At 35.9% G+C, this 57,671-nt stretch carries 42 protein-coding genes and 1 rRNA gene (1 of these 43 running past the window's edge); 11 read left to right on the forward strand and 32 right to left on the reverse strand.

Annotated features, from left to right (window positions below):
• Window positions 1-73 (forward strand): 5S ribosomal RNA (rrf, locus tag RNZ47_RS16270); the annotation flags it as partial.
• A gap of 134 nt (window positions 74-207) precedes the next feature.
• Here rrf and RNZ47_RS05345 read toward each other — a convergent pair.
• From RNZ47_RS05345 to RNZ47_RS05385, 9 genes are all read right to left on the reverse strand, one after another.
• A complete protein-coding gene (locus RNZ47_RS05345; protein WP_311937531.1) occupies window positions 208-1,155 on the reverse strand; it encodes a hypothetical protein in 948 nt (315 codons plus the stop codon).
• Window positions 1,156-1,170: 15 nt separating this feature from the next.
• Window positions 1,171-2,220, reverse strand: a complete 1,050-nt coding sequence (locus RNZ47_RS05350) for a hypothetical protein (protein WP_311937532.1) — start codon at window positions 2,218-2,220, stop codon at window positions 1,171-1,173.
• 7 nt (window positions 2,221-2,227) lie between these two features.
• Entirely contained in the window at window positions 2,228-2,686 is a 459-nt protein-coding gene (locus RNZ47_RS05355; protein WP_311937535.1) for a T9SS type A sorting domain-containing protein, read from the reverse strand.
• A complete protein-coding gene (locus RNZ47_RS05360) occupies window positions 2,683-5,937 on the reverse strand; it encodes a tail fiber domain-containing protein (protein ID WP_311937536.1) in 3,255 nt (1,084 codons plus the stop codon). The genes RNZ47_RS05355 and RNZ47_RS05360 overlap by 4 nt, the downstream gene beginning before the upstream one ends.
• A 48-nt stretch (window positions 5,938-5,985) precedes the next feature.
• On the reverse strand, window positions 5,986-6,726 hold the full coding sequence (locus RNZ47_RS05365) for a DUF4412 domain-containing protein (RefSeq protein WP_311937539.1): 741 nt from the start codon (window positions 6,724-6,726) through the stop codon (window positions 5,986-5,988).
• A gap of 6 nt (window positions 6,727-6,732) precedes the next feature.
• Window positions 6,733-7,638 carry a hypothetical protein gene (locus RNZ47_RS05370; RefSeq protein WP_311937541.1) on the reverse strand — a complete coding sequence of 302 codons (906 nt, stop codon included), beginning with the start codon at window positions 7,636-7,638 and terminating at the stop codon, window positions 6,733-6,735.
• Window positions 7,639-7,640: 2 nt separating this feature from the next.
• Window positions 7,641-8,807, reverse strand: coding sequence for a hypothetical protein (locus RNZ47_RS05375; RefSeq protein ID WP_311937544.1), 1,167 nt, complete (start codon window positions 8,805-8,807; stop codon window positions 7,641-7,643).
• Window positions 8,808-8,907: 100 nt separating this feature from the next.
• Window positions 8,908-9,057, reverse strand: coding sequence for a hypothetical protein (locus tag RNZ47_RS05380; RefSeq protein WP_311937547.1), 150 nt, complete (start codon window positions 9,055-9,057; stop codon window positions 8,908-8,910).
• 146 nt (window positions 9,058-9,203) lie between these two features.
• Window positions 9,204-13,115 (reverse strand): hybrid sensor histidine kinase/response regulator transcription factor, encoded by a 3,912-nt coding sequence (locus RNZ47_RS05385; protein WP_311937550.1) that lies wholly within the window; start codon window positions 13,113-13,115, stop codon window positions 9,204-9,206.
• Window positions 13,116-13,599: 484 nt separating this feature from the next.
• Between RNZ47_RS05385 and RNZ47_RS16295 the strand changes: the two genes are divergently transcribed.
• A complete protein-coding gene (locus RNZ47_RS16295; protein WP_311937553.1) occupies window positions 13,600-13,830 on the forward strand; it encodes a hypothetical protein in 231 nt (76 codons plus the stop codon).
• Here RNZ47_RS16295 and RNZ47_RS05395 read toward each other — a convergent pair.
• The 11 genes from RNZ47_RS05395 to RNZ47_RS05445 form a co-directional block, all read right to left on the reverse strand.
• Window positions 13,827-14,066: a DUF6095 family protein gene (locus RNZ47_RS05395; protein ID WP_311937556.1), complete on the reverse strand. Its 240-nt coding sequence runs from the start codon at window positions 14,064-14,066 to the stop codon at window positions 13,827-13,829. The genes RNZ47_RS16295 and RNZ47_RS05395 overlap by 4 nt on opposite strands.
• Window positions 14,053-14,874 carry an N-acetylmuramic acid 6-phosphate etherase gene (gene murQ / locus RNZ47_RS05400; protein ID WP_311937559.1) on the reverse strand — a complete coding sequence of 274 codons (822 nt, stop codon included), beginning with the start codon at window positions 14,872-14,874 and terminating at the stop codon, window positions 14,053-14,055. Before murQ ends, RNZ47_RS05395 begins: the two co-directional genes overlap by 14 nt.
• A gap of 29 nt (window positions 14,875-14,903) precedes the next feature.
• The gene (locus RNZ47_RS05405; RefSeq protein WP_311937562.1) at window positions 14,904-16,364 is read right to left on the reverse strand and encodes a TolC family protein; all 1,461 of its coding nucleotides are present in this window, start codon (window positions 16,362-16,364) and stop codon (window positions 14,904-14,906) included.
• A 6-nt stretch (window positions 16,365-16,370) separates the two neighbouring features.
• Complete coding sequence (locus RNZ47_RS05410; protein WP_311937565.1) at window positions 16,371-17,723, reverse strand: ABC transporter permease; 1,353 nt, start codon at window positions 17,721-17,723, stop codon at window positions 16,371-16,373.
• A gap of 1 nt (window position 17,724) precedes the next feature.
• Window positions 17,725-18,969 (reverse strand): efflux RND transporter periplasmic adaptor subunit, encoded by a 1,245-nt coding sequence (locus tag RNZ47_RS05415; protein ID WP_311937566.1) that lies wholly within the window; start codon window positions 18,967-18,969, stop codon window positions 17,725-17,727.
• 150 nt (window positions 18,970-19,119) lie between these two features.
• Window positions 19,120-19,935 (reverse strand): DUF4249 domain-containing protein, encoded by an 816-nt coding sequence (locus tag RNZ47_RS05420; protein WP_311937568.1) that lies wholly within the window; start codon window positions 19,933-19,935, stop codon window positions 19,120-19,122.
• A 4-nt stretch (window positions 19,936-19,939) separates the two neighbouring features.
• Complete coding sequence (locus tag RNZ47_RS05425) at window positions 19,940-22,315, reverse strand: TonB-dependent receptor (RefSeq protein ID WP_311937570.1); 2,376 nt, start codon at window positions 22,313-22,315, stop codon at window positions 19,940-19,942.
• Between the two features lie 72 nt (window positions 22,316-22,387).
• Window positions 22,388-24,595 carry an NADP-dependent isocitrate dehydrogenase gene (locus RNZ47_RS05430; protein ID WP_311937572.1) on the reverse strand — a complete coding sequence of 736 codons (2,208 nt, stop codon included), beginning with the start codon at window positions 24,593-24,595 and terminating at the stop codon, window positions 22,388-22,390.
• Window positions 24,596-25,443: 848 nt separating this feature from the next.
• A complete protein-coding gene (rplS, locus tag RNZ47_RS05435) occupies window positions 25,444-25,794 on the reverse strand; it encodes a 50S ribosomal protein L19 (RefSeq protein WP_311937574.1) in 351 nt (116 codons plus the stop codon).
• 200 nt (window positions 25,795-25,994) lie between these two features.
• Complete coding sequence (locus tag RNZ47_RS05440) at window positions 25,995-26,414, reverse strand: thiol-disulfide oxidoreductase DCC family protein (protein WP_311937577.1); 420 nt, start codon at window positions 26,412-26,414, stop codon at window positions 25,995-25,997.
• Window positions 26,415-26,431: 17 nt separating this feature from the next.
• Window positions 26,432-28,327, reverse strand: a complete 1,896-nt coding sequence (locus tag RNZ47_RS05445) for a tetratricopeptide repeat protein (protein ID WP_311937580.1) — start codon at window positions 28,325-28,327, stop codon at window positions 26,432-26,434.
• Between the two features lie 296 nt (window positions 28,328-28,623).
• Between RNZ47_RS05445 and RNZ47_RS05450 the strand changes: the two genes are divergently transcribed.
• On the forward strand, window positions 28,624-30,219 hold the full coding sequence (locus RNZ47_RS05450) for a thiol-activated cytolysin family protein (protein ID WP_311937582.1): 1,596 nt from the start codon (window positions 28,624-28,626) through the stop codon (window positions 30,217-30,219).
• Window positions 30,220-30,288: 69 nt separating this feature from the next.
• Here RNZ47_RS05450 and RNZ47_RS05455 read toward each other — a convergent pair whose 3' ends face one another.
• Window positions 30,289-32,454 carry an endonuclease MutS2 gene (locus RNZ47_RS05455; protein ID WP_311937585.1) on the reverse strand — a complete coding sequence of 722 codons (2,166 nt, stop codon included), beginning with the start codon at window positions 32,452-32,454 and terminating at the stop codon, window positions 30,289-30,291.
• A gap of 174 nt (window positions 32,455-32,628) precedes the next feature.
• Here RNZ47_RS05455 and RNZ47_RS05460 point away from each other — a divergent pair, with 174 nt between their 5' ends.
• Complete coding sequence (locus RNZ47_RS05460) at window positions 32,629-33,720, forward strand: DUF2911 domain-containing protein (protein ID WP_311937588.1); 1,092 nt, start codon at window positions 32,629-32,631, stop codon at window positions 33,718-33,720.
• A 74-nt stretch (window positions 33,721-33,794) separates the two neighbouring features.
• On the opposite strand, the gene recG is transcribed toward RNZ47_RS05460, so the two are convergent.
• Window positions 33,795-35,897 carry an ATP-dependent DNA helicase RecG gene (gene recG / locus RNZ47_RS05465; RefSeq protein WP_311937591.1) on the reverse strand — a complete coding sequence of 701 codons (2,103 nt, stop codon included), beginning with the start codon at window positions 35,895-35,897 and terminating at the stop codon, window positions 33,795-33,797.
• Between the two features lie 72 nt (window positions 35,898-35,969).
• On the opposite strand from recG, the gene RNZ47_RS05470 reads away from it, so the two are divergent.
• The 3 genes from RNZ47_RS05470 (at window position 35,970) to RNZ47_RS05480 (ending at window position 40,051) form a co-directional block, all read left to right on the forward strand.
• Window positions 35,970-38,000 (forward strand): M1 family metallopeptidase, encoded by a 2,031-nt coding sequence (locus RNZ47_RS05470; RefSeq protein WP_311937594.1) that lies wholly within the window; start codon window positions 35,970-35,972, stop codon window positions 37,998-38,000.
• 222 nt (window positions 38,001-38,222) lie between these two features.
• Window positions 38,223-39,125, forward strand: a complete 903-nt coding sequence (locus RNZ47_RS05475; RefSeq protein ID WP_311937597.1) for a patatin-like phospholipase family protein — start codon at window positions 38,223-38,225, stop codon at window positions 39,123-39,125.
• A 2-nt stretch (window positions 39,126-39,127) separates the two neighbouring features.
• Window positions 39,128-40,051 carry a patatin-like phospholipase family protein gene (locus RNZ47_RS05480; RefSeq protein WP_311937601.1) on the forward strand — a complete coding sequence of 308 codons (924 nt, stop codon included), beginning with the start codon at window positions 39,128-39,130 and terminating at the stop codon, window positions 40,049-40,051.
• Here RNZ47_RS05480 and RNZ47_RS05485 read toward each other — a convergent pair.
• Both RNZ47_RS05485 and RNZ47_RS05490 read right to left on the reverse strand, forming a co-directional pair.
• The gene (locus RNZ47_RS05485; protein ID WP_311937604.1) at window positions 40,043-40,564 is read right to left on the reverse strand and encodes a DUF7935 family protein; all 522 of its coding nucleotides are present in this window, start codon (window positions 40,562-40,564) and stop codon (window positions 40,043-40,045) included. The two genes, RNZ47_RS05480 and RNZ47_RS05485, sit on opposite strands and share 9 nt — an antisense overlap.
• A 26-nt stretch (window positions 40,565-40,590) precedes the next feature.
• Entirely contained in the window at window positions 40,591-41,862 is a 1,272-nt protein-coding gene (locus RNZ47_RS05490; RefSeq protein ID WP_311937606.1) for an amidohydrolase, read from the reverse strand.
• Between the two features lie 153 nt (window positions 41,863-42,015).
• Here RNZ47_RS05490 and RNZ47_RS05495 point away from each other — a divergent pair, with 153 nt between their 5' ends.
• On the forward strand, window positions 42,016-44,361 hold the full coding sequence (locus tag RNZ47_RS05495) for an ATP-dependent helicase (RefSeq protein WP_311937608.1): 2,346 nt from the start codon (window positions 42,016-42,018) through the stop codon (window positions 44,359-44,361).
• 115 nt (window positions 44,362-44,476) lie between these two features.
• Here the strand turns inward: RNZ47_RS05495 and RNZ47_RS05500 are convergent, their stop codons facing one another.
• The 6 genes from RNZ47_RS05500 to RNZ47_RS05525 form a co-directional block, all read right to left on the reverse strand.
• Window positions 44,477-46,576, reverse strand: coding sequence for an amino acid permease (locus RNZ47_RS05500; protein ID WP_311937610.1), 2,100 nt, complete (start codon window positions 46,574-46,576; stop codon window positions 44,477-44,479).
• A gap of 311 nt (window positions 46,577-46,887) precedes the next feature.
• Complete coding sequence (locus RNZ47_RS05505; RefSeq protein WP_311937612.1) at window positions 46,888-47,130, reverse strand: hypothetical protein; 243 nt, start codon at window positions 47,128-47,130, stop codon at window positions 46,888-46,890.
• Between the two features lie 2 nt (window positions 47,131-47,132).
• Window positions 47,133-47,921 (reverse strand): hypothetical protein, encoded by a 789-nt coding sequence (locus RNZ47_RS05510; RefSeq protein WP_311937614.1) that lies wholly within the window; start codon window positions 47,919-47,921, stop codon window positions 47,133-47,135.
• A 138-nt stretch (window positions 47,922-48,059) separates the two neighbouring features.
• The gene (locus tag RNZ47_RS05515; RefSeq protein ID WP_311937616.1) at window positions 48,060-49,028 is read right to left on the reverse strand and encodes an early set domain-containing protein; all 969 of its coding nucleotides are present in this window, start codon (window positions 49,026-49,028) and stop codon (window positions 48,060-48,062) included.
• Window positions 49,025-49,990: a hypothetical protein gene (locus RNZ47_RS05520; protein WP_311937618.1), complete on the reverse strand. Its 966-nt coding sequence runs from the start codon at window positions 49,988-49,990 to the stop codon at window positions 49,025-49,027. Before RNZ47_RS05520 ends, RNZ47_RS05515 begins: the two co-directional genes overlap by 4 nt.
• Before the next feature lie 133 nt (window positions 49,991-50,123).
• Window positions 50,124-50,987 (reverse strand): alpha/beta hydrolase fold domain-containing protein, encoded by an 864-nt coding sequence (locus RNZ47_RS05525; protein WP_311937620.1) that lies wholly within the window; start codon window positions 50,985-50,987, stop codon window positions 50,124-50,126.
• 142 nt (window positions 50,988-51,129) lie between these two features.
• Between RNZ47_RS05525 and RNZ47_RS05530 the strand changes: the two genes are divergently transcribed.
• The 3 genes from RNZ47_RS05530 to RNZ47_RS05540 all read left to right on the forward strand — a co-directional run bounded on the left by RNZ47_RS05530 (window position 51,130) and on the right by RNZ47_RS05540 (window position 54,552).
• A complete protein-coding gene (locus RNZ47_RS05530; RefSeq protein ID WP_311937622.1) occupies window positions 51,130-51,750 on the forward strand; it encodes an L-threonylcarbamoyladenylate synthase in 621 nt (206 codons plus the stop codon).
• 67 nt (window positions 51,751-51,817) lie between these two features.
• Window positions 51,818-53,212: a DUF819 family protein gene (locus tag RNZ47_RS05535; protein ID WP_311937624.1), complete on the forward strand. Its 1,395-nt coding sequence runs from the start codon at window positions 51,818-51,820 to the stop codon at window positions 53,210-53,212.
• Between the two features lie 224 nt (window positions 53,213-53,436).
• Entirely contained in the window at window positions 53,437-54,552 is a 1,116-nt protein-coding gene (locus RNZ47_RS05540) for a T9SS type A sorting domain-containing protein (RefSeq protein WP_311937626.1), read from the forward strand.
• A 63-nt stretch (window positions 54,553-54,615) separates the two neighbouring features.
• On the opposite strand, the gene ribB is transcribed toward RNZ47_RS05540, so the two are convergent.
• Window positions 54,616-55,761, reverse strand: coding sequence for a 3,4-dihydroxy-2-butanone-4-phosphate synthase (gene ribB, locus RNZ47_RS05545; RefSeq protein ID WP_311939040.1), 1,146 nt, complete (start codon window positions 55,759-55,761; stop codon window positions 54,616-54,618).
• Window positions 55,762-55,792: 31 nt separating this feature from the next.
• Window positions 55,793-57,671, reverse strand: the 3' portion of a protein-coding gene (locus RNZ47_RS05550) for an LptF/LptG family permease (RefSeq protein WP_311937628.1). Its footprint extends 110 nt past the window's final position; the window shows 1,879 of its 1,989 coding nt (coding positions 111-1,989); its start codon lies beyond the right edge, outside the window; it ends in the stop codon at window positions 55,793-55,795.

Here is a 57,671-nt window from a genome sequence, read left to right on the forward strand (position 1 = left end):
ATTCCGAACAGAGAAGTTAAGCCCGTTAGCGCCGATGGTACTGCATTTGTGGGAGAGTAGGTCGTTGCCTTTTTTGAAGAGTCTGATTACAATACGTAGTCAGACTCTTTTTTTTTTTGGCATAAACTTTGGCATGTGAGATAATCTATAGAAAGTAAAAGGTATATAAGAAATACATTGAATAGATTTTTAGTACCATATTGTTGATTAATCTTTAACTTCAAAGGTTTTAAATAAACCTTTGCCCTTGGTATTGGGCACTTCAGAAATAAATGCATATTTACCAGGTTTTAAATCGGTATAGAAATAACCTGTACTTCCAGCTGGCATATCATTAACTCCACCTAAAAAAGTAACGCCTTTTGGAACTGGGGTAATGAGTCCTTTTGGGTTTGACCAGTCCATCCATGCTTCTAGAGCATCTTCACTAACACCATTTTCTAACTTTACTAAATTTACATCGTGCTGCATAAAATTTTCGTGCTGTTTTTGGTCTTTATAAAAGACTGAAAATATTTGTTTACCCTTAGTAATGTTTTTATCATAAGTTATCCCTTCGGTATTAGATACCTCAATATTTACAGTAGGTTCTGGAGGTGTATTACCGCTATCTTCTTCAAGCACAATGACAGGCTTAGCCATTCCCATAGAAGTATGAAATTTACCATTTGGCATTTTTACATAGCATTCCATGATGTAATAACCAGGATCCAACTTTACCGATGTAATTGCAGTGTGCTTTGGTGCAATCAATCCAGAACCACCCGAAAATACTATGTCTCCAAACCATGCTGGCAATTTACCAAAGACAGCGAAACCTTCTTCAGCTTTACCTTTATTGATTAAATCCATACCTTCTTCAAAAACAGGTGCTACATCGGTTAATGTGTTGTCAACAGTCTTGCCCTCTGGATATTTATCCATTAAGAAGAAATGAGTTTCGTTAGAAAGGTTTTGATACTTAAAGGTGTTCCATCCTGAAGGAATGGTATCTGCACTTTGAAACTCCATGCTTCGTGTTACAATATCAATCACATTTGAAGGTTCATCAGCTGTAGATTCAGTGATTGGTTTTGTGTTTTTTTCGTTTTTACAATTGAAGCACACACAAAACAAAAGAAGTAATAGAAAAACAGGTTGTTTAAATGTTTTCATTATAAAATTTTAGTTTTAATTGTGATTAATTTTTAATATTAACTTATCGTTTTCATTAGTAATTATTTTGGCTTTTGTATTGGTTAAGTTAAAAGTGTCGCCTGGTATAAAAGTATCTCCAGGTATAAAAGTATCTCCTGGAATATAAGCATCACCTGGTATAAATTGATCACCTGGTATAAATTGATCTCCGGGTATAAATTGGTCACCTGGTATAAATTTCTCATTTGTATCAATAGCTAAAACGGCTTTATTGGCAGGAAGTACTGAGTAGTTTCCGTATAATATTCCTTTATAAAAATTACTGTTAGGATACTTTTTTGCTACTATTTCCGGATCGTTCATAGTTTCTAAAAGCTCTATGTTTTTAACTCTGTTAGTTGTATTATCTACTATCATTATAATTTTTGTACCTTCATTGGGTTTTTGGATATTACTAATAATTTTAACATGGTTTATACCCACCTTTGCTTCAAAATGAGAATCATTAATACCTCCTCCAAATGAAATCATAGTGGGTTGCATTTTAAACTTCAAAAAGTTTAGTACCAAATTACCATCAAGAAAAACTTTGAGTTTGCCTGTTTTGCATTCTATTTTTACATGGCGCCAAACGGGCTCTAAAGTATATAAACCTTTCAAGAAGTTTTTAGCAGTACCTGGTTGCGGATGAGCCCAACTGGTTTCCAATCCATCACGTTTTAAAGTTATTGGCTTATAAGAAATGTCACCTTTTCCATAACCATATTGACCTTCCCACAATCTAATTTCAATACGTTGTCCGTAAATGGATGAAGTTTTTCCAAAAAACATATCAAATTCTACAGTAAAATCATCGCCTAGATAGTTGTTGGTTTGCCCATTAACTATTGGTTTTATAATACCACCATGCATAATGCTGATCATTTTATTACCATCTGCTTGATCTATTGATGCCATACCATTAATAACATCCCATCGGTTAGGAAATTCACCTAAAGGCTCTTTAGCCACATTGTCTTGGAATATTTGACCAAACGTTATCGAACAAAATAAGATTGTAAAAATTGAAGTTAGTGTTTTCATGGTTTTATTATTTAATTATTATTTTTTTTGTGACCTGCTTGTTTTCTGAAAATATTTTTAGAAGATATAGTCCGGATTGGAGATGATTCACATTGATTTTTATTTTGGTTGTGGTTAAAATCTTGCTGCCCAAAACATCATATACTTCTGTATAATTTACTGGAATGGTTGATTTTATGTTTATAAACTGGCTTACGGGATTGGGGTAGATTTTAATTGAGTTTCTCGGTATGGTCTCATCAACCATCCCCAAACTTTTAAAAAGGGAGTTATCGATAAAACCTTCGGAGACATGATAATTGCTCACATTGTATTCTTGTAGGTTTACCTCTCCTATTGTATATATCATTTCCATATTACCGTTCATCGCACTGGCGCCACCACTATCGATACTAATTTTAACTATTGATTGTCCATAAAAATTCATGGCAGAACAAAGCAGTACACTTGTTATAAGTTTTTTCATTGTTGATTGTTATTTAGTGATTCGAGTTGAGCAATACGATAGCTTAAATCTTTAAATTGCTCTACTTGGGCGGATAAATTGTTAATCTTCTTATTTTGATTATCAATAATATTTTGCTGATCTTGTATGGCTTTGATAAGCACTGGGATTAACTCGGTATAGTTAATGCTCAAGGTTTTGTTTTTATCTTCACCAACATCTACTATTTCATTTATAATGGGTTGAACATCTTGAGCTATCAACCCAAATGTTTTTGAGCTTTCTTCAGGTCTGTTTTTCCAATTGTAAGCTACAGGGCTTAGTTTTAAAATGGTTTGCAATCCATAATTTAAATCAATAATGTTTGATTTTAACCTTCTATCTGAAGGTAAATCATAACTAAAAGCCAATATGTGACCATTTGTAAAAACGGTCATGGCATTGGCTCTAAAGGTGCCTCCAGTACCATCACCAGTTCCGTTGCCAATTTGAAATAAAACGTCTGGACGAATATCATTATATTCACCAATAACCAAACTGCTTTGGCCATCGGCAATGGTACCCAGTCCCATGGCTACTGAATAATCGCCATAAGCATCCGTATTAGACCCAAATGCTGCCGAGTAACTGCCGTTTCCAATGGTTGAACTCCCAGATGCGAACGAGTAATCGCCGTGAGCCGTAGTGCCAACACCCATGGCTGTTGAAAAATCGCCAGTGGCATTGGTATTAGTGCCCATGGCTGTAGCGTAAAGGCCAGAAGCCGTGGTAAGGTTACCCAGGGCGGTGGAAACTATGCCCGATGCCATGGTATTTGCACCCAATGCTGTTGCAAAATTAGCACTGGCAGTGGTGTTTGTTCCAATTGAAACTGCCCCTTGCTTGGTTGCAGAATTGTCTTTTCCTAAAGCAAAAGCATAATCACCAGAAGCTTCAGAATTGTAGCCCATGGCCGTTGACCAATCGCCAGATGCTAAAGCGCTAAACCCAAAAGCGGTAGAACCGGCACCGTTTGCTTGTGATTGGCTGCCCAATGCGGTAGAATAAGCTCCTGTGGCTTGGGTAGAAAACCCCAGAGCTGTCGAGCTATTTCCAATGGCCTCTGTACCAGACCCCGCGGCAAAGGCTCTACTTCCTAAGGCCCCTGCACTAAAAGAGGCTGTAGTGCTTGTGCTTAAATCAACTGCATTTAAGCCAATTTGGCCATAATTATTAGGGTCGCGGCCACTAATTCGATACCCTATGCCATTTCCTTCGTCAAGCGCTGCTAAACCTCCGCTGTACGTAGCATCGGCATATTCTTTTGTGATGAGTGCTTTGGCATTTGTAATTTCGTTTATATCGAAACTTGGAGCAGTGATTACCCCATCAAAATTTACCGTAAACGCATTAGATCTTCCAGATGAATTGCCATTACCTACTTGAAACAGTATATTTGTAGCCGTTGTGTTATCGTTAAGTCTGCCCACGACAGTGCTAAATTGATCATCGGCTATGGTTTCAAAACCCATAGAAGTAGCACTAAATCCGGACGCAGTAGTAAAATTACCAAAGGCAGTTGCAGCAAAATTAGTGGCGTAGGTTTTATAACCTGCGGTAAAAGTAGAGCTACCACTGGCTCCAAGGTTTAAAGCAGCATCGGGGTTAGTGCTTAAATCTACTGCGTTTGCGCCAATATTGTCATAATAATTAGGGTCTTTATTAATTAATCGCCACCCTAATCCATTACCCTCATCAATAGCTTCAAGTCCCGTTGCCCCCCCTGTGCCACCCGAATAGTTGGCATCGGCATATTCTTTTGTAATTAGTGATTTGGCATCTGTAATTTCAGAGATATCGAAGGTTGGTGCCGTAATCGTGCCGTTTTTCAATATTGTTAAAGCATTAGACCTAAAGTTGTCGTTGCCGTTTCCTATTTCGAACAATGGATCTGTATCCACCCAAGCGTCTGGGTCGCCACCTCCTAAATTCCTGTTACCAAATGCTGTTGACTTATAGGCATCGGCCCAAGTGCCGTAGCCATAAGAAAAAGTAGTATAGCCAATGGCTCTACTGCTAAAACCACCGGCGAAGGAAAAAATGTTAGATGCTATATTTCTGTTGCCAAGAGCAAATGAATAGTTCCCTGTTGCTCCATATTCTGATGATGGAGCAAAACCATCACTTAAATCAATGGCACCTCTGCCTATGTTACCGTGGTTGGCAGGGTCTCTTCCTTTTAAACGCCAGCCACTGCCGTTGCCTTCATCAATAGCTTCAAGACCGGTGGAAGCACCGCCCGAACCACCAGAATAATTGGCATCGGCATATTCTTTTGTAATAAGCGCTTTGGCGTCGGTAATTTCATTGATATCGAAACTTGGTGCGGTAATGGTACCATTCCTTAATACCGTTAACGCGTTTCTTCGAATATCGTTGGTGCCATCAATATATTGTCCGTTCCCAATTTCGAACAGAGGATCGGTTGATGCGGCCAATAAGGGGTCACCGCCACCAACGTTGTATAACCCGATGGCTGTTGAATTGGGAGCTTCGGCTCGAGTGCCAATTCCCAAAGCGGTTGATGAATGACCAGAGGCCACTGTTCCAGCTCCCATAGCGGTTGCTTGAGCCTGTGATGCTATGGTACCTACACCCGATGCAAATGAGCTCTGACCTGACGCCGTTGTATTTAGTCCAACAGCAGTTGCATAATTTCCCGTAGCGCCTTTAGTGAGTGAAGGCGACCAGCTATAGCTTAAATCTACAGCGCCAATAGCGATTGGACCGTAGAAATCTTCAGGTCTGTCAATTAAGCGCCACCCAATACCTCCACCTTCATCAAGTTGTTCTAGCCCTGTATTGTTCGATTGTTCTGCATAAAGTGCATAGGGCACCATTTTAAATTCAGTCGTACCCATGTCTGTGAGTCCTGAGCCAGAATCTACTTGTACCTTTAAAAATCGTGAGCCCAAAACGCTCAATCTTCTCCAATCTAATTGATTATAAACATCTTCATATCCAGTTAAAGGAACACCTTCCCCGATGTTTACTATTACAATCCCGTTAGCATCTGTACTCGTAGTGTGGGTTTCAGCATAAACCACATCTAAAAACTGTATTTCCGGTCCTTCTAGAATTGAAAACTCAATGGTTATATTTTGATTTATTAATGCATTGTTATTATTATCTTTAATTAATGCTTTATAGTTAATTCCCTTACTTTGGGTAGGTTGAGAGAAACTTAAACCAGTAATAAAAAGTGCGAGTAAAATAGTTGGTATGTTTTTCATTGTGTTGGTTTTTATTGATTAATAGCATTTTATGTTTTCAGTCACGGACTAAAAGCCCATTCCAAAGCTCATAAATTGATAGTCTTCTTTTTTTATATCGGTCTTTTTTTCTTCAAGACTTATAGCTGTCATCGTGAAATTGTTTTTACTTTTCTTTTTGTGTACAGCTGTTATTTCCATTAGTAGCGCATCTTCTTCAAGTACTTTTAATAACGCAGGATCAAAGCCTTTTGGGCTATTTTTGTTATTGGCGAAAGCGAAAAAAGCACTAAAATTAACCGGTGCATCTAGGGTAAAATAGACATCTGAAATAAAATCTGCATTTTCTATTTGCATACCGTAACAGGTAAAGCCCAATATGGTTTTGGTGCCAATTTCCTTATAGCTGTATTTGGGTTCTTTTTTACTGGATTTTTGGTCTTTTATTTTTGTTATTTGAGCCATATTTTGGCCATTCATGTTCATAAACATGATTGTGATTTTCTCTTTGGAATCCATAACCATGCGCATCGTACCTTTTCCTTTTAATTCTTTTGAAGATATTTCCATTCCAAAATAGTCTTTGCTGTCTGAATTTATAAGATAAGCCATTGGCATACTTTCGTTTTTGGCCGTTTTAATTTCGGTTTTAAACTCCCAGTCAAACTTATAAGTATCCGGTAGTTTTGATTCATCCAATTTGTCTTTGCCCAATAAGCCTTGCATTATTTTTTTTGTTGGATCCTGTGCTTTAACCGGCATGCTAAAAAAGAAGCATAAGGTTAATAGTATTATAAATTTTGTTTTCATAATGAGTTAGTTTTTGTTTTTTTGTTTGTCTTTTTTATTGTGTTTCCAAGGCTCCAAACCTTTTTCTAGGGGGATTATTTTGCCCAAAGGTCCGGGCATTAAAGATTTTTCAATGGCTTCGGGAAGGGTTACTTTCACGTTTTCGTACGAGAAAACGAATTTTCCCGTGGGGTGATCGTCTTCCTTTACTTGCGGATTGATGGTGTTTATATACAATTCCATTAAGCGCTTTTTGTCGTCAAAAAGGATATAACTTCCAGGATATTCGGCGTCGTTATAGCTAAATTTTGTGCAATTATTAGAACCGTTGCAATTGGTTTTTGATGCGATATAATAATCATTGTCTATAAAATGCTGGGGTTTGTATATAAATGCCATCTCCAATACTAAAAAGCTGAGTGCCAAGTCTTTTTCTTCCAGAGCTTGAAATGCTTCGATGTAAGGTTCTGGGGGGAGTTTGTAGGCTTGCGGTATCATGCCCGCCATCATAAAGCCCATCATTCCGGAAGAGGCTAATGTTCTTTTTTCGTATTGTCCTGTCTCAGTATCGTATCCGTAAATAAAACCTTTGCGGTCTTGAAAAAGTGGTTTTTCTGAATTTCCGGGAACTTCGGTTCGCATCGCTATGGTTTCGGCATCAAAGTATTGGGTGTGCACCACGGCATCGCTATCGTGGTAGAGTTTCATAACAACATCGGTGGTAAAGTAATCTATTGCCGAATTGATGACAAGCTCCTCATCTTCGTAAGATGTGGTTCTATGTTTTGCATTATCTGAAGTGTCAAGCGAAACTTCTCTTGTTTCATATCCTTTTTTTTTGGCTCTTTTTTTTAGCTCATCTAGTAATTGCGCTTCAACACCAATACATGATAAAAGACATATTAGCGATAAGATAATTAGTTTTGGTTTCATTATTATTCTACTTTTAAGAGTAATTTGCCATTTTTAGAAGCTAATATTTTAGTATTTACAAGCCTTAAACTGAACTGGTCACCTGGTAAAAACTGGTCTCCCGGAAGAAATTGGTCTCCCGGAAGTAACAGATCTTTGGGTATAAAATTTTTCGCTCCTTTTAATGGAAGGAATTGATCTCCCGGAAGAAACTGATCACCGGGAAGGAATTGGTCTCCCGGAAGAAATTGATCCCCGGGAAGAAACTGATCGCCAGGGAGGAATTGGTCTCCAGGTAAATACGCTTTGGCCGTATTAAAAGAAATAGCCGAATTTTTTAAAGGTTGTACCACATAATCACCATATAATAAACCTAAATGAAGTGTGCTATTTGGGTATTTTGCGTTAACAAGTTCTGCATTTTGCATGTTTTCAAACAGTTCTATATTTTGTACTCGTTTGGTTTCCTTGTCAACTACAAGTACAATTTTTGTTCCTCCATTTGTGTTTGAATTTTGGTTCGTATTAACTCCAGAAATATTTACATTTTTAATGGCTCGAATAAAAGAAACACCAGACTCTGCGGCTTCACCTCCAATTGAAATAATGGCAGGCTTAAACTTATATTTTGGCATATTAATAATCTGTTCGCCATCAATATATACTTTTAGCGAACCTTTATTATAAAGTATAGCAATAAAGCGCCATGTGGCTTCTTTTTTTTGGGCGGGATCGTTATTAAAGACATTATGTGCTATATTTCTATTATTGATTTCATCATTACCATAAAGATAAGCACCGTGCCTAAAAATTTTTATCGCATCATACCATCCTTTTCCAATGTTGTTTTCGAAGGTAATTCGACCACTACCATCCCAAAAGCGAATGCTATAATGTTGTTCGGTTGGGCCATTTCGAACCACATCAAAATAAGCTTTAAATTCTAATGTAAATGAATCGGTTAAGTAGTTTTTACCGTTTAATAAAGGTGTAATTATCGCACCATTTGATAATGTTATCACTTTTTCGCCTTGAAATGTGTCAATTTGAGCAGAGCCTTTTATTAAATCCCATTTAGATGGGAATTCACCATCTGTTTCGTTATCTGGTTTGTCTTGAAATGATTGCGAATAACCAATTCCAGAAATTAGAAATAGTAAAATAACACCAAATATAGAAGTTGTTTTCATAACCATAGTTTTAAAGTGATTAGTTGATTTAAAATTGAAAAGGAAACAACGCCAACTGTTGTTTTTGTTATTTCCTTTTGCACACTGATTAATAGCGTCTTTATATGTTTTTATCTAACTTAATAGATTTTATCACCTTGTTTTTAAGCGTAATGTTTAGTTTGTAATGCCCATCTTTTAAATGGTCTATGCTTAAATAAATAGGCTGCTCTTTATTGTCGTTTTCGGTTATTTTAGTTTGCTTAGGCATTATTTAATAACTAAGGGGAAAAGTTAAACTATAACATAACACACTAATTGATGTTGTTTTGCGATGTAAAATTATAATGAAGCCACTTTATTGGATGCTAGATATGTAACAAAGTATGCAACATTTGTAACATTAACGATTGGGTTTTACGTTTTTTGCAAGTAATCGTTAGGTGTGCAGTGGTATGCTTTTTTAAAACACTTGATAAAGTAAGACGGCGTATTGAACCCCACCTGATAGGCAATTTCGGATATGGTGTAGTCCGATTTTTGTAAAAGTGATACGGCCATTTTTAAGCGTTGCGACCGTATAAAAGCCGTTGTGGTTAAACCTGTAAGGGCCACTAATTTTCTGTGCAATTGCATGCGGCTAACCAGCATTAATTTGCTAAACTTGACAGCATTAAATTCGGGGTTTGATAAATGTTCATTTAAAACGCTTTCAATTTTATTCAGGAAATCCTCGTCAAAAGTAGTGGTGGCTATGTCTTTGTTTTTTGAAATGTTATGTTGCGAATAACGTGATTGTAAAGACTTCCTTAATTCAATTAAATTTTCAATGCGCTTAATTAAAATTTTAGATTTAAAGGGTTTTGTAATAAAATCGTCGGCACCGGCTTCAAGCCCTTTAAGTTCATTTTCCTCACCAACTTTTGCAGTAAGTAATATTATGGGAATATGACTTGTAAGCATGTTGTTTTTTAATGTTTTACACAACTCGATGCCATTGGTAATGGGCATCATTATATCGCTAATAATAATATCTGGAATGGTTTCGAGTGCTTTTTTTATACCGATTTTTCCGTTTGCTGCTTTTAATATTTTATAATTGGACTTTAAAATGGACTCTATATATTGCCTTACGTGCTTATCGTCTTCAACAATTAACAAAACCGGTTTTTCGGAAGATTCGTTAAAGGTTTCAGAAAGTTCTTTTTTAATTTCAGAAGATTGCGAGTTTATAATTTTGTTGTTGTCGGGGCTAATATCTTCTATATCAAAAGCTTCTTTATTAATGGGAAGCGTTACGGTAAACTGAATTTCATCTTTATTTACCGTACTGGTTACCAGCGAACCATGGGTTAAAGCAACCAGTTCTTTAACTAAAGCCAACCCAATCCCAACGCCATCTGCATTTGCATTTACCTGATAAAAGCGGGTAAATAATTTACTTAAATCTTCCGGTTTAATCGTGCTTCCGCTATTTATAATGGTAAGTATGGCATAATTGTTTTGTTGCTCTGTATTGAAATAAATATGACCTTTTTTTGGGGTGTATTTTACGGCATTGGCCAGCAAATTAGTGACAATCTTTTCTACGATATCTTTATCAAACCAAGCCTTTGGGATATTTGAAATATCGGTTTTAAACTGCAAACCTTTTTTTTCGGCTCTGTATTGAAACGATGATGCTATCTGTTTTAAAAGAATACCTAAATTATCGTTTTCAATATTTAACTTTAAATGACCGGTTTCCAATTTTGCCAAATCCATCAGCTGATTCACCAAATTCAAAAGGCGTTTAGCGTTTCGATGGATAAGTGAAAGTTCTTTTTTATCGGTATTTGAAATCTTCTTTTTTGCCAGTTGATTTTCCGCTGGCCCTAAAATTAAGGTTAACGGTGTTCTAAACTCATGCGAAATATTGGTGTAGAGTTTGGTTTTAAATTCATCCAAATCCTTTAACCTATTGGTTTCGGCGTGTTCCAACTCCAATTGTAGCTTTAGCTGCCATCGCCATTTAAAGTATCTGTAGGCTAAAAATATCAACAACAATAAAAGCAATCCATAAATAATTTTTGCGGCAGTATTTATATACCAAGGTTTTAAAATGGTAAATGCGTAGGTTGCCGGAACTTCATTCCAAACGCCGTCATAATTACTAGAAATTACTTTAAACACATAATCGTTAGGTGCTAAATTGGTGTAATGGGCGGTATTTATATTGGTTGAAGCCGACCAATCGGTGTCGTGGTTTTCTAATTTGTACTTATATAAATTTCGTTCGGGTTGTGAGAAATGCAGGCTTGAGAACGTAAATGTTACGGTGTTTTGTTTAAACTTAAAGGCTTTGTTTTGAATGAGCGGTTGGTTTTTATTGAATATGTCGAAACCTGAAATTATGGTTTTAGGTTTTACCTTATTAAATGATATTTGATTTGGATGAAACCAATTAACGCCCTCAAGACCGCCAAAATAAAGGGTGCCATTTGGCGACTTAAAATAGGCTCCGGTATTAAACTCTAAAGCCTGTAGGCCATCATAATTGTTGTAGTTTTCAACAGTTGGAGTTTCTGCATTTTGGGCTAAGCTAAACTTGGTTAACCCACCGTTGCTGCTCAGCCAAAGGTTGTTGTCGTTATCGGGTAAAATGCCATAAATAACATTGTTTGGCAAACCGTTTTCTGTGGTGAATACAGATGTTTCGTTTAATTTAATATCATACTTTTTTAGCCCTTTTCCAGCGGTCCCAATCCACAAAATAGCATCTTTATATAATAGGGATTTAATAGGGCCATTAATACCTTTAAGTTTTTCAATGTGTTTGGTTTGCTGGTTTAGCTTAAAAACGCCTTTATTTTCTGTGCCAATCCACAGTTCGTTTAAATTGCCTCTAACTACTGTTTTTATATTGTTTGAGGTTAATGCGGAATTGTTAACGTTGTATTTTTCTATAATGCCTTCATTTTTATCAAAAAGCACCAAACCGTTATTTTCTGTACACAGCCAAGTGCGTTGCGATGTTTCAGGCAACATCCCCCAGATGGTGTAGTTCGATATCTCTGGGAAATATTTAAAACGTCCAGATGAATCCATAATATTTAACCCAAATACCTGATGCCCAATCCATAAGGATTCGTTATTATAACACAAGCTGATAATCCGGTTGCTTACTATATCAGAGTTGCTTGTTGATATTGTTTTGTAAATGTTTTTATCGTTATTAATATATGTTAAACCTTTCCCGGAGGTGCCAATCCACATGTTTCCTTCGGGGTCTGTGCTAATACTTCGTACCACATCTATATTGACGGATTTTGGCATTTGCTTATTGGTAAGAACATTAAACTTTACCAAATGCTCATCATAATAATTCGCACCAGCGCCATCTGTACCCAGCCAAATAAGGCCTGTGTTATCTTCATACAACGATAATATGTCATTATACTGAATGGCAAACGGGTTGGTTTTATTCTCTAGAAAATTGGTGAGTTTATTTTGTTTAAAGTCAACCAAATACGCACCGTTGCCATAGGTTGCAATCCACAAGCGGTCTTTGTCATCAACCAAAAGATCTTGAATATTAAGGTTTTTAGGAATCGGAATGTTTACATTTTGTTTAAAAGGATGAATTTTATCATCTTGTGTTTTTTTATAATACAACCCCTTGCTGTAGCTGCCAAACCAAAGTGTTCCGTCTTGGGTTTGTGCTATCGCACTATAATTAGTTGTGTTGGCATGGTGTTGGGTTAAATTTTTATAGTTGTTATTTTGGTTTAGGCTTAAAACACCACCGGAGGTCGCTACGATTATTTGGTCATTTAATTGATGAAATGCATTAATCGTCCGTTTTAAATCAATTGGATTTAACAACTGGATTGTATCCTTTGAAGTAGCATCAATTTTAAACAAACCCATGCCGTAAGTTCCAATGTAAGTATGGTAGTTTTCGTCTTGAAAAATGGTGCTTACATTATTAAATTGCTTTATCGTTTTGAAGCTATCTTTTTGTGGTGTGTAAAGCTCTAGTTTACCTGAATTGGTAATAATCCACAATTTATTTTTTTTGTCAATATATATTTTGCCCAAGCGGCTATACGTTGGTCTTGTAATATCTTCAAATTGTTTGTTGTAAATTTTAAACGAACGCCCATTGTATTTGTTTAAACCGTCTTGGGTGGCAAACCACATATAACCAATACTATCCTGCGCTATACTAATCACACTGTTTTGTGAAAGCCCATCTTTTATTGATAATTGACTAAACGCTATTTGCTTTTTAATTTCAGGGTTTAACGAGTCTGCCTTAAAATTATTTCGAGAGCTTAGGTTTTGCAATAGGCAAACAAATAAAACTGATAAAACAAGTTTCAATTAAATAAGGTATTGGTTAATAGCTACTTGTAAAGTTAGTAAAGAATTTCTTTATACAAAAAAAGGAATTGCTTTATAAAATGGATTTTTGTTTTTAAAACCGTGCTGTAAGTATCTTAGAGATTAAAGACTAAGCATAAGAGTTTTTAAGTTAAAATATTTTATTACATTAGTTTATATAAACATTATTATTGAGTCGACTTTAAAAACATTACAAAAATCGAAAAAATTACTTGATAATCTGCAGGACGATACATTGTGCAATGCATCTTTAGCGCCATATTACTCAAGTATTGGCACTCATATTAGGCATATTTTGGATTTTTACGATTGTATATTCAATTTGAATTCCGACAATATAATCGATTTAACGGCGAGGCGCAGGAGTAAGGATGTAGAGTGTAAATGCGATTGCGCGTTGGCTTATCTCAATGAAATTATCGATAAATTGAATCACTCCAAAATTAATATGGACGAAACCGTAATTGTGATTGATGATTTGGGCTTGGGAAAAATTGAAATACAATATACTTTAGGGGCTGTTTTTGCACAGGCGAATAGCCATACCATTCATCATTACGCCATTATAAATTATATATTGGAAGGGCTGAAGGTTCCTTTTAGCGATACCGATTTTGGTGTTAATCCAACAACACCAAAACTTAGCAACTTAAATTAAGAGTTGTTTTTTTTAAACATACTATCCAATACCGTATTAATGCCTTTGAAAGCAAAAAATATGGCTAAGGCACAAATTATGCCTCCCATAATCAATATGGGAATATAAAGTGGTTTTTCTTTATTGCTAAGTGCAATATGCAAAAGTATGGGGCCTAAAAACATGCAAGCTAAGGCAATCCCCATTTTTTTTAAACCTTTAACCAGTATGTTTTTATCTGTTTTATGGGTTTCCATGTTTGTAATTTTGAACCGCTAAACGCACACTGCCAAATTTATCCAATAGTTGTTTTGCTGTTTCTTGCGGGACATTAATTTCGTTCATAATCATTCTCACGCCTCTGTCAACAAGCTTGTTATTGCTTAATTGCATGTCGACCATTTTGTTGCCCTTTACATGCCCAAGCAATACCATGGTGGTTGTGGTTATGGTATTTAAAACCAATTTTTGGGCGGTTCCTGCCTTCATTCTGGAACTTCCAGTTACAAACTCAGGTCCAACAATAACCTCTATGGGGTATTTTGATGCCGCTGCCAAAGGGCTGTTGTAATTACAAGTAATGCACCCCGTAATAATGTTGTTTTTATTACATGTTTCTAACGCTGAAATAACATAAGGCGTGGTTCCCGAAGCCGCAATACCAACTACAACATCTTTATCGCTAATGTTATAATGTTGTAAATCTTGCCAGCCTAATTCTGTAGAATCTTCAGCAAATTCTACGGCATTTCTTATAGCAGTGTCTCCACCGGCAATGATTCCGATAACCAAATCTGGGGAAACGCCAAATGTTGGTGGGCATTCAGAGGCATCTAAAATACCCAAACGTCCGCTTGTCCCCGCGCCAATATAAAATAATCGTCCGCCATTTTTTAATTTCGGAACAATTTGTTCAATAAGCGCCTCTATTTGCGGCAGCGATTTCTCTACGGCAAGCGGTACTGTTTTATCTTCGTTATTGATGTTGGTAATCAACTCATTAACACTCATCTTTTCGAGATGATTGTAGTTTGAATCTTGTTCGGTTGTTTTGGTAAAATTCATAATTCAAAAGTATGAATTATTAGCGAGTTTTAATCATAAAGAATATCTTCAACTTCAATTTTTTTATCATTAATAAAATCATAAAGCGTCAGTTGCCTTAATATGTAATAATCTCTCCAGAATTTTTCGAGCGAGTTTAAATATTCAAATACGGCCTTGTCTCTTTCTTCTAAAGCGATATTTAAATTTGTAATGTCCACTTTGTTTAATACATATCTTTTTTTGGAAATTTCATAGCGCTTCATTGAAACTTCTTTTGCTTTTTCAGCGGTGAATAAAAAATCCCTTTGGTTGGACCAGTTTAGTACATGTAGGTATATTTCTTGTTCAAACTCTTGCTTATCTTGGTTTATATTATTGTTGGTTAAATCTAAATTGGCTTCTGCCATTTTACGCCTGGATTTAGATACGCCCCAATCGAATATTGGAATACCAACAGAAACCGTAACGTTTTGTTGTTTGTTAAAGTTGCTAAATAGGTTGTTGAAATCTTCGCCATTTTGCGATATCCCAAAATTGGCCCGTATCCCTAATTGTAACCTGTTGTTTCCTTTTTGAAAGGCGACTTGTTTTTCGGCCTCCAAACGTTTTCTTCTAAACTCGATAACCGCCTTTCTGTTATTCTGTGCCTCACTTAATGCTTTTTCAATTTCGACATCAAAAAGGGGAAGTTGTTCCGGGATATCTAAGGTTAAGTCTTCGTTTTCCAACTCTAAGTATCGTGCTAAATTTTGCGAGGCTCTTTTTAATTCGATGGTATTTGTGGTAACTCTGTTTTTTGAATTTAAGTACCTTAACTCCATTTGCAACAGCTCGTTTTCGGCAATTTTGCCCACTCTAAATCTGCCTTTTGCTATTTGCAATAAGGTGTCTTGGTTTTTTAAGTTGGTTTCTGAAATGGCCAACTGCATTTGTGCTTTTAGCAAATCGAAGTAGCGACTGGATGTGCTTACGGAAATTTGCTCCATGTTTTCAATAAAATCCCTTTTGGACTCTTCGTAAATTAACGGTTCAATTTTTTTGTCCCATTTAAACTCGTTGAACAATATTGAACTTTGAAAATAATTAATGGAAAACGGAATAACGGAATACCCAATGTTATCGTCGAGACCAAATAACTCAACGCGTTCCAAGTTTGTGTTTACCGACAGGGTGCCTCCGGTGTACGGCACACTTTGAGAAATGGATAAACCGCCATCAATAAGCAATTGATTTTGTGTTACAAAAACATCCTGTCCGGCATCATTTGTTATTCTACGTACAGCATTTCGATATTCGGGTAGGGTTGCGGTAAGCCTTAATTCTGGCAAGAAACTAGCTTTATAACGCTTGAAACGCCAATAGTTCGATTGGTTTCTGTTTAAATTGATTTTATAATCCGGTGATTTTTTTCTAGCAATTTCAATCGCTTCGTTAAGTGTTAGTTTTTTGGACTGCGCATTATGGAACAATGGAAAAATAACGATAATAATAAGGAGTATTTTTTTCATATTTTATTATTCGGTTCTTAAAGCTTGAATAGGTTTTTTATTAGCGGCTGCTTTTGCTGGGAATATTCCAAATATTAAGCCCACGGCAACGGCAATAAAGAATGAAATCATAATTGAATTTATCGATAAAACCGTTTCAATCCCTGAAACTATTTCAATTACGTAAGCCCCTATAATGCCTAGGATAATGCCTATAATACCTCCACCAACACTGATAAGTACGGATTCTGATAAAAATTGTAAAATAACATCTTCTTCTGTGGCACCAATGGCTCGAATTATGCCTATTTCTTTGGTTCTTTCCAGTACCGAAGCAAGCATGATATTCATAATACCAATACCGCCAATTAAAAGCGATATTCCGGCTATAATGATTAATACAATATTAAATATTTGTTTTGTTTTCTGTTGCTGTTTAAGGAGTTGGATGGGAATTTCAATTTCAAAATCTAAAACATCGTTATGTCTTCGTTTTAACATTTTACTTAAAACTTCGGCGGTTGCTTTTAGCTCATTTGAATTTGAAACCTGTACAGTTAATCTATCAATTTGATGGTAATTACCTCTAGGGATTCTCTGTTTCGGGCCATTTTGGTTTCTATTTCTGGCACCTATTTTATCGCTAATTATCTTACGGTCTTTGTAGCGTACCAAAAAGGTGTTTATGGGTATATAAACGTCTTCATTTAAATCTCTTATCCCTAAATTTTCCTGGGCTTTATCTGAGATTAATTTCTCTTCAATAACACCTATTACCTTGAGCCAAACATCTTTAACTTTAATTTGTTTTCCTAAGGCGCTTTCGCCAGTGAATAATTTTTTCTCAACCTTTTTTCCTATAATACAGACGGGTAGGGCGTTCTCAATTTGGTAGTTTGAAAAACCCTTACCGTTTTCCAGGTTTATATTTGAAGATTCAAAAAATGCAGGGGAAATACCAATGAGTTTAACCGAGTTTTGCCTCCCATTGTTAATAACATAGGTGTTTAAAATGATTTCTGGGCTAACAAGTTTTATGCTGGGAATGTTTCTTTGAGCGCTCAATGCATCTTGGATATCAAGCCCTTTTGAAAAACGTTTTGACTCAGATTCGTTGGCATTTTCATCGGCTTCGTTAGCGTCTTCATCTTCCTCATCGGGAATCGGAGTAACCACAATGTTGTTGACGCCTACCAACTCCAATTGTGCTAAAATTTCTTTTTCTGCGCCATTTCCTATGGCAAGCATGGTAATTACCGATGCAACACCAAAAATAATGCCCAATGCCGTTAAAAAGGTTCTAACCTTATTCGTTTTAATAAACCAATAAGCCTCACCGAAATTAGATTTTAGCTTTTCTAAAAGTAGTTTGTCTATCATCTTATTTCAACAGCGTTATACTTTTATTATCTAAATCTATGGGTCTATTTAAATAAACAATATCATTTTCTTTCAATCCTTTTTGAACAATTACAACTTCGTTATTTGATGGCCCTAACTCAACTTGTTTTTTATCAATGGCCAATCCGGATTTTACATAGGCGTAACTAATGGAATCCTTGGCAAAAACGGCTTCCAGAGGAATCATTAAAACATCTTCCTTTTTATCAATTAGTATTTTGTTGGATGTTGTCATGCCAGGTCTTATATTCTCGTTGGTTTCATTTAGTTTTATTAAAACCTGAAAAAGTTTAATATCAGAACCTGCTTTGGTTTCTCCCACATTGGCAACCTCGGTTACAATACCGTCAAGCTCAATATCGGGGAAAGCATCAAAGCCTATTTTTACTGGCAGGTCTTTTTTAATCTTTCTAATGTCAACCTCATTGCTATAGGTTCTTGATTCCATTTTGGTTAAATCGGGCAAACTGGCAATAGCAGGTTCCCATGGTGATACCGTAGAGCCTACTTTCTTTTTTGTGCCGTTCCATTCCCTTATATAAGTTACCATCCCATCGTCATCGGAATGAATAGTAAATTCTTTTTGCAACTGCATTAATTCTTCAATGCGTTTAGAGATTTTGGAAACCTCCGTGCCCACCTCAATCATTCTAGCATTGGCTTGCCTCTTTTTTATGGAATAGTCTGCTTTTTTTTCTTTTAAATCCCGTGCTGTTTTTTCAATTTTTATTTCTAAGGATCTTATGGTTGCTGGCGGCTCATAAATTGAACGCTCTAATTCTAAGCTGTCTTCTTCTATATTGAATAATAAGTCCTTAATGGAATTGCGTTCTTGTTTTAGGGTAAGTGTGGTATCTAGTTGTTGTTGCGTGAATCTAGATTGGGCTTTATCCAAATTTAATTGGGCATCAAGTATTTTTCCGTTAAGTTCAGATACATCTAGCTTGCCAATATAATCTCCCTTTTTTACAATGGTGCCTTCGGGAACTAAATCTTGTATTTTTATATTAAAAATACCAAATCTCCTAGCATTAGTAGGGCCGTTAATTTTTTTTGAGCTTGTAGATTGTGCTTCACCAGAAATAAGCACTTCATTTAAAAAGGTTCCTTTTACAACTTTGGCGGTAAGCGAAACGTCTTTATCGGTATTGGAACTAAAAAACGAATAGGAAACAACTATTAAAACGATTGCGCCAATTACGTAAGCGATTCTTTTTTTATTCATATTATTTTATGTCTTGATTGGTTGCTGATAAAAGTAAATAAAATTGTTGTTTGTAAGATTTTATTTTAGTTAATATCGTCTTAAAAAATTACAATTCATTTAACAATGCATCAAAAATTAAGCCATAGTAGTAAATTACAAATTAAAACCTCAATCCACGACGTAAGAAAAAATGTGGGTCTCTGAAACCCTAAAATAGCCCAAGGGATAGTTGTTTGGGTTGGTTACATTTATACAATTGCCTCTAACGGTTGCTGGTTGGGCTTCAAAAGGATCGCCGGATTCGTTATCGGTTTGTTGAAGCAAAATATTCAAATAGTTGTAAGTACGACTGGAAATACCATAACTGATAATTTCCAACAAGTCGCCGCTTGAAAGGTTTTCGTCCGAATAAAAAGCAAAAATCTGATTGCCGTCTGTAAATTCATCATCGTAAACTTCAAGATTTATCGTATTTAAGGCGGGTTTTCTGAATTCGAATAAATAAAAGTTTTCAATATCTTTTGGATCAGTATAAAAGGCTTTAATTTCTATTTCGTCGCCTGCAAAACCACCGTCGTTTTTTTGCTCTATAAATTCAATTGGAGTTACCGGTTTAAGTGTTTCTGTGGCGAGATACCTATCGTTTTCGTAGATAATGCTTAACGTATATTCACCATTAATTACAGGGATGAACATATTGTTATTGTAAATGCCCGTTGTGCCATCTTCAATAAAATTAAACGTATTATTATTTGTATCGGTCACGGTTACAATAGCTCCGGTTGCAGGTGGAATATTATCATCAAAAAAAGGCGCGGTGAGCGATAATTTAATTTGTTGCATGTTACCGTTGGTGCCTTTTTCCCAATTTAAAGAGGCATCAATAACCATTCTGGTTTCGGCCGTTTCCAAATCTACTTGAATAACATCTTCGCACGACAAAAGTAAAGTGTTTATTAATAATATAAATAGTAATTGTTTCATAAACCTATAGTTTAAAATTATAAGATATCGATGGAACGATGCCGAATATGGATAAACGTGTCGCTTCGTTTGACCCTGTTGTTTTGCTTTGACTAAAATTTATTGAGGTGGCATTTTTACGATTATAAATATTGTAAACCCCAAAAACCCAATGGCTTTTCCACCTTTTGTTTTCTGATTGTTTTGGTTGATATTTTAACGAAACATCTAATCGGTTGTACGCCGGTAATCTGTTTTTATTTCGTGCGCCGTAATTGGGAATATTAATGCCATTGTAAACATATTGCCCGTTTGGAAATGTTGCCGGCTGCCCAGTTTGGAACAGAAAATTGGAGTTAATTTCCCATTTGTCATTCAATTTAAAGCTTCCCGTTAAAGAGATGTCGTGGGTTTTATCGTAAGGCGTGTTGTACCAATTACCATTGTTAATGCCTAACTCATTTGGCGTTCTGCCTGTTGTTTGTTGTTCGGATTTTGAAAGCGTGTAAGCCAACCAGCCTTTAAATCGACCTTTGTTTTTTCTCAATAAAAACTCCAATCCGTAAGCTCTTGCTTTGCCATTAAGAATTACCTGTTCAATGGCGTTGTTTGCAATTAAATCGGCACCATCAATATAGTCTATCCTGTTTTTTATGGTTTTATAAAAAGTCTCAATTTCCAATGAATACACATCATTTTTAAAATTTTTAAAGTAACCCAAAGCGTATTGGTCTAACAATTGAGGTTTAACATATTTCCCACTGGGCGTCCAAACATCCAATGGTGTGGGCGAGTTGGTATTCGATAATAAATGTAAATATTGACTCATACGGTTATAGCTCCCTTTTACAGAACTATTTGAATTGATTTGATACGCTGCTGAAAAACGCGGTTCTAAGTTGAAGAATTTAGCAATAACATCGCTACGCTTAAACGCTTCTGTATCGGTAGGATTTGCCTTTTCGTAAATTTGAAAATCTTCATTAAAAACTACAGGTTGATTATTCGCGTAAACATTAAGTTCGTCTTGCCCTAACCGAAAAAACGAACTAAACCTTAAACCGTACGACAGAGCCAGTTTATCTGAAACTTTATGTTCGGCATCTACATACAAAGCATTTTCAAAAGCATATTTATCTATAAGTTTAAACGGGTTGATGCCCGAAGTCTCCACCGTGGGATTTATTTCTCCAGGATTAAACTTGTAGTAGATGCTATTTAACCCGTACTGCAGTTTAAATGTATCGTTTAAATAGTGTTTTAAATCGTATTTAATGTTGAAATTCTGGATGCCGGAAATCCAATCAAACTCAACAAAACTGAGCTTTAAATTGTAATAATAATCAGAGTAGATTAAAGATAAATTAGAAAATAATTTGTCTGAAAACAAATGATTCCATCTAAAATTCAATACCGAATTGCCATAGGTGTTTTCAAAGGAGTCCTCAATTCTAAACACATCTCTACCAAAATATCCGGATAAATAAATGTTATTCCGGTCGTTTAGCTTATAGCTCAGTTTGGTGTTCAAATCATAAAAATAGGCAATGTTATTAATGTCGAAAAGCGGTAAAAACAAATGTGCATAACTCGATCTGCCTCCAAAAAGGAAAGATCCTTTGTCTTTTTCAATCGGTCCTTCGGCAAGTAATCTGCTCGCAACAATGCCAATGCCACCATTTAAATGAAACGCTTTACTGTTTCCCTCTTTTTGATAAATATCCAAAACCGACGAAACCCGACCGCCATAACGGGCTGGAATACCACCTTTAAATAAGCGCAAATCTTTAATGGCATCCGGATTAAAAACCGAAAAGAAACCAAACAGGTGAGAGGAGTTGTAAATGGTCGCCTCATCCAAAAGAATCAGATTTTGGTCTGCCGAACCGCCTCTCACATTAAAACCAGATGAAGCTTCGCCAGCATTGGTAACACCTGGTAACAAGGTAATAGCTTTAATAATATCGGCTTCGCCTAAAACGACAGGAATGTCTTTAATAGTGCTTGAGGTTAAGGTATTAACACTCATTTGCGGGTTTTTTATACTTAGTTTTTCAATGTTTTCGGTGATGATGACTGTGTCTAAATTTTCAAGAGATTCAACCAAACTTATATGTTTTGTAATGTCGCTGTTCAGTTCGATGGTTTCAGTTATCGTAGTATAGCCCAAGTAGCTTACAATTACCGAATACGTGCCTTTTGGTAAAGTAATGGAGTAAAAACCGTAGGCGTTGGTTGTGGTTCCGGATCCCGTTTCTGGAAAGATAATGTTAACACCAATGAGGGTTTCGTTGCTTTTTTCTTCTGAAATGATACCGCTTAAAGTAAACTTTTCTTGTGCATTTAGGGAGAGATTACAAAAGAATAGGGCAGTAGCCGCCCAAAACACAAGGTGTTTCATAAAACGATTTTTTATAAAAATAAAAAAAAGCCCCTAATTTTAGGGGCTTTTAACAAAATATATCCATGTATGTTAAATGATACTGTTAAGCGTTTTGCTTGGTCGCATCACTTGGTTTATTAAAGTTTCGTCTGGCTCGTAGTAACCGCCAATATTTGCGGGTTTGCCTTGAACCTCGGTTAATTCGTTAATAATAGCAGTTTCGTTATCAGCTAATTGTTTTGCCAATTTTGAAAACTCTTCTTTTAATGCTTTATCGTTATTTTGATTAGCCAATTCTTGTGCCCAATACAACGCTAAATAAAAATGGCTTCCTCTATTGTCTAATTCGCCAGCTTTACGCGATGGACCTTTTCTGTTTTCTAACAGTTTTTCGGTGGCATCATCTAAAGTCTCACTTAATATTTTAGCTTTTGCGTTATGGTTTACTTCGCTAAAATGCTCTAATGAAACGGCAAGTGCTAAAAATTCACCCAAAGAATCCCAACGCAAGTGGTTTTCTTTTAGCAATTGTTGTACGTGTTTTGGCGCCGAACCACCCGCACCGGTTTCAAACAATCCGCCACCATTCATTAATGGTACAATCGATAACATTTTTGCACTGGTTCCAACTTCAAGAATGGGGAATAAATCGGTTAAATAATCCCGTAAAACATTACCGGAAACCGAAATGGTGTCTTTGCCAGCCTTCAATCTTTCACAAGTAAAAATGGTGGCATCGGTTGGCGATAATATTCTTATGTCCAATCCGTTTGTATCGTGATCTTTTAAATAGGTATTTACTTTTTTAATAAGTTCGGCGTCATGTGCTCTGTTTTTGTCCAACCAAAAAACGGCCGGTGTTTGAGATGCCCTTGCGCGCGTAACGGCTAATTTAACCCAATCTTGAATTGGAGCATCCTTAACTTGGCACATACGCCAGATGTCTCCGGCCTCAACAGTGTGGTCAATTAAGGTTTTGCCCGATGCGTCAATAACACGTACGGTACCGTTTGAAGGGATTTCAAAAGTTTTATCGTGCGATCCGTATTCTTCGGCTTTTTGAGCCATCAATCCAACATTGGGAACGGTTCCCATGGTTGTTGGGTCGAAAGCACCGTGTTTTTTACAAAAATCGATAGTCGCAGTGTAAATGCCTGCGTAACTACTATCCGGAATTACGGCTTTGGTGTCTTGTTGCTTACCTTCTGCATTCCACATTTGACCGGATGTACGAATCATGGCCGGCATAGAAGCGTCAATAATAACGTCACTGGGCACGTGTAAATTGGTAATGCCTTTATCGCTATTAACCATAGCTAAATCTGGCCTGTTTTTATAGGCAGCATCAATATCGGCTTCAATTTCTTTACGCTTAGCCTCGGGTAATTTTTTTAAATCGCTGAGCAAATCTCCAAAACCATTATTGACGTCAACACCAATTTTTTCGAAGGTTTCCTCATGTTTGGCAAAAACATCTTTAAAGAAGATACGCACCGCATGACCAAAAATAATGGGGTCTGAAACCTTCATCATTGTGGCTTTCATATGTAATGAAAACAATACTTTCTTAGTTTTAGCATCTTCAATTTGTTCTTCTAAAAACTGTAATAAAGCGCTTTTGCTCATTACCGACGCATCAATAATTTCCCCTTGTAGCAATGCAAGGTTGTCTTTCAAAATGGTGGTGTTCCCTTTGGTATCGGTATGTTCTATTTTTACAGTTGTAGCGTTTTCCAACGTCACTGATTTCTCATTATGCGCAAAATCGCCATGGCTCATTGTTGCTACATGGGTTTTAGAATCGCTGGCCCATGCACCCATGGAATGCGGGTTTTTTTTGGCGTAGTTTTTTACGGCTTTTGGTGCACGTCTGTCTGAGTTTCCTTCCCGTAGCACAGGATTTACTGCGCTACCTTTAATTTTATCGTAACGCGATTGTATGTCTTTTTCTGAATCGGTTTTGGGCTCGTCCGGATAATTAGGAATGCCAAAACCTTGCGATTGCAACTCTGTTATCGCCGCTGTTAATTGCGGAATTGATGCACTAATATTTGGTAGTTTTATAATATTGGCTTCAGGTTGTTTGGCTAATTCTCCTAAAAAAGCCAAATCGTCTGAAACGCGTTGGTCCTCATTTATAAAATCTGGAAAAGTTGATAAAATTCTTGCGGCTAAAGAAATATCCTTGGTTTCAATATCAATTCCCGACGATTTAACAAAAGTCTTTACAATTGGTAAAAAAGAACGGGTTGCTAGTGCTGGAGCTTCATCAGTTTTTGTATAGATAATTTTAGACATTCAACTTGTGATTTTTAAAGATTTATTACTCGAATAATTGGTGTAGAATTAACGCTAACGTTTTTCGCGATGCGAATATACAAAAATTGAATTTTAATATCTTGACGAAACTGAGTAGTTTTTACGGATTTGTTAGAATGCTAAAAAAGTATAAGACCTGTAAGAAATTGATAAAAAAGAAGTGTTGAAATTATAAAAAAACAAAAGCCATATCACTGTAGAATCTAATCTACTCTGACATGGCTTTCTTTGAAATAACGTTACGTGATCTATTAGTATTGCTACTAAGGTGGTTTTAATTTTCATAAAACCTTTTCAATTCAAGCACTATTATTTCAATGAAACATTTTGTGTTGTAATTTTCAAAATGTATTGACCTATTACCAAAATGCTTCAGTAAATTGTTTTTCTTGATACATTGCAGTTAACCACCTATTTTCACGATTGGTAAACTCCAAGCATTGCTTTATTAATAGCGTTCCCTTTCGGTTACGACTACTTTTTCAAGCTTTCGGCTGCACTAGATTCCATCTACTTGCGCATCTGGGACTTTTTACAGCGTCATGGTTTTCTGCTCACACACGCATACACGTGGCACATCCAAACCTCAAAAAACAATTATATATAAAGAACGTTACTCTATTTTAGACCTTAATATAAATTCGCTTTTAAACGAAATCAACCGAGGTTGCTATTAATTTCTTTTGCTAATATATAACCACATTTTAAAAAACAAAAATTTTTAAGCGTTTAGATATCAACCACTTATAAACAGCACTTATTAACAAAAGTTAATAAAAAAAGCCCTGACAAATGTCAAGGCTTTATATGTTTTGGTAAAAATATTACTAACGTCTGCGTTCTCTAATTCTAGCTTTCTTACCAGTAAGTCCTCTAAAGTAGAAGATTCTAGCTCTACGAACAGCGCCACGCTTATTAACTTCTATTTTTTGCAATGCCGGTAAATTAACTGGGAAGATACGCTCTACACCAATGGTACCAGACATTTTTCTAATTGTAAAAGTCTCTGATGAACCAGATCCTCTGCGTTGAATTACAACACCTCTAAAAAACTGAGTACGAACTTTTTCGCCCTCTCTAATTTCGTAATAAACCGTAATTGTGTCACCAGCTGCAAATTCCGGTAAATCTTTTCTTGTTACAAATTCGTCTTGAACAAATTTTACTAAAGATTCCATATCTTTAAATTTAATTGATTGTTAATTCAGAACAACATTCACGATTCTCGCCAGAGGTTGACCCGAAATTGGCTGCAAAGATAATTAATAATTAATAATGCACAATTAATTATTGCTTTTTTTAGGATGTTCTTTTTTAGTTAAAATTTATAGTCATTTTTTTAGGTTTTTGGTTGCAAAAGTCTTGTTTTTAAACATACTTACTCCAAAAATTTGCTCTTTAATTCGGGTGTGGGAATCATACATGCCTCCTTTTTACCATACCATTTATACCTGTTTTTGGCTATGTAATCGTAAGCCCAATTGCGAATAAAGGTGGGGACAATAAAAAAAACACTAATTGTATTAATGGGAAACCCTAATTTTGAAGCTATTTTTAATGCTGCCGTACTTTTATAATCAATACCTTTTTCGGGTGTGTAAAGCAATATGGAATCCGTTTTTTTTGTATCTATATTATAGGCTTCAATAACCGCTTTGCCAACATCACTTTGTAAAGCAGTAAACATAAATTGATTGTTTTTATCGTGTTTTATAACATATTGCACACTGTTGTTGCATAGGTTGCAAACACCATCAAACAGGATTAGTTTTTTGTCTTTAGGAAGCCCGAAATTCATAGGTCAAAGATACGGCTTTATAGGCTATTTAAAAACCCATTCAAATCGGTTTCTTTGTTTAGGTTTAGTTTCTTTTTTAGTCGGTATTTCGATTTCAAAACGCTTTCTGGCAGCACATTAAGCATAGAGGCAATTTCTTTGGTGGACAGATTCATACGTAAAAACGACGCTAGGCGAATTTCCTTTTCAGTGATATCTGCATAAATTTCTTTAAGTTTAATATCAAAGTTGTTGTGCACTTCAGAGAAATAGGATTTAAAAATCTCCCAATCTTTATCTTCGGCACTTTCTTTTTTAAGCAGCAGGACCAGCCGCCTAAATTCCACTTTAAATAATTCGGGTGATTGCTTTATTTTCTCTAAATTCTCTTTAAGTTCTTGAATAAACGTGTTTTTTTGAACGAGATGAAGGGTTTGCGATGCCAGCTCTTTCTTTTTAAAGGCTATTTCATTTTTTAAAATTTCCTCTTGTTTTTCACGTGCTATTCTGTTTTTCTTAATACGCTGTTTAAAACTAAAAAAGATTAGTCCAGCAATGGCGATAAATGAAAACATACCAATGCCATAAACTGTTTTTGTGAGTTTGTCATTTTTGGCTTGTACATTAAGTGTTTTAATTTCTTCTTCTTGTAAAGCTATTTCTGTTTCTTTTTTTTCGGTTGCGTAGATGGTTTTTAGCTCTTCAATTTGTTGTGATTTTTTTATACTAAAAAGGGAGTCGTTAATACTTTGTGATGCTTTTAAATAGAAAATGGCTTCTTTGTTTTTATTGATGGATTCTAAAATTTTAGATTTATAATCATACAAATCTTGGAGTCCTGGTAATGCTTCTATGGATTTGGCAATAGAAATGGCTTTTTCAAGTTTTTTTAATGCTTCATTTGGTTTATTATTCTTATGCATAACTTCAGAGAGCCCTAAATAACTATAAATAATATTTTGTTTTATATCCTCTTCTTTACTCAGTTTATTAGCTTCATCTAAAACTTTATTTGCTTTTTTTAAATCGTTTTTAATGGTGTATAATGCACCTAAATCTATCAAAGCTCCACTTAAGGATGATTTATCATTAATCTCTCGTGCTAAAGCTACTGCACGATCTTGATCTTCAAAAGCATTGTCAATCATACCTAATGATTTATTGGCTTGTCCTTTCGAATTATACGCATAGGCCATATACATTTTATCATCAAAATCTTCATAAATTTTTATAGCCTGATTAAAATATGCTTTAGCTGATGAGGGATTATTTAATATCAGTTCAATATCTCCTATTTGTTTTAAAATATCAGCTTTTCGTGTTAAGTGATTAATTTCTTCAAAATACTTTAAAGCAGTTAAAGCTTCGGTTAGAGCTATATTGTAATTTCCTTTTTTTATGTAAATGTTTGAAATTAGTGCATGTTGCCCTCCAATAAGTTTAAATTGAAGTTTTTTGGGTTCTGGATTATTTAAAATTAAGTTTAAATTATCTTTTGCTAATTTGATGGCTTCATCATAGTTGCCTTTAATTTTCATGATGTCAGACAAAGAATGATTTATAAAAATGACACCTCTGGTTTTTTCTAAATCAGTAAATTTTTCTTTAGCTTTCTGTAAGTAATATAATGCCGAATCATTTTTACTTCTATTACTAAAGTAATGTCCCAAATGCATATAGCCTTTTGCAATTCCTTCATCGTAATTAATTTTTTTTGATATTGATAAAACTTCATCAGCATAGGATTTAGCTTCTTCTGGTTTTGAAAACATTAATTTTTCATGTAACCAAGTTAGCGTATTTACTTTCTCAATTGAATTATCTTTTTGAGTTGAAAGTTGTTTTTTAAGACTGTCTATAAATGTTGTGTTTTGTGCATTAAGCGGATAAATAATTAAAGCAAAAAGTAATAAAAGTGAGGTTGATTTTTTCATAATTAAGTTAATTAAGCTATTACTAAGGTAATTATTAAATATATTTAAAATAGTATATGTCTATTTTTTGATTTGTGCTACGTCCATAGTGTGTCTATGTGTTTTTAGCCATTAGGAAACTTAATACTGTGTTAAGTATTTGATTTTCAGTTATTTGATTTTTTATTTTTAATTACGGTTTTCAACTTGTCCATAATAGTAAAAACTACCTTGTCCATACTTTGTCCATACCAAAAATTAGTTTTCAGTTGTATTCCTATCTAGTTTTGAAGTGTTGAATCACAAAATTAGAAATTATGAAAACAAAGCTATTAACAATCAAAAAAAGTATTTACACAACACTTTTTGTTCTTACACTATTTTCCTTCACAGGATGTAGTGAGGAAAGTGTTGATAATGGAAAGGCCTCAGGTGAAATCATACAAACTATAAACGATTTATTGGCAGGTTTATCAGAATTTGATCAACCAGAAGTTTCGGGAGTAGAACTTATAGAAGAAAGTAATCCAGAACGCGACGGACAAACTAATGAGTGTGTTGTAAAAAAATATAAAATGTCGCCTGGTTTTAGTGAAATGATTTTATTAGATCCTACCAGTGATGTTATTTATCCGGGCGCTATGCTAAAAGGCGAATCTATTCCTACTGGAGAATATATTGGTATTACTGGAGGTAGAGCCCCTATAACCTTATCTGTTTCATTAGAAAATTTAAATGGTAAGCCTTCTGCTCGTATTGAAAATCCTAATATTAATACGGTTAGAGAAGGTGTAAAAGATATGTTGCAACAAGGTGTAACAGGTTCTACAGCAGCAAAAGTTAATTTTACTACAGAAGAAGTTTATTCAGAGGAACACTTAAATATTGCTCTAGGAGCAAGCTATACCAAAGGAAAAAATAGTGTCTCAGGGTCATTTAACTTCAATAGCTCAGAAAAAAAATATAAGTATATTATCAAGTATTTGCAGGTATACTATACTATCGATTTAACAATCGAGGAGAGTGAAAACCCAGGGAAACTGTTTACAGATGTTCCCAATTTAAATTCTACAAGCCCTGTAATTGTTTCATCAGTAAAATACGGGCGTATGTTAATATATACTGTTGAGACTAACTCTAAGTTTACAGATACACAAGCAGCATTTAACGCGGCTTTTTCAGGAGGGGAAGTAAACGGACAAGGTGAGCATCAGAGCTTTTGGAACAGTTCAACTGTTAAAGCTTTGGTTGTTGGAGGTTCTTCTGGTGATGCGGCACAAGTTGTTACCGGACCAGAAGGTGTGTACAATTATATCACTGAGGGAGGTGAGTATTCAATCGATTCACCTGGTGCGCCATTAGGATATACCCTAAGGTATGTTAGAAAAGGGTTTCCAGTGGCTAACGTGGTACTGTCTAGTGAATATAGTATAAGAACCTGTTATGAAGCATATCAAAGATTTTATATTGGGTTGCATGGCATTAAACCTAAAAAGCATGAAGGTGAAAACAATTTAGAGATTTACGGAGACATAGAAATTGGTATCTATCAAGGAGGAGAGGTTGTTGAGGAATTTAAAAAACACTACAACTCAGATCCGGCATTAGAGGTTGAAGAAGATCAATTTGTGGGCATTAATAATAAGTTTGCAGAAGTAGAACTCTATAAGCCGGATGTTAATAATGATTATATTAAGCTCTATGCAGAGTTTTATGAAAGTAACGGGGCTTTTGATCCGGAATATTTTGGGAAAGAAACGAGGAAGGTGTATTTAAAGGATGTAAATCAAATAATGGATATAAATAATGATGGTAATCTGGATAAAGATGATATTGATTATGAACGTATAGATTTAGAAGAATTACCAGGTAGTGAGTTTAGGGCCTATTATTATTTCTGGAGAATTTATTAATAAGTACATTATTTTTAGTCAATACAGTTGGCACCTAAAGTTGTAGATTCAACAACTTGGTGCTGGCTGTTATTTTTTTGCCTCAACCAACTCCAACTGCTCTAAACTCACATTTGTAGTAAACAAGCCATAGTTAACTGTGGCTTTGTTTTTTTCAATTTTATCAATGCTGCCAATGGCTCGTCCATCCTCCATCCTAACGCGGTCGCCCACTTTTAAAACGGGTTTTGGTTTGGGCTCTGCAAAGGCTTTTTGTTTGGCGGCCTTTTTCTTTTTTCTAATAACCTCCACTTTTTTTTCGGCCTCTTGTTTTACTTGTTTCTCTTTTGCCTTGATTACTTTTTTCGCTTTCGCGGAAACTTTTTTGCGTTTGGAATTTTCTATTTGAACCAGTTTGAAAAGCTCGTCCATTAAAGGCTCTTTTTGCTTATTCTCAAAATATTTTTCCGCTATATCGTTTAGTTTTTGTCCGAGATATATTAAGCGTTGATTGCTATCGTACAACTCTTGGTAGCTTTCCAATTTCTTTTGGATTTTCGCATTGATTTCCTCTAATTTATCGGCTTCTTCAATCTTTTTCTTTTCATTTAGTTTTAACGATTGTCCTGTTTTTTCAAGTTTAGAGCGTTCTTTTTGAAGCTTTGCAATGGTAGCATCAAAGCGGATTTTGCTGCGCTCAATCTTCTTTTTGGCGCGATTGATTAAACTGTACGGAATACCGTTTTTCTGTGCAACTTCAAAGGTAAAACTGCTTCCGGCTTGACCGATAACGAGTTTAAAAAGGGGCTCCAATGTGCGCTCGTCAAACAACATATTGGCGTTCAGCATAAAAGGTAGCTCGTTGGCCAGTATTTTTAGGTTGGAATAATGCGTAGTTATGATGCCGAAAGCTTCACGATGGTAAAATTCTTCTAAAAAAGTTTCAGCCAAAGCGCCGCCCAATTCCGGGTCGCTGCCGGTGCCAAATTCATCAATTAAAAAAAGCGTGTTTTTATTGCACTTCTTTAAAAAATAATTCATCTGCTTTAAGCGATAACTATAAGTGCTCAAGTGGTTTTCAATAGATTGATTGTCGCCAATATCACTTAAAATCCTATCAAATAAACAAACCTTACTGCGTTCGTGTACCGGAATTAGCATACCACTTTGCAGCATAACTTGCAGCAAACCAACAGTTTTTAAGGTGATGCTTTTTCCGCCGGCATTGGGGCCGGAAATAACAATAATCCTACTGTCTTGTTTAAGTTCTATAGTCTGCGGAAATGTGGTTTCCTTCTTTTCTAAGTTATTCAAATAGAGTAGAGGGTGATAGGCATCGCGCAAAAACATGCTTCGGTCTTCGGTAATTTCGGGAAGGATTCCGTTCATGGATTTGGCGTATTTCGCTTTCGCGGAAATCACATCCAATTGAATTAAAAAATCTTGATACTGTTCCAATAAAGGTAAAAACGGACGTATAAAATTAGTCACCTCTTTTAAAATACGAATCACTTCTTCGTGTTCTTCGTATTCCAAATTATTAAGCTCGCGCGAATGTTGCAAAGTGGTTTCGGGCTCGATATAAACTATGCTGCCTGTTTTGCTGCCACCCATTATAGCGCCTTTAACTTTGCGTCTGTACATCGCCTTTACGGCCAACACACGTTTGTTATCGACTACCGATTCGCGAATATCATCTAAATATTCAAGGTTGTGATAGGTGTTTAAAGCGGTTGAAAAGCTGGCGTTTATTTTGCCTTTTATTTTATTTATGGCTTGTCGTAAATCGAAAAGCAGCGTTGAGGCATTGTCTTTTATATCGCCAAAACGGTCAACAATGGCATCTACTTTTTCAATAATAACTTTGGTGACTTCAATATGCGAAGCGTATTCGTGCAATCCCGGATAGTATTCTTCAAACTTTTTTAAATAGTTGACAATGTCGTTTGTGGTCAATGAAATCGATACAATTTTCTTTAAGCTATGCACTTCAAGATAGGTGTTTTCAATGCGTAACAGCTTAATTTCTTTCGCAATCGTATCAAAACCGTGGTTCGGAATACGGTTGTCGTTGTAAAAAGAAGATAAATACTCATTGGTTAATTGCAAAGCCACTTGCAGCGCTTCTTTTTTCTTAAAAGGTGAGATTTTAAGCGCTTCATCGTTCCCCAATGGTGTAACGCAATGCTCGCTGACCTGCTGTAAAACGTTAGAAAATTCTAAATCCTGTAATGTTTTTTCGTGAATGTGTATCATTCTTTTTTTTATATAGGGCTAGCAAATTTAAGCAATCTCATTGAGATGTTTTGTGCTGTAAATTCTTCTTAATAAATAGTTAATTAACAGTTGCCTGCGTTTCTTTAACAAAACGCTAACACCAACGGTTTTAATTTGTGTCTACCTTGAGATACAAACTAAAGACAATCAAAAATGAAAAACAACAAACTTACCACATTTTGTATGCTACTGGTGCTTACTTTTAGTTTCAGTGCATTTGCCCAATTAAACACACCGCGAGGTAGCCAACAGGCAACGGTTTCGCAGCGTGTAGGTGTTTCAGATGTTTCAATATCCTATTCAAGACCAAGTGTAAACGGTCGGGAAGTCTGGGGGAAATTAGTGCCTTATGGCATGAATAACCTTGGTTTCGGTACGGCCACCGAGGCGCCATGGCGTGCTGGGGCCAACGAAAACACTACCATTACGTTTACGCATGATGCCAAAGTTGAAGGCAAACCTATAAAAGCGGGGACTTACGGTTTGCATTTAGAAGTGAAAGCAGACGATACCGCAACCCTTATTTTATCGTATGATGCAGAAGCTTGGGGTAGTTTTTTCTACGATAAAAGTAAAGATGCTTTACGGGCCGATATTAAAACGATTACCGTGCCGCATCACGAATTACTGACCTTTGAATTTAATAATGTTGATGCGAATTCTGCAACGGCAACTTTGGCTTGGGAGAAAAAAGGATTCCCCATTAATGTTTCATTTGATGTTACGGATATTGTGTTGAACGATTTTAGAACCAAATTTAAAGGTCAGGATGGATTCCAACGTCAAAACTGGGAACAAGCGGCGCGTTTCGCCTTAAACAACGGCGGTGATCTTAATGAAGCTTTAAGTTGGGTTGATACCGCTATTGCTGGACAATTCTTTAGTCAAAAAACGTTTAATAATGTAGCGCTTAAAGGGCAAATACTTAATAAACTAGGAAAAACAGACGAATATGCTACCTTGATGGATGAAGCTGCGGCCATGGCAAACACCAATCAATTGAATAATTTGGGCTATCAAATGATTGCTGCAAAGGATTTTGATCGGGCTTTAAAATACTTTAAACAGAATATTGCCAACAACCCAAATAATGCGAATTGTTACGACAGTTTGGGCGAATGTTATAAAATTATGGGCGATAAAAAAAATGCCATTAAAAATTTAAAAAAGTCGTTGTCGCTTAATCCGCCAGCCAATGTCAAGGCCAATTCAGAAAAGCTTTTAAAAGAGTTGGGGGCCATGTAAAAGAATCATCAATCAAAAATCATCAATCAAACTACAATCAGTTTTTAAGGCTCAATCCCATCCGATTGGGCTTTTTAACTAATATAATTCCAAATATTCTTGTATTTGCCCAATTGTTTGTACGTGTTAAGCAAAATCATGTTTTGCGGTTTTGATAGCGCCGGATCGTTTTGAAGCACCTTTTTAGCATAAAACCTGGCACTTTGTAAAATATCGTTGTCCTTGATAATATCGGCAATCTTTAAGTTTAAAACGCCGCTTTGTTGGGTTCCCATAAGGTCTCCGGGACCACGTAAACGCAAATCTACTTCGGCAATTTCAAAGCCATCATTGGTTTTAACCATGGTTTCTAAGCGCGTTTTGCTATCGTTACTTAGTTTATGCCCGGTCATTAAAATACAATAGCTTTGTTCTGCACCACGCCCCACACGACCGCGCAATTGATGGAGTTGCGATAGGCCAAAACGTTCTGCACTCTCAATAATCATCACCGAGGCATTGGGTACGTTAACACCAACCTCAATAACCGTTGTGGCTACCATAATTTGGGTTTCGCCCTTTATAAAACGCTGCATTTCGTAATCTTTATCGGCAGGTTTCATTTTTCCGTGAACAATGGAAATTTGATATTTTGGCATAGGGAAGTCCCTGGAAATACTTTCGTAACCATCCATCAAATCTTTATAATCCATGGCCGAACTTTCTTGAATTAACGGATAGACGATATAAATCTGTCTGCCTTTATCGATTTCATCTCGGATAAACCGGAATACATTCAGTCGGTTTTTATCGAATCGATGAACCGTTTTTACAGGCTTTCGTCCGGGTGGTAATTGGTCAATTACAGAGATGTCCAAATCGCCATAAAGCGACATGGCCAAGGTTCGTGGAATTGGTGTGGCGGTCATTACCAAAACGTGGGGAGGTGAGGTGTTTTTCTTCCATAATTTACTGCGTTGCGCCACTCCGAAACGATGTTGTTCATCGATAATGGCGAGTCCTAAATTTTTGAATTTCACCTTGTCTTCAAGTAGGGCATGGGTACCGATTAGTATTTGTAATTCGCCGTTTTCTAAAGATTCATGAATTTTTTTTCTTTCTGAAGTTTTAGTTGAACCCGTTAATAGTTTTATGCTGATATTTAGATTGTTACATTGCTCGACTAATCCGTTATAGTGTTGGACTGACAAAATTTCAGTCGGCGCCATTAAACATGCCTGAAAATCGTTGTCAAGTGCTATTAACATTGACATGAGCGCGACTATGGTCTTGCCGGAACCCACATCCCCTTGCAATAGTCGATTCATTTGGGCATTGCTACCTAAATCGGCACGAATTTCTTTTAAAACGCGTTTCTGTGCATTGGTTAATTCGAAGGGTAAATGGGTTGAAAAAAAAGTATTGAAATAATCGCCAACTTTTTCAAAAGGAAAACCTTTAATTTTGGATTTATGGATGAGGTTTTTCAGAATCAATTGCAATTGAATATAGAATAATTCCTCGAATTTCAATCGATATTGAGCCTTGGAAAGTAGGCTTTGGTCCTTCGGAAAATGCACATTTAATAGCGCTTCTTTTTTCGAAATTAATTTTAATTCGGAAAGCAAATTTTCCGATAAGGTTTCGGCAAATCGTCCTTGGGTTTCTAAAAATAATTGTTGCATGATTTTGCTCATCACCCGATTGCTAATCCCTTTATTTGATAATTTTTCGGTGGACGGATAAATAGCCTGCATCCCTGAACTTAAGTTTTTTTCGTGGTCTTCCAACAGCTCCAAATCGGGATGCGCCATATTAAATTTCCCGCTAAACCAATTGGTTTTGCCAAACGCCACATAAGGTTTGTTTGGTTTTAAGCTTTCTCGAATCCACTTATGGCCTCTAAACCAAACCAGTTCCATGGTGCCGGTATCGTCTTGAAAGGTCGCCACCAAGCGTTTTCCCCGTTTTTGTGCCACCTCCTTAAACCCAGTTATTTTGCCAATAACCTGTACATCGGCATTATTGCGTTGCAATTGGTTGATTTTGTAATACTGCGTGCGGTCAATATATCTATTTGGAAATAAGTTGATTAAATCCTGATATGTGTAAATGCCCAACTCCTTGCGCAACAAATCGGCACGATTTGGGCCAACGCCTTTTAAATAATCAATGGGAGTTTGAAGGTTAACACTCATAAAAGCGAATTTAGTGTATTTCAATTAAGATTAAAAGTGCTATTTTGGTCTAATACTTGTTGTGGTTTAAATATGAAAAACTTAGTGGTTCTTTTTTTGTTTTTTATTGGTTTTTTTGGGTTCTCTCAACAAGCTGAATATGTTGATTTTAAAAGTGCTAAAGCTGAAATTGTTTTTGGGGATTTAAAGAAAAAAGAACTTAGGGGACGTGTTACTTATGAATTTGAAATTTTAAAAAATATCGATTCCATTTTTATTGATGCTAAAGATTTTGACAACATTAAATACCAATTAGATGAACGGTTTGAAGATAGCTTGTACAACGGAAAACAGCTGATTATAAAACATCCTTTTAAAGCAAATGGTAAACATAAAATTGATGTTATTTGGAAAACGACCCCTAAAAAAGCCATGTATTTTATTGATTGGGAAAATGAAAGCGGTGATTTCGAGAACCTCAATCACCAAAAAGGGCAGGTGTGGACGCAAGGACAAGGCAAATACACGAGTAATTGGCTGCCGAGTATTGACGATATGAATGAAAAGATTGAATTCGATTTATCTATCACTTTTCAAAATGATTATCAGGTAATTTCTAATGGGAAATTAACAGATAAACGAATCAACAAATCGGCTACTACATGGCACTACGATATGCAAAAACCCATGTCGAGCTACTTAGTCGCTTTGGCTATTGGCAAATACGATAAAAAGGTTCAATACTCAAAAAGCGGTATTTCTTTGGAAATGTATTATTATCCGGAAGATTCTTTAAAGTTCGAGCCTACCTATCGTTACACTAGGCAGATGTTCGATTTTCTGGAAGAGGAAATCGGTGTGCCGTATCCTTGGCAAAACTACAAACAAGTGCCCGTAAAAGATTTTCTGTATGCCGGAATGGAAAACACGGGAACTACCATTTTTGCGGATTCTTTTGTGATAGATTCCATTGGGTTTGTCGATAAAAACTACGTAAACGTCAATGCGCACGAATTAGCGCACCAGTGGTTTGGCAATTTGGTTACGGCAAAATCCGGCACGCACCATTGGCTCCAAGAGGGTTTTGCAACCTATTACGCGTTATTGGCAGAACGCGATATTTTTGGAGACGATTATTACTATTGGCGATTATACGAATACGCTCAAGAATTGTTAGAACAAGATAAAGCAGGAGGAAGCACCTCGCTTTTAGACCCAAAATCGAGTAGCACAACATTTTATAAAAAAGGTGCTTGGGTGTTGCATATTTTAAGAGAACGTGTTGGTGATAAGGCTTTTAAGAAGGCAATTAAGAACTATTTAAAGAAGCATCAATTTAAAAATGTTGAAACCAATGATTTTATAAATGAAGTTGAAAAGGCTAGTGGAGAGGATTTGACTACGTTTGTTGAGTTTTGGCTTAAAAGTAAAAGCCTTAATTACGATGAAATAGAGAAAAGATTTTTTGCGAATATCATTTTAAATAATTTAACACATAGTGGTTATCCGGTATCTTTTGACAGATATTATTCAATTGACTGTGATGGTTACCCTGAAGCTTGTAAAACAATATTATTGGTTACAAGTGATGAGTTTTTGAAGGGAAGGATAGTAGAGCAATTAGGAAGCAATATTTCTAAATCTACATTTTTTAATAAAAGTTTAAAAGTCCGTCAAGCCATAGCTAGAACAATGCGTGAAATCCCTTTGGAATTAAAAGCAGACTACGAATCGCTTTTAAATGATAAATCTTATATCACCATAGAAATAGCACTATTCAATTTATGGAATAATTTCCCAAAAGACCAAAAGAAATATCTAAATAAAACAAAAGGAATTATCGGTTTTAGCGATAAAAATGTGAGAATGCTGTGGTTGACTTTGGCTTTAATAAGCGATGATTTTGAGCCAGAAAACAATCAACTTTACTATAATGAGTTGTTGGATTACTCAGGTTCTAAATACGGTTTTGAAGTCAGAATGAATGCGTTTCGCTATTTGGCATGGATACAGTCTTGTGGAGATGATTGTCAAGAAAATTTAAAAGAAGCCACCGCGCATCATAATTGGCGGTTTTCAAAGTTTGCAAAAGATTTACTGAAAAACATGGCTGTTAAAAACTAGATTGCAATAAAGTTCTGCATTGCGAATCCTACTTTTTGAGCCTGCACTTAGCGCAGTCGAACTGAGGCAATTTGTTCAATTTTGTTGTTAATGATTATTTGGTTTTTCTACAAAACCCCCATTATCGGGGATGTAATTTTTTTCACACCCGTACCACATAACTTTAATTTGATTATTTCCTTTATGTCTTCGTTCTTATTTATATTTACATTAAAAAATAAAATGAGAGCATTGGTCATTTCGGGAGGAGGTAGTAAAGGCGCATTTGCAGGTGGCGTTGCTCAGTATTTAATTGAAGATTTAAAACGGCAATATCAATTGTTTATAGGCACTTCAACAGGGAGTTTGTTGGTGTCGCATTTGGCGCTTAACAAAATAGATAAAATAAAAAGTGTTTACACCAATGTAACAACCGATAGTATTTTTGATGTTTGCCCTTTTGTAATCAAGAAAAAACACGGTGTACAAAACATAGGAATTAGGCATTTAAGCGTCGTTTTAAACTTTATTAGAGGAAGCAAAACCTTTGGTGAAAGTTATAGCTTAAGACGATTGATTAAGGAAACCTTGTTAAAAGAAGAGTTTTTGGAATTAAAAAATTCGGGTTTGGATATTGTGGTCACGGTTTCTAATTTATCGCTCAATCAGGTCGAGTACAAATCCTTAAAAGAATTTGATTACTTAGAGTTTATAGATTGGATTTGGGTATCGTGCAATTACACCCCATTTATGAGTTTGTACAAAATAAATGGATGCGAATATGCCGATGGTGGTATGGGAAATATGGTGCCCATTGAAGAAGCCATTCGTCGCGGTGCGAAAGAAGTCGATGCCATTATTTTACAAACCGAAACGACGCTATTAAACAGAATGCCCTCAAAAAATCCCTTTTCATTAATTACAAATATGTTTGGTTTTATGCTCGATCGTATTGAGTCGCAAAATATAAAAATCGGTAAGTTTGTAGCATCGCACAATAACGCAATCATTAATTTTTATTATGCGCCAACGGTTTTAACCACAAATTCATTGATATTTGACAAAGAAAAAATGACGGAATGGTGGCAGGGTGGATATAATTTCGCCAAATTTAAAAATGAAGAACTTAACCAGATAGAAAATTAAATATGAAAGCATTGGTCATTTCCGGAGGAGGTAGTAAAGGCGCTTACGCGGGCGGTGTTGCCGAATATTTAATTAAAGAAGAGGGTAGGGAATACGATATGTATTTAGGAACATCTACCGGAAGCTTGTTGATTCCGCACTTGGCAGTTGGAAAGATTGATAAAATCCATCAGGTATTTACCAATGTCAACCAAAGCAATATTTTTAGTGTAAATCCATTTGTGGTTCGTAAAAAAGGAGACAGGGAGTTTGTGTCGATAGACTTTATAAATTCACTTTGGCAATTTATAAAGATGAAACGGACCTTTGGCGAAAGTAAAGCGTTGAGGCGTTATTTGAAAAAACATTTTACCTACGATGAATTTAAATTGATACGTGAAACCAAAGACGATGTGGTGGTTACGGTTTCCAATCTTTCTAAAAACCGAGTGGAATATAAATCGATAAAAGACTTTAATTATGAAGAGTTTTGCGATTGGATTTGGATTTCGTGCAATTACATTCCTTTTATGTCTTTGGTAAAAAAGAACGGCTTCGAATATGCCGATGGTGCTTTTGGATGTGTGGTGCCCATTCGTGAAGCTATTTTAAGAGGCGCCACAGAAATTGATGCCATTATTTTGGAATCTGAAAGTATGGCGTATAATAAAGTGCTTGGGAAAAATCCCTTTTCTTTAATGCTGAATTTATTTGGACATCTATTGGATCAGGTCGAGCGCAGTGATATTCTTATAGGAAAATTGGCAGCAAAAAATAAAGACGTAAAGCTTAACTTGTATTATACGCCATCAAAACTTACTGAAAACTCTTTGATTTTCAATAAAAAATTAATGACATCTTGGTGGCAACAAGGTTATTTTTATGCCAAGCAAAAAGCCGAGGAAGCGCGTTCTAATGAGTTACGCATGCAAGACAGCTTACCATAAATCTGAAACCTCTTCTTTTATAAAAGACAAGGCTGCATCGCTTGGTGCCCGTCGTTCCATCATTTCGGTTAAAACCACTTCCCTTAGTTTGTTGGCGGTATCGGTTTTTTCGAGTAAGCTCGCTTTTCGTATCAATTGAATCGTGGCGCTTTTTGCAGCTGAAATAATGCTCCAACATTTCTCGCTCACATAAATTTGCTGCGATAAATTGTGCTCCATTTCTTGTTCAATATTTTGTATAAGTAACTGCTCGTAATCATCTTTATTTGAAGTAATTGGTGATACTCGAATCATTAATTTGTTGGGTGAAATCCGCTCTAAAAATAAAGCGAGTCTTTCATAGGCTTGAAGACGTAATGGCATTGCCGATACCTGTAAATCTTTTTTCAATAAAAAGCGTCTTCGGCCATCTTCGTTTTTAGTGTGTTCTTTAAAAAAATAATAAGCAATAAGTCCGACGATTAACGATGGAATGGCGAATAAAAATAAATCTATAATACGTTCTGCGTCCATAAAAATTTGAGTGGTTTTGTGTTTGGTTAATTATTTAAAAAATCAAAAGTAATATTTGTTAATGTTTTTACGCCTAAAAGCAAGCCACTTTCATCAATTTTAAAATCGGGTGTATGGTGGGGGAAAGCCTCAGTATTGCCAGGTGTCATGCCGCCTAAAAAGAAATAAAACCCGGGAACAATTTCTTGGTAATACGAAAAATCCTCGCCGCCGGTTGTTGCTTTTCTTAAACGCACGTTTTCAGTGCCAGCAACCCTTTGTAGCGTGGGTAGCATCTTATCAACTAAATCGGCATCGTTATAGGTAATTGCTGTAAAATTCTGAAAATCAATAGTAGCCTCGCCACCATAGGCTTTTGCTAAAGTGGTAACCATTTCTGTAATGCGTTTTTCAATATGCTCCCTCATTTGTGGGTCTAAAGTTCTAACCGTTCCAATAAGTTCAGCGGTTTCTGGGATGATATTAAAGCGCGTGCCAGCGGTAATTTTCCCAACGGTAATTACTGCAGCTTCATCAACTAATTTGGATTCTCGACTGATTATGGTTTGCAAGCCATCAATAATTTTTGCCGAAATCAATATGGGGTCAACACCTTGCCACGGCCTGCCACCGTGGGTCTGTTTACCTTTAACGTTAATTACAAAACGCTCAACCGATGCCATAATGCCGCCTTTTTTATAATGAATGGTGCCAACCTCATAATTCGACCGAATGTGCAACCCGAAAATAGCATCTACTTTTGGGTTTTCCAGAACACCTTCTTTAATCATCAGTTTTGCGCCACCTTCTTCACCCGGTGGCGGGCCTTCTTCCGCAGGTTGAAAAATAAATTTTACCGTGCCTTTAATTTTGTCTTTGTTTTTAGAAAGAATTTCGGCAACGCCCATTAAAATAGCCGTGTGTGTATCGTGGCCGCAAGCATGCATCACACCGGTTTCGGTATTTAAGAACGTTGTTTTCACCTCAGATTTAAACGCTAAATCATTTCTTTCGGTAACGGGCAGCCCATCAATATCGGCACGTAGGGCAATTACTTTTCCGGGTTTGTTTCCTTTTAAAATAGCCACCACGCCCGTATGCGCCACACCGGTTTTAACTTCTAATCCTAAGCTTTTTAAATGGTTTGCAATGGTTTCGGCAGTTTTAAATTCCCTATTTGAAAGTTCGGGGTTTTCATGGAAATGTCTGCGCCATTCAATCACTTTTTCTTCAATATCTATAAATTGTTGTTCTAACTTATGTTGACTGAAAGATTTAAAAATTCCAAAGAAAACACATATTAAAAAGAGATATTTCATATTTAAAGGCTAGCGTATTTTAAAAATTCAAGCCTAAAGATATTCAAAAATTAATTAAAGCAGATATAAGTGTTAATTGTTTATAATTATTGATAATTCAGCTTCGGTTAAAGCCTAACAATGGTTAATTTCACAGCTTAAAATGAAAATGAATTGGACAAGTATTTAAATCAGTTAAACGACGCGCAATTAGAGCCCACTATTCAAATTGAAGGCCCCATGATAGTTATCGCCGGTGCAGGTTCCGGTAAAACGCGTGTGCTTACGTATCGCATTGCCTATATGATGAGTAAGGGGATTGACCCTTTTAATATTTTGTCGTTAACCTTTACCAATAAAGCGGCGCGCGAAATGAAAGAGCGTATCGCCACCATAGTAGGCGCCAGTGAAGCGAAGAATTTATGGATGGGCACCTTTCACTCGGTGTTTGCCAGAATTTTACGCTCGGAGGCTGATAAGTTGGGCTACCCGAGCAATTTCACGATTTACGATACACAGGATTCCGATAGATTGATTGCCTCGATTATTAAGGAAATGAGCCTTGATAAAGATATTTATAAATACAAACAGGTGCGCTCGCGAATTTCATCGTATAAAAATAGTTTGATAACGGTGCGCGCTTATTTTCAAAATCCAGAACTTAAAGAAGCCGATGCTATGGCGCGCCGCCCAAGGATGGGCGATATTTACAAAGAATATGTCGAGCGTTGTTTTAAAGCGGGCGCGATGGATTTTGATGATTTGCTTTTGAAAACCAACGAGCTTTTAACGCGTTTCCCAGAAGTTCTGGCAAAATACCAAAACCGATTTAAGTATATTTTGGTGGATGAGTACCAAGATACCAACCATTCGCAGTATTTAATTGTGCGTGCCTTATCGGATAAATTTCAAAATATATGCGTTGTTGGTGATGATGCACAAAGTATTTACGCTTTCCGTGGCGCGAACATTAATAATATTCTGAATTTTCAGAAGGATTATGATGATGTGAAAGTATTCCGATTGGAACAAAATTACCGTTCTACAAAAAACATAGTTAATGCCGCAAATTCCATAATCGATAAAAATCAAACCAAGCTTGAAAAAATAGTTTGGACGGCCAACGACGAAGGCGAAAAAATAAAAGTGCACCGCTCCCTAACCGATGGCGATGAAGGCCGTTATGTGGCCAGTACAATTTTTGAAAACAAAATGAATCACCAATTAAAAAACAGTGATTTTGCTATTTTATACCGTACCAACGCACAGTCGCGCGCCATTGAGGATGCGTTGCGAAAACGCGATATTAAGTATCGGATTTATGGTGGATTGTCCTTTTACCAACGCAAGGAAATAAAAGATGTGCTCTCGTATTTGCGCCTTATTATCAATCCTGCCGACGAAGAGGCTTTAAAGCGTATCATTAACTTTCCGCCACGAGGCATTGGGCAAACCACTATGGACAAGCTTATCGTTTCGGCAAATGGTTATAACCGAACCATTTTTGAGGTGATGAAAAACATCGATAAAACCGATGTAAAAGTGAATTCGGGCACCAAAACCAAACTCCAAAATTTTGTAACGCTCATTGAAAGTTTCCAGGTTTTAAACCAAACGGCCGATGTTTTTGAATTGGCAGAACACGTAACCCGAACCAGCGGTTTAATCCGGGAATTCAATAAAGACGGTACGCCCGAAGGTGTGACCCGAATGGAGAATATCGAAGAGCTTTTAAACGGTATGAAAGATTTTGTTGAAGGCCAAAAAGAAATTGCCGATACCACCGGGAATTTAGCGGAGTTTCTAGAAGATGTGGCTTTGGCAACCGATTTGGATGCTGATAAAGGCGATGCGGACCACGTCGCGTTAATGACGATTCACTTAGCAAAAGGATTGGAGTTTCCGTATGTGTTTATTGTGGGCTTAGAAGAAGATCTGTTCCCAAGTGCGATGAGCATGAACACACGTAGCGAACTAGAGGAGGAGCGACGCCTTTTTTATGTGGCCTTAACACGAGCTGAAAAACAAGCGTATTTAACCTATGCCTTGTCGCGGTACCGTTGGGGAAAACTAATTGATTCTGAACCCAGCCGTTTTATTGAAGAAATAGACGAGCAGTATTTGGATATTGTTACGCCTATTGAAGAACGCCGATTTAACCCCATGTTGGATGCCGATATTTTTGGTGATGTTGAAGACTCCAAAGTCAGCCCTAATAAAATTAGATATAAACCCGCCAAAAAAGCGGTATTAAAAAAAGGAAACTCTAAAAAGCCCCAAGAAAAATTCCAGGTTACAACGCCTAAAAACTTAAAGCCTGTTGCAAAAACAGACGGAAACACCAATTTATTCGATAGTAAATTGGTGGTTGGAAATATTGTAAAGCACATCAGGTTTGGCACAGGAGAAGTATTAAAAATAGAAGGCAAAGGCGCCGATATAAAAGCTGAAATTAATTTTCAACACGGTGGCGTTAAAAAATTATTGTTGCGTTTTGCTAAGTTGGAGGTTGTTGGGTAGTGATTGTGTTGAGTTGGTGAGAGTTGTGGATATAAACTGTATTAAGCAATTTTTTATATAAGTCGTATTAATCCGAAAATCACATATTGTAATATCGGAAAAATAAATATACCGTTTACTTCTGTATGATGAATTGATCATACAGTTTATTTATTGATTTGGGCTCACCAACAATGGTAAGAACATCGTTTTCAAGAAGCACCGTCTGTCCTTTTGGTGCAAAAGAGGAGTTGTCTCTATCAACAAATACAACCAACACATCCTGGGGAAGTTTTATTTCCATTAGTTTTTTATTAATGAAAATATGTGATGGTTCACCTTTTGTTAATGGAAAAGAAATATATTGTTTGTCATGTAAAAGATACTCGGTAACTTCCCTTGCTTTTTTTAATGAAAGAATATCTTTGATAAAGTGATCGCGTTCCGCAATATCTATTAAACTTGACAACATACGAAGTTGCTGTTTTGGGTTGTTTTCATCGTTTACAAGAAAAAAGAATATTTTTATTTTTTCCCTGTTGATTTTACCGTGTATTTCAATTTGTTTTTCAATACCCTTTTTACAAAGCACAATATGGAGAACCGGATGGTTTATATCCAGTTTTTTTGCATAAAGAAGTGAAACTTCAGGAATTAATAAGGCAGGTTCTATTGGCGTTGTTTTTAGGAATTCTTCATTTAAGGAAGTACGGTCAACTTTTAGTTCCTGAGCAATAGAATTTGATACATTTTGCACCAAATCTTCAAATGAGGCGTTATCGATAAAATGTACTTGAGAACGAACGATTGTTTGGTTGAACGGATCGTTTTGGCGCAAACCTTTCTCCCGTAAAATCATCATGAATTCATTCTCCAGCTCATCATGTTGGTGTTTGCCCAACAAGGCGAACCAATGATAAATGGCACCTTCTCTTTTTACTTTTGAACGAACGAAAAACATATACCACAGGTATGCTAGAATAACGGTAATCACAGTAAATGCTATCGCCGCCCATCCCATATAGAGCATGAGGGCTAACGAAGAAATAATCCCAAATATTTGCATCCATGGATAAAGGGGGGAATGATATCCGGGGTCGTAAGAAGCAATTTTACTTTTTCTAAAAACGATGACGGCAAAATTTATGGCCATGAATATGAACAATTGAAACGAGCTAGCAAGTTTAACAATGCCTTCTTCAGTAAGGACGATAATACACAATATAATTAAACTTGCCGTAAGGATAATGGCCGGAACTGGTGTACCCCAGCGGCTTATTTTGCTAAATTTCTTTGAAAACAATTTGTCCCTGCCCATGGCCAATGGATAGCGCGAAGTGGCAAGCAAACCTGCATTTCCAGTAGAAGCAAATGCAAATAAAGCAGCAATTACAATAATATATAATCCTGTTTTGGCAGGTAACCAACTGAATAACTGTTGCGCGGCAGTAGCTACGGGCGAAAGATCTTTAGAAAGTGCTTCGTTGCCCATTATAGTTACCATGACGAAAACACCTAACACATAAATCAATCCGGTAACCAAGAGGGACAAGCCCATGCCCAAGGGTATATTGCGTTCTGGGTTTTTAATTTCTTCGGCAACGCTTGCTATTTTTGTTAGTCCTAAATAAGACACAAAAACGAAACCGGTTGTAAAAATAAGACCATGAAATCCTCCGGTAAAAAACGGAGTATAATTATTTTTGTTAAACCCTATGGAAGCGTTGGTATCCGAGAAAATATTCCAAAAACCATCGACGATAAACGCTCCTAATACTACCAGTAAGCCAACCACAAGTACTTTTTGAATACTTGAAGATTTACTGGTGCCAAATATGTTTAGAACGGCAAATGCCAGTGCGAAAACCACTGCAGTTTCTTTTATTGGGATATTCCAAAATATGGAAGCATAGGCTCCAATACCAACGAGTGCAAATGCTGTTTTTAAAAGTAATGCGATAAAAGTTCCAATACCACCAATAGTACCCATCATCGGTCCCAAACTTCGGTCAAGAAAAAAGTATGCGCCACCTGACCGTGGTAAGGCAGTAGATATTTCGGCAATACTAAACATGGCAGGCATTATTAAAAGCCCGGAAAGAAAATAGGCCAAAATTACCGATGGTCCGGTATATTGAGCGGCCAGTCCCGGTAACAGAAAAAAACCAGAACTGAACATGGATCCAGTACTTATTGCGAAAACATCAAATAATCCTAATTCTTTTTTTAGTTTCAAGACTCTATTTTTGTTTATTTTTTTTAATCAAAATATTTGTGCAACTATGTTACTACTGTCATTTATGAGTGCATTTAGTAATAATAAATTTATCTGCCCATTTTCATGGGAAATGTTAATGCATGTTCTGAGCAAACTGAATAATCTATTGACACTAATATTTTATTTGTCCCTATCATTTTACCTTTACCCTAACATGTGTTTTTTAATGTTGTGTGTTTAAGTAACTAAGTTAGCAAAAAAAACCGAAAAGAAAATCTTCAAAAAACAGTGCCTAAATTGGGTAGTGCAAATAAACCGCATGAAAAATTTTAGGAAACAACGCCTAAAAATTTAAAGTCTGTTGCTAAAACAAATGGTAACATCAATTTGTTTGAAGTAAATTGGTTGTTGGAAATGTGGTAAAACACATCCGGTTTGGCACCGGTGAAGTATAGCATATCGAAGGCAAAGGTGCCGTTAAAAAAGCGGAAATTAATTTTCAGTACGGTGGTGTAATTAAGCTGTCGTTGCGTTTTGCTAAATTGGAGGTTGTTGGGCTGATTTGTAATCAATTTTATTTTAATTGATTTAAAAGTTCTATGTTTATTTTTTTTTGGGCAATTGAATCTAATCCATGATTAGTAATGGAGTCGTAATACTTTTGATATTCATTCTCCTTCTCGTTGAAGAAGCTAATTATTTTCTTAATTTCGTTGGAATTTTTGCCCCATGATTTATTAACGGAATCAAGTGCTTTATTTTTGTAAATTTCCGTTATGTCAAAGTGTCGCTGCTCATGTTCTAAAAGCAAATGGTTAAAAGTGGTGTCTCTAGTTTTTTTTCTCCATGAATTATGGGGCTTTAAAATTGATGTTAAAATAGCAGGAGGGTAATTATAGACTTTGTTTTCTAAACCTCTAAATTCAGTTAAGATATACGCATCAAATTTTGATTTTTTATCCGGAACTCCTTTGAAACTTTTCCATGTTATTTGTGAATTCCAAATTTCAACATCCTTCATTTTACTTTTGAATAACCATGTATCTGAGGTAAATAATGCCCCTGTATTTATTGTTATTAGAATTAGAAATATTAGTGAGTGTTTATTTTTATCTAGTTTTTTTAAAATAATTATTCCTGTTATTATTAAAAGTGCCGATGCAATAAAATTATAATATTGGTAATTTATTTTTAAAATAATATTGATGTAAAGCAGAGTAGTAAAAAGACTGATTATGCTATTACTAGCATTTGGCTTTGCTATATTATTTAAAAATATCATAAAATGATAGAGAGAAAATAGGGTAGCAGTAAAGCCAATTGTTACTAAAATATGGCTTTTTTCATTGTTTGATAAAATCAAATGAAAAAAAACGATTACAATAAATATTGAAATGAAGTATTTGTAATGATATTTTTTCAATATTAAAACATATCTTTGTTAATTAAAAATAATGAATTTCAAATATAGCTTTTAAGAAATTAATCAAAAACATAGTTATCACTTAATCATACAAACCGAATTAACATGTCCGTTGCCATCATATTCTTTTACGGCGTTATTGGGGTCTAAAACCCATTTGCCGTCCACAATAAATTTGTAATGGTGTTTGCCACCAGAAAGTGGCAAAACGTATTTCCAACCGTAATCCTTTTTTTCCATAACCAATTCGTGCTCGTTCCAATTGTTAAACGAACCGGTAAGCACTACTTTTTTAGCATCGGTAAAACCTCTGAGTTTAAAGGCGGTGTATTCCTTTATATCGATTAACGAATTGTACTCGCGATATTCATTTTTTACTTTATGAATGTTATCCGGGTCTTCCATCCAATGGCCATCCACAATAAAACGGTATTCGTAAACGCCGGGTTTTATTTTTAAGGTGAGTTCCCAACCGTCGTCAACTTTGTTCATTTTAAATAAATTTTCGTTCCATTTATTAAACGAACCTGCAACGATAACTTTTTTGGCATCTTTAAAACCTTTCAATTTAAAGTGTGCGTTCCCTTTTTCGTCAGGGTGCGCCACGTACATTTTTAGGTTGTAAATACCGTGTAATCGTTGGCCGTCTTTTATGGCTTTGGCAATGTTGCTATCTCTTTTCGAGGGTTCCGCCCAATAGGAATTATTGATGACAAACTTAAATTCCCACGAAAATTCATCGGTAAAATCGTGAATGCTTTTTCTCAGTTCGTAGCGGTCTTCGTCAACTTTGGTCATATACCATTTGTTTTTGGACCAATTATTGAACTCTCCCGAAACCACCACGTTTTCAATTTCCAAATCATCAAAATCGCGTTTATTGCCGCCAAAATCGTGAGTTGCTTTTTGGTAATCGTTTTTATTGAAAGAAAACACAATGCTATCGCCCTCAATTCTGTAGCCTTTAAGGCTATCTTTTTGAGCGTATGTGTTTAAACTTATAAAAGCAAAAACTAAAATGGCGATATGTGCAATAAGTTTTTTCACTGGGTTTTTAATGGGAAATCTACAAAATATAATTTTTCTTTTTGATAGTTGATAATGGTTCTTTTTTGTGCAAAAAATTCGTAGCCAAAAATGCCATCCAAATCGGTGCCAAAAGCATCGTTCATTTTATTTAAGTTGGTTAAAACCGTTAACATGGGGCCAAAATAAATGGTTTCGTTTAATTTAACACGATGCAATTTTCCTGCCATAACCTCAATTTTTTTATTGCTTGCGCCAATTAGGGTCAATCGTTTTTTCGGAACAAAATATTTTAGCACTTTTTTGTTGACGTTTTTACTTATTTGATTGAATTCCGCCGCGGTATCCAAACCAAATTTTAGTTTTTGATTATTGATGGTGCTGTTTAAAACAATGGTGTGCTTTTTTAGTTTGAAATTGACGCTATCCACTATTTTTTCCAAATACACCTGTTTATCCAACTTGTTTCCTTTGGCATCTACTTTTGTTAGCGTGATTTGGTTTAAGTGCATATCGACAAAAATCTCGTAATCTTTTAAGATGTTGTAGCCAATAATACCCAAAAGCTTGATTTTTTTGCTGTGCTCGATATGCGATAAATCGATAACATCGGAGCTTTTGTTTTCTAACCTAAAGTTTTGCAATACAAACTCTTTAACTTGTTTTTCGTAGGAGTAGTCGATGGCTTCTAAAACACCAGAAGTTTCTTTGCTTTTTTGGTTATTGGCGTACATGTTCGGGAAATGGCCGCTGTTTAATATTAAGGTTTCAGAGCCTGTATCAATAATGAAGTTGCCTTTTTTGTTTAATAATTCAGCTTCAACCACGATTAAATGATCGACGAGTTTAAACGGAATTCTGGTGGTATATTCATTTAAAATTTCGGCTTTAGTAAAGAGAATAGATTTTTTTATGCCATGGGTTGCAAAAACCAAATGGCAATTCAAGGTGAAAATCGATATAAATAAAAGAAGCCTTAGCATATTATTAAGACTAATATACTCGCTAAATGTTACAATTTTTACTCGATAATCGAGATTAAAATATTCCGGGGTTTGTTCTAAACCTATTGCATTTTTCCACTAAAGCTCGTGAGCTGGCTTCAAGGTAGGTTGTTTACAAATGGTTATTTATGAAAACTTTAAGTTTTACCCAAGTATCCAATAATTCCAATCCAATCCAACCATGTCCCGCATTTGGGTATAAAGTAAACTCGTGCGTAACGCCCAAGCTTTGTAACTTATCGCGCATATCGGTGCCCTGCGTAGTAGGTATTAACGGGTCTTGTCCGCCATAAAACAAAATAGTTGGAGGTGATAAAACCGTGGCTTGATGGAACGGGCTAACTTCTTCTAAAAAATCCGTTGTTGCATTTGCGCCGTACAAATCCAACAATTCCTGTAAAACGGGGTTGGTATTATTTAAATATGCTGGGTCTGTTAAATTTGTTGGTCCCACAATACTGCACACCATATTTACATTGGTATTGGCATCAAAAGCGTAACTCCAAAGCAACGATAAATGCCCACCCGCACTCGTGCCTATAAATCCGATAGCTTCAGAAATGGTGTAATTTATTTTATTGTCTTTTAAATGATTGATGATGGTTGTAATATCCTCCATTTGCATCGGGTAGGGGTTGTTGTTTTCATCTGCCAATCTGTAATTGATATTTACAATGGCTAGGTTTGGAAAATCCTGACGTAGCAAATCTTTTATGGGATTCATTTCAGCTTTATCACCGGCAGACCAACCGCCACCGTGCACTAAAACCATCAATTTGGTATTGGCCGTTCTATTGGCGGGCAGATATAAATCGAATTTTTGGTCGGCATCCTCGCCGTAAGAAATATTTAATTCCTCATAATATTTTGAAGGGTCTAAACTTGTTATTGGGTCTTCGGTTGCTGTTTCATTCGAACAACTAAAGGCAACCAAAGTTATAATCAGAATTAAAAAAGTAGATTTAAGTGCATTCATGGGTTATGTTTGTTTTTTCATAACATAAAACATTTGCAGAAAAAAGAATCATTTTTGCTTGGTTTTAAAGATTATTTTAATCCTATTGGTTTCGTTATAAAAATAATATTTACTTTGTAAACGTATTTACAAGATAGTTATTATGGCTGAGTTTTTAAGAATATATGAAGAAAATCCCAATCCGAAAGCGATTGAAAAAGTGGTAGCTGTTTTAAAACGTGGCGGCCTAATAATTTATCCCACCGATACCGTGTACGGTTTGGGCTGCGATATTACCAATATAAAAGCTTTGGAACGTGTTGCGAAAATTAAGCAAGTAAAACTTGAAAAAGCCAATTTCTCATTTGTTTGCCACGATTTAAGCAATCTAAGCGATTATGTAAAACAAATAGATACAACAACTTTTAAAATTCTAAAACGTGCGCTCCCTGGGCCATATACCTTTGTTCTTCCCGGAGGGAAATCACTTCCAAATCCTTTTAAAAAGCGCAAAACAGTGGGTATTCGAGTGCCAAATAACAATATTGCTTTAGATATTGTTAAGCGGTTAGGAAACCCCATTATATCGACGTCTATCCATGATGAAGACGAAGTTTTGGAATACACCACCGATCCTGAATTAATATTGGAAAAATGGAGTAACTTAGTCGATTTGGTAATTGATGGCGGTTATGGCGATAATGAAGCCTCAACGGTTATAGATTTATCCGAAGACGAACCTATTGTTATTAGAGAAGGCAAAGGCAGTTTGGAGATTTTTTAAACGCCATTTAAATCAGGATTATTAAACAAAACACATATTTTTAAACACTTTAACTAAACAACCCTTTATGAATTTAGCAGAAATAAGCAGCGACGTTCCTTTATTTGCAAACGACACCATTATTTTTGGTGTTTTATCCGTAACACTGGCCCTAATATTTTACTCATCTAGTTTACCTCGTTTTTCAAAATTTTACAGCATTATTCCCGCGCTTTTATTGTGCTATTTTATTCCGTCCATATTAAGTTCTGTAGGGTTGATTGCCGATAAATGGATTGATGTTTCGGCAACCATAATACACCTGCAATCTATTTACGGCAATTTAGACGGCGTTACCAATTTGCATACCTTAAAGGAATATGCAATGGTAAATCATATTAAACCATCGGAGTATTCGCAATTTATTGGTGGTAGTAATTTGTATTATGTGGCTTCTCGATTTTTACTGCCCGCTTCATTGGTGCTTTTAACTATGAGCATCGATTTAAAAGGCGTGTTCAAACTCGGTTCAAAAGCCTTAATTATGTTTTTAACGGCAACCGTTGGCGTTATGATTGGGGGACCGTTGGCTATTTTGTTTTTTAAGTTTGTGGCACCAGATATTTTAACCTCTGTTGAAGGCACCGAATTATGGAAAGGCCTATCTACCGTTGCAGGAAGTTGGATTGGTGGTGGCGCCAACCAATTGGCCATGAAAGAACAGTGGGAAGTTGGCGATAGCCTGTTTAGTATTATGGCCGTGGTTGACGTTTTGGTCGCCGAAGTTTGGATGGTATTCTTGTTGCTTGGTGTTGCTAAGTCCGATAAAATAGACAAGTATTTTAAAGCTGATAATTCGTCTATTACCACACTGAAAAACAAGATGGAAAAATTTAGCTTGGAGACGGCTAGAGTACCTTCTTTCAATGATTTTATGATTCTTTTGGGAATTGGTTTTGGTGTGACTTCCATAGGGCATTTAGTAGGTGATAATTTAAGCGTTTGGATAAAGGAAAATGCGCCGGTTTTAGTTGATTTCGGACTTGGAAGTTCGTTTTTCTGGCTCATTATTACGGCAACAACCGTTGGTGTTTTTCTATCGTTTACAAAAATGAAAAGTTACGAAGGTGCCGGAGCCAGTAAAATAGGAACGGTATTCATTTACATTTTAGTGGCAGCCATAGGCATGAAAATGAATTTGAACGCGATTGTGGAAAATATCAGTTTATTTGCCATTGGCTTTGTGTGGATGATTATTCACGTAGCCTTACTATTTATTGTTGCTAAAATTATAAAAGCACCTTATTTCTTTTTGGCAGTGGGCTCAAAAGCCAATATTGGTGGCGCTGCTTCTGCGCCTGTGGTTGCCGGTGCTTTCCATCCATCGTTGGCGCCAGTTGGTGTCCTGTTGGCTGTATTGGGTTATGCTTTAGGAACTTATGCAGCGTTTGCCTGTGCGTTAATGATGAAGTGGGTGAGCTAGGAAATTCAATAACTTAAAAATAATTTTAATAGGATTTTTAATAATTATTTATATCTTTAGTTGGTGCAACTTATTGCATAATAATTGATTAATAGCAGATTTTAGAGCAATTGAGGGTTGTTTTTAACCTTGATTGTATTTAGATTTTATAGATTTAAATTAAAAAAGCTCTCCTTTTTAATTTATTTCAAGGCATTTGTATAATCCATTTAAAGCTATTAATTATGAAGCGACTTTTACACATTCCAACGTTTATTTTTACTTTTATTATATGTTTCACCAGTTTTTCGCAAACCTATAAAGTTGATGAAAAACGAATTTATGCATGGGATGCGTTTGCATCAGATTGGGAGCATAACCTTACCGAGCAGTTTATCTATGCCAACGGTGGTACAAAAGAAACACTTTTGCAAGGATTTAGCATGCCTGGGATGATGTTAACCTATCAAGATGTTAAAACCTACAATGCTAATAATGACATTATTTTAGATGTAGGACAAATATGGAATGGCATTACATTGCAATGGGAAAACACAAGTCAAACCATTTTCTTATATGATTTATCGAATAATTTAATAGAAGAAATAGACCAATCATACAATGCTATTACCCTACTATACGAAAATGCGTATAGAGTGTTGTATGAGTACTCGGGGTCGAATGTTATTAAATTTACCTATCAAAATTGGGATACAACTGCTTGGGTAAATGAAGATAAGTTAGAGGTCACTTATACGTCAGGATTGCCAACACAAATAATTTCCAGTGTTTGGAACACAACAACGAATATGTGGGATTTGGATGAACGCGACACGGCAACATATACAAATGGACTGAGAACGGAACTGGTTGTTGAAACGTACAATGGAAGCGGTTGGGATTTACTTGAAAGATATTTAACGACGTATTCAGGATCACTAGAAACAGAGTACATCCAACAAAGTTGGAACGGGTCTATATTTGTAAACTCCGATAGGGAATTAAGCATCTATGACGGTAACGATAATAAAACAGAATATATTTGGTACAGTTGGGTTGCCAACGCGTGGGAACCTTATTATAAAGAGGAAATGGACTATTCTCTTGCTGTATCCTTAAGTACGGATTCTTTCCTTAAAGACAGTTTTAAATTATACCCGAACCCAGCTTCAGATGTTATACATATAGCTTCCAAAATAGCTATTGATAAAGTGGAATTATATAACGTTTTAGGTAAAAAAGTATTACAATCCTCTAACAGCTCCAAAGCATTAAATATTGAAAGCTTACAGTCTGGAATTTATATTCTAAAAGTGTATAATAACGATAAAAGTGCATCCAAAAAAATAGTGGTAAAATAGTTTTTAAGACAGCTATTAATTGAGGAAAAGGAAGTTTAATACTTAACGGTATTGGCTTCCTTTTTAATATTTAACGTAGCTTACAATCTCCAAACCATAACCAATCAAGCCCACGCGTTTGGTCTGTTCTGTGTTGGACATCAAGTTTAACTTATGGATATTTAAGTCGTGCAGAATTTGGGCACCGATACCAAAATCGCGATTGTCCATGTTTATTTTTGGTGCTTTTGAAATTTTATTCGGACTCTGGTTTTCCTTCAAAAAAGACAAACGCTTTAAAATATTCATAGACTGCGATTCTTGATTTATAAATAGAATAGCACCCTTGCCATTGTTGTTAATAAGCTTAAACATATTGTCCAATTGCTTATCAATATTATTGGTAAGTGTTCCAAGGATATCGTTGTTAATTAACGTGGAATTAATTCTGGTAAGTACGGGTTCGTTATCTTTCCATTGTCCTTTAGTTAATGCTATGTGTACTTGATCGTTGGTGGTTTGTTGGTACGCTCTTAAACGAAAACTTCCAAAACGAGTTTCTATCTGAAAATCTTCTTTTTTATCGATTAGCGAGTCGTGTTGCATTCTGTACGCCACCAAATCTTCAATCGATACAATTTTTAAATCCAGCTTTTTGGCCACTTCCATAAGCTGAGGTAAGCGCGCCATGGTGCCATCTTCATTCATTATTTCAACAATAACGCCAGCAGGTTTTAAACCAGCCAAACGTGCAAAATCTATGGCGGCTTCGGTGTGTCCCGTGCGTCGTAAAACGCCTCCTTCTTTGGCTACTAATGGAAATATATGTCCGGGTCTGCCCAACTCAAAAGGTTTTGTATTGGGGTCTATTAACGCCTTAACCGTTTTTGCTCTATCGCTGGCTGAAATCCCTGTACTTACGCCGTTGCCTCTTAAATCTACCGATACCGTAAACGCTGTTTCCATCGGGTCCGTGTTATTGCGCACCATCATATTAAGTTCCAGTTCTTTGCAGCGGTTTTCGGTAAGTGGTGTACAAATAAGCCCTCTGCCGTGGGTTGCCATAAAATTTATCATCTGTGGCGTAACCTTATCGGCGGCAGCCACAAAATCACCTTCGTTTTCACGGTTTTCGTCATCAACAACAATAATAACTTTGCCGTTTCGTATATCGTCTATAGCTTCGTGGATGGTATTCAGTTTAAATTCCGAAGTTTTATTTGTGGTCATAGGTTCTAAAATCATGGTGCAAAGATATTGCTTATTTTAAACTATCTAAACAATTTTGTTTTAAGTCCTCGTTAATTTTCACATTTAAAAAAGGATAAACCAGCATATATAAAGGCACGCCAATTATTAAAAGGATAATATGTGGCATCTTTACTTTTTTATTGATGTGGCTATAAAAACGGTTTAAATTAAAAATGGATTTTAAATAATAAATGATGAATAAAAACAAAGCAACCGCGCTAAGTTGGATGGATGCCGCCTGTAACGATGGCATTTTGTTGTTTTTAAAAACAAAGAACAATACTAAAAGAACAACCCCAATACCGTATAATACGATAGCGAATTTTGAATGCGCTATGTAATTGTTGAACATGGTTTTTGAGGCATCAAAAGCTGTACGGATTGATACGCCCTGGTTTCTCATTTCATCAATGTTAACACCTCTTGCATTTAAGGTTTTAATGGCTTCGTAACGTGTATTTTCACTATGCCCGAGGGATTCATATTGCTTAACAACGTTAATTAATTCTTCATTTGAATATTTAGAAAGAAACTTGTAGCTTACACTGTTCTTTGGCTTAATGTTGAATATTTTTTTCAATGGTTCAATAATATTGCCCATTTCAAACAAGCCTTTATCCTCTGTAGCTCTTTTAGTTAAAAACAGACCCAGCGGAAACATAACAAGCGTAGAAAACCAACTGGCAAGTATAGGGTTAAAATCACCACTTTTTGCACTGTTTATAGCAAAAATCCCAATAAAATGATAGGCTAAAAATAGTACGATGGCAATTACCATTGGCAAGCCAATACCTCCTTTACGTATTAAAGCACCAAGTGGGGCGCCAACAAAAAATAGAATAACGCATGCAAACCCGAGTGCCAGTTTTTCGTGAAAGGACACAATATGCTTATTGTAATTGCTTTTTGCAAATTTCTGTTCAAGTTGTTTCGATTCAATAATCTGCTTCGTGCTTTTAATGTTTCTTAACGCTAAATCGAGAAGCTGCGATTTGTTTTTTGTTTCAAATAAATCCAATATTTCGCCGCTGTAAATGGAATCGCTTTTAGGTTTTACTTTTGATTTAGGAACATCTATGTTTTTTAGCCTCGTAATATTAGTGCGTTGGTACAGGCTTTTAGAAAGCGTTTTGTGTGCTGAGTTTCTTTTTTTTGTAAGCGAGTCAATAGTATAATTTAATTCGCTTAAATTAAGCATGTTGTATTTGTCGGAATCCGATTTGGCATCAATATCTACATTGTCGTTGATTTGCGATAAATCAATATTAATGGTGTATTTTTCAAATGTACTTTTGGCAAAAGGCTGCTTGTTTCTTTCTTCAGGTTTTTTACGATAAATATCATTATAATAATTTCCGTCGGATAAAATAAGCTTTAAAACATTTGAGGTTTCTTTACCTATAAGTTCTCCAGAAACAGATTTTATCATTTGTGAATTGGTACGGCTGTCTGCACCTTGGCCTTTAATATGGATAATAACATCGTTAAGATATTGCCCCTTATCACCGCTTTTACTTGCAAATTTAATGTTGTAATCGCCAACTTCGTTAAATTGCCCTTCGGCCAAAAGCATTGCAGGTTTAAGTTTCGCAATGTTTTTTCGTAAGTTGAGCGAGTTGTATTCGGCCCACGGAATAACGTTATTGGAAAACATAAAAGTAGTAAAGCCCAAAACCACAATAAATATGCTAAGTCCCGACATGGCGCGTTGCAGGGAAATCCCGGTCGATTTCATGGCGGCAAACTCATAATTCTCGGCAAAACTACCAAACACCATGATGGACGATAAGAGTATGGTGAGCGGTATAACCAGCGGAATTAGCTTAGGCATAAAATACGCCAGAAACTTAAAAACCACAACCATATCCAAATCTTTACCGGCAAGCTCT

The organism is Hwangdonia seohaensis (genome assembly GCF_031932625.1).
GTDB classification, from domain to species: domain Bacteria; phylum Bacteroidota; class Bacteroidia; order Flavobacteriales; family Flavobacteriaceae; genus Hwangdonia; species Hwangdonia seohaensis.

What these genes read in the sequence shown, in the direction of transcription:
- RNZ47_RS05360 (WP_311937536.1), bottom strand. Translation starts at nt 5,937, where the DNA reads ATGAAAAACATACCAACTATTTTACTCGCACTTTTTATTACTGGTTTA.
- RNZ47_RS05440 (WP_311937577.1), bottom strand. Translation starts at nt 26,414, where the DNA reads ATGAATTTCGGGCTTCCTAAAGACAAAAAACTAATCCTGTTTGATGGT.
- ribB (WP_311939040.1), bottom strand. Translation starts at nt 55,761, where the DNA reads ATGACCACAAATAAAACTTCGGAATTTAAACTGAATACCATCCACGAA.
- RNZ47_RS05530 (WP_311937622.1), top strand. Translation starts at nt 51,130, where the DNA reads ATGGCTGAGTTTTTAAGAATATATGAAGAAAATCCCAATCCGAAAGCG.
- RNZ47_RS05350 (WP_311937532.1), bottom strand. Translation starts at nt 2,220, where the DNA reads ATGAAAACACTAACTTCAATTTTTACAATCTTATTTTGTTCGATAACG.
- RNZ47_RS05460 (WP_311937588.1), top strand. Translation starts at nt 32,629, where the DNA reads ATGAAAAACAACAAACTTACCACATTTTGTATGCTACTGGTGCTTACT.
- RNZ47_RS05395 (WP_311937556.1), bottom strand. Translation starts at nt 14,066, where the DNA reads ATGGAAACCCATAAAACAGATAAAAACATACTGGTTAAAGGTTTAAAA.
- RNZ47_RS05430 (WP_311937572.1), bottom strand. Translation starts at nt 24,595, where the DNA reads ATGTCTAAAATTATCTATACAAAAACTGATGAAGCTCCAGCACTAGCA.
- RNZ47_RS05375 (WP_311937544.1), bottom strand. Translation starts at nt 8,807, where the DNA reads ATGAAAACAACTTCTATATTTGGTGTTATTTTACTATTTCTAATTTCT.
- RNZ47_RS05490 (WP_311937606.1), bottom strand. Translation starts at nt 41,862, where the DNA reads ATGAAATATCTCTTTTTAATATGTGTTTTCTTTGGAATTTTTAAATCT.
- RNZ47_RS05365 (WP_311937539.1), bottom strand. Translation starts at nt 6,726, where the DNA reads ATGAAAACAAAATTTATAATACTATTAACCTTATGCTTCTTTTTTAGC.
- RNZ47_RS05480 (WP_311937601.1), top strand. Translation starts at nt 39,128, where the DNA reads ATGAAAGCATTGGTCATTTCCGGAGGAGGTAGTAAAGGCGCTTACGCG.
- RNZ47_RS05445 (WP_311937580.1), bottom strand. Translation starts at nt 28,327, where the DNA reads ATGAAAAAATCAACCTCACTTTTATTACTTTTTGCTTTAATTATTTAT.
- recG (WP_311937591.1), bottom strand. Translation starts at nt 35,897, where the DNA reads ATGAGTGTTAACCTTCAAACTCCCATTGATTATTTAAAAGGCGTTGGC.
- RNZ47_RS05525 (WP_311937620.1), bottom strand. Translation starts at nt 50,987, where the DNA reads ATGAATGCACTTAAATCTACTTTTTTAATTCTGATTATAACTTTGGTT.
- RNZ47_RS05425 (WP_311937570.1), bottom strand. Translation starts at nt 22,315, where the DNA reads ATGAAACACCTTGTGTTTTGGGCGGCTACTGCCCTATTCTTTTGTAAT.
- RNZ47_RS05535 (WP_311937624.1), top strand. Translation starts at nt 51,818, where the DNA reads ATGAATTTAGCAGAAATAAGCAGCGACGTTCCTTTATTTGCAAACGAC.
- RNZ47_RS05455 (WP_311937585.1), bottom strand. Translation starts at nt 32,454, where the DNA reads ATGATACACATTCACGAAAAAACATTACAGGATTTAGAATTTTCTAAC.
- RNZ47_RS05520 (WP_311937618.1), bottom strand. Translation starts at nt 49,990, where the DNA reads ATGCTAAGGCTTCTTTTATTTATATCGATTTTCACCTTGAATTGCCAT.
- RNZ47_RS05355 (WP_311937535.1), bottom strand. Translation starts at nt 2,686, where the DNA reads ATGAAAAAACTTATAACAAGTGTACTGCTTTGTTCTGCCATGAATTTT.
- RNZ47_RS05405 (WP_311937562.1), bottom strand. Translation starts at nt 16,364, where the DNA reads ATGAAAAAAATACTCCTTATTATTATCGTTATTTTTCCATTGTTCCAT.
- RNZ47_RS05410 (WP_311937565.1), bottom strand. Translation starts at nt 17,723, where the DNA reads ATGATAGACAAACTACTTTTAGAAAAGCTAAAATCTAATTTCGGTGAG.
- RNZ47_RS05470 (WP_311937594.1), top strand. Translation starts at nt 35,970, where the DNA reads ATGAAAAACTTAGTGGTTCTTTTTTTGTTTTTTATTGGTTTTTTTGGG.
- rplS (WP_311937574.1), bottom strand. Translation starts at nt 25,794, where the DNA reads ATGGAATCTTTAGTAAAATTTGTTCAAGACGAATTTGTAACAAGAAAA.
- RNZ47_RS05415 (WP_311937566.1), bottom strand. Translation starts at nt 18,969, where the DNA reads ATGAATAAAAAAAGAATCGCTTACGTAATTGGCGCAATCGTTTTAATA.
- RNZ47_RS05475 (WP_311937597.1), top strand. Translation starts at nt 38,223, where the DNA reads ATGAGAGCATTGGTCATTTCGGGAGGAGGTAGTAAAGGCGCATTTGCA.
- RNZ47_RS05345 (WP_311937531.1), bottom strand. Translation starts at nt 1,155, where the DNA reads ATGAAAACATTTAAACAACCTGTTTTTCTATTACTTCTTTTGTTTTGT.
- murQ (WP_311937559.1), bottom strand. Translation starts at nt 14,874, where the DNA reads ATGAATTTTACCAAAACAACCGAACAAGATTCAAACTACAATCATCTC.
- RNZ47_RS05450 (WP_311937582.1), top strand. Translation starts at nt 28,624, where the DNA reads ATGAAAACAAAGCTATTAACAATCAAAAAAAGTATTTACACAACACTT.
- RNZ47_RS05380 (WP_311937547.1), bottom strand. Translation starts at nt 9,057, where the DNA reads ATGCCTAAGCAAACTAAAATAACCGAAAACGACAATAAAGAGCAGCCT.
- RNZ47_RS05485 (WP_311937604.1), bottom strand. Translation starts at nt 40,564, where the DNA reads ATGGACGCAGAACGTATTATAGATTTATTTTTATTCGCCATTCCATCG.
- RNZ47_RS05370 (WP_311937541.1), bottom strand. Translation starts at nt 7,638, where the DNA reads ATGAAACCAAAACTAATTATCTTATCGCTAATATGTCTTTTATCATGT.
- RNZ47_RS05540 (WP_311937626.1), top strand. Translation starts at nt 53,437, where the DNA reads ATGAAGCGACTTTTACACATTCCAACGTTTATTTTTACTTTTATTATA.
- RNZ47_RS05420 (WP_311937568.1), bottom strand. Translation starts at nt 19,935, where the DNA reads ATGAAACAATTACTATTTATATTATTAATAAACACTTTACTTTTGTCG.